General features: G+C 58.5%; 58 protein-coding genes and 3 pseudogenes (1 of these 61 cut by a window edge). 26 read left to right on the top strand and 35 right to left on the bottom strand.

What is annotated here, in order from left to right; translation table 11 throughout:
- Both AC07XM_RS21080 and AC07XM_RS21075 read right to left on the bottom strand, forming a co-directional pair.
- A protein-coding gene (locus tag AC07XM_RS21080) for a copper resistance system multicopper oxidase (RefSeq protein ID WP_102689661.1) crosses the window boundary here: on the bottom strand, nt 1-1,290 show its 5' portion. The gene continues 543 nt to the left of window position 1, outside the view; the window shows 1,290 of its 1,833 coding nt (coding positions 1-1,290); it begins with the start codon at nt 1,288-1,290; the stop codon falls past the left edge of the window.
- 193 nt (nt 1,291-1,483) lie between these two features.
- Nucleotides 1,484-1,690, bottom strand: a complete 207-nt coding sequence (locus AC07XM_RS21075; RefSeq protein WP_003139535.1) for a co-regulatory protein PtrA N-terminal domain-containing protein — start codon at nt 1,688-1,690, stop codon at nt 1,484-1,486.
- 290 nt (nt 1,691-1,980) lie between these two features.
- On the opposite strand from AC07XM_RS21075, the gene bufA2 reads away from it, so the two are divergent.
- Genes bufA2 through AC07XM_RS21055 form a run of 4 tightly spaced genes read left to right on the top strand, consistent with a single transcriptional unit; the run spans nt 1,981 to nt 4,276 of the window.
- Entirely contained in the window at nt 1,981-2,241 is a 261-nt protein-coding gene (gene bufA2 / locus AC07XM_RS21070) for a BufA2 family periplasmic bufferin-type metallophore (RefSeq protein ID WP_004577564.1), read from the top strand.
- Nucleotides 2,242-2,285: 44 nt separating this feature from the next.
- Nucleotides 2,286-3,122 carry an MNIO family bufferin maturase gene (gene bufB, locus AC07XM_RS21065; protein ID WP_024616824.1) on the top strand — a complete coding sequence of 279 codons (837 nt, stop codon included), beginning with the start codon at nt 2,286-2,288 and terminating at the stop codon, nt 3,120-3,122.
- On the top strand, nt 3,119-3,910 hold the full coding sequence (locus tag AC07XM_RS21060; protein ID WP_024616823.1) for an HvfC/BufC N-terminal domain-containing protein: 792 nt from the start codon (nt 3,119-3,121) through the stop codon (nt 3,908-3,910). Before bufB ends, AC07XM_RS21060 begins: the two co-directional genes overlap by 4 nt.
- A gap of 51 nt (nt 3,911-3,961) precedes the next feature.
- A complete protein-coding gene (locus AC07XM_RS21055) occupies nt 3,962-4,276 on the top strand; it encodes a hypothetical protein (RefSeq protein WP_024616822.1) in 315 nt (104 codons plus the stop codon).
- Between the two features lie 19 nt (nt 4,277-4,295).
- On the opposite strand, the gene AC07XM_RS21050 is transcribed toward AC07XM_RS21055, so the two are convergent.
- The 8 genes from AC07XM_RS21050 to AC07XM_RS21015 all read right to left on the bottom strand — a co-directional run bounded on the left by AC07XM_RS21050 (nt 4,296) and on the right by AC07XM_RS21015 (nt 12,375).
- Nucleotides 4,296-4,496 (bottom strand): heavy-metal-associated domain-containing protein, encoded by a 201-nt coding sequence (locus AC07XM_RS21050; RefSeq protein ID WP_003139539.1) that lies wholly within the window; start codon nt 4,494-4,496, stop codon nt 4,296-4,298.
- 98 nt (nt 4,497-4,594) lie between these two features.
- Nucleotides 4,595-6,022, bottom strand: coding sequence for a UvrD-helicase domain-containing protein (locus AC07XM_RS21045; RefSeq protein WP_024616821.1), 1,428 nt, complete (start codon nt 6,020-6,022; stop codon nt 4,595-4,597).
- Nucleotides 6,012-7,739 carry an ATP-dependent nuclease gene (locus AC07XM_RS21040; protein WP_024616820.1) on the bottom strand — a complete coding sequence of 576 codons (1,728 nt, stop codon included), beginning with the start codon at nt 7,737-7,739 and terminating at the stop codon, nt 6,012-6,014. The genes AC07XM_RS21045 and AC07XM_RS21040 overlap by 11 nt, the downstream gene beginning before the upstream one ends.
- Nucleotides 7,740-7,912: 173 nt before the next feature.
- Nucleotides 7,913-10,276: a heavy metal translocating P-type ATPase gene (locus tag AC07XM_RS21035; RefSeq protein WP_158248164.1), complete on the bottom strand. Its 2,364-nt coding sequence runs from the start codon at nt 10,274-10,276 to the stop codon at nt 7,913-7,915.
- 5 nt (nt 10,277-10,281) lie between these two features.
- Nucleotides 10,282-10,530, bottom strand: a complete 249-nt coding sequence (locus AC07XM_RS21030; protein ID WP_003246761.1) for a DUF2933 domain-containing protein — start codon at nt 10,528-10,530, stop codon at nt 10,282-10,284.
- A gap of 79 nt (nt 10,531-10,609) precedes the next feature.
- On the bottom strand, nt 10,610-11,143 hold the full coding sequence (locus tag AC07XM_RS21025) for a cupredoxin domain-containing protein (protein WP_003246762.1): 534 nt from the start codon (nt 11,141-11,143) through the stop codon (nt 10,610-10,612).
- A 147-nt stretch (nt 11,144-11,290) separates the two neighbouring features.
- Entirely contained in the window at nt 11,291-11,848 is a 558-nt protein-coding gene (locus tag AC07XM_RS21020; RefSeq protein WP_024616818.1) for a cupredoxin domain-containing protein, read from the bottom strand.
- A 167-nt stretch (nt 11,849-12,015) separates the two neighbouring features.
- A complete protein-coding gene (locus AC07XM_RS21015; RefSeq protein ID WP_024616817.1) occupies nt 12,016-12,375 on the bottom strand; it encodes a co-regulatory protein PtrA N-terminal domain-containing protein in 360 nt (119 codons plus the stop codon).
- Nucleotides 12,376-12,582: 207 nt separating this feature from the next.
- Between AC07XM_RS21015 and AC07XM_RS21010 the strand changes: the two genes are divergently transcribed.
- Entirely contained in the window at nt 12,583-13,260 is a 678-nt protein-coding gene (locus AC07XM_RS21010) for a heavy metal response regulator transcription factor (protein WP_004374688.1), read from the top strand.
- Nucleotides 13,261-13,262: 2 nt separating this feature from the next.
- Nucleotides 13,263-14,639 carry a heavy metal sensor histidine kinase gene (locus AC07XM_RS21005; protein WP_172455942.1) on the top strand — a complete coding sequence of 459 codons (1,377 nt, stop codon included), beginning with the start codon at nt 13,263-13,265 and terminating at the stop codon, nt 14,637-14,639.
- A gap of 36 nt (nt 14,640-14,675) precedes the next feature.
- Here the strand turns inward: AC07XM_RS21005 and AC07XM_RS21000 are convergent, their stop codons facing one another.
- Nucleotides 14,676-15,290, bottom strand: a complete 615-nt coding sequence (locus AC07XM_RS21000) for a DUF6088 family protein (protein WP_004374692.1) — start codon at nt 15,288-15,290, stop codon at nt 14,676-14,678.
- A 315-nt stretch (nt 15,291-15,605) separates the two neighbouring features.
- Here AC07XM_RS21000 and AC07XM_RS20995 point away from each other — a divergent pair, with 315 nt between their 5' ends.
- Nucleotides 15,606-15,893 (top strand): hypothetical protein, encoded by a 288-nt coding sequence (locus AC07XM_RS20995; protein ID WP_016487034.1) that lies wholly within the window; start codon nt 15,606-15,608, stop codon nt 15,891-15,893.
- A 28-nt stretch (nt 15,894-15,921) separates the two neighbouring features.
- On the opposite strand, the gene AC07XM_RS20990 is transcribed toward AC07XM_RS20995, so the two are convergent.
- The gene (locus AC07XM_RS20990) at nt 15,922-16,494 is read right to left on the bottom strand and encodes a site-specific integrase (RefSeq protein ID WP_196996301.1); all 573 of its coding nucleotides are present in this window, start codon (nt 16,492-16,494) and stop codon (nt 15,922-15,924) included.
- A gap of 49 nt (nt 16,495-16,543) precedes the next feature.
- Nucleotides 16,544-17,473 carry a recombinase family protein gene (locus tag AC07XM_RS20985; RefSeq protein ID WP_058147677.1) on the bottom strand — a complete coding sequence of 310 codons (930 nt, stop codon included), beginning with the start codon at nt 17,471-17,473 and terminating at the stop codon, nt 16,544-16,546.
- Nucleotides 17,474-17,674: 201 nt separating this feature from the next.
- Here AC07XM_RS20985 and AC07XM_RS20980 point away from each other — a divergent pair, with 201 nt between their 5' ends.
- From AC07XM_RS20980 to AC07XM_RS20970, 3 genes are read left to right on the top strand one after another with little or no spacing between them, the layout of a single operon-like run.
- Entirely contained in the window at nt 17,675-17,914 is a 240-nt protein-coding gene (locus tag AC07XM_RS20980; protein ID WP_034056877.1) for a ribbon-helix-helix domain-containing protein, read from the top strand.
- A complete protein-coding gene (locus AC07XM_RS20975) occupies nt 17,914-18,324 on the top strand; it encodes a putative toxin-antitoxin system toxin component, PIN family (RefSeq protein ID WP_102689664.1) in 411 nt (136 codons plus the stop codon). The genes AC07XM_RS20980 and AC07XM_RS20975 overlap by 1 nt, the downstream gene beginning before the upstream one ends.
- Nucleotides 18,325-18,327: 3 nt before the next feature.
- Nucleotides 18,328-21,321: a Tn3 family transposase gene (locus tag AC07XM_RS20970; protein ID WP_102689665.1), complete on the top strand. Its 2,994-nt coding sequence runs from the start codon at nt 18,328-18,330 to the stop codon at nt 21,319-21,321.
- A 21-nt stretch (nt 21,322-21,342) separates the two neighbouring features.
- Here AC07XM_RS20970 and AC07XM_RS20965 read toward each other — a convergent pair whose 3' ends face one another.
- From AC07XM_RS20965 to merT, 9 genes are all read right to left on the bottom strand, one after another.
- Nucleotides 21,343-21,552 (bottom strand): DUF3330 domain-containing protein, encoded by a 210-nt coding sequence (locus AC07XM_RS20965; RefSeq protein ID WP_102689666.1) that lies wholly within the window; start codon nt 21,550-21,552, stop codon nt 21,343-21,345.
- Complete coding sequence (locus AC07XM_RS20960) at nt 21,549-22,406, bottom strand: patatin-like phospholipase family protein (protein WP_102689667.1); 858 nt, start codon at nt 22,404-22,406, stop codon at nt 21,549-21,551. Before AC07XM_RS20960 ends, AC07XM_RS20965 begins: the two co-directional genes overlap by 4 nt.
- A complete protein-coding gene (gene merE, locus AC07XM_RS20955) occupies nt 22,403-22,624 on the bottom strand; it encodes a broad-spectrum mercury transporter MerE (protein ID WP_102689668.1) in 222 nt (73 codons plus the stop codon). The genes AC07XM_RS20960 and merE overlap by 4 nt, the downstream gene beginning before the upstream one ends.
- Complete coding sequence (gene merD, locus AC07XM_RS20950; RefSeq protein WP_102689669.1) at nt 22,617-22,976, bottom strand: mercuric resistance transcriptional repressor MerD; 360 nt, start codon at nt 22,974-22,976, stop codon at nt 22,617-22,619. The genes merE and merD overlap by 8 nt, the downstream gene beginning before the upstream one ends.
- Entirely contained in the window at nt 22,973-23,626 is a 654-nt protein-coding gene (locus AC07XM_RS20945) for an RNA polymerase sigma factor (RefSeq protein WP_158248165.1), read from the bottom strand. The genes merD and AC07XM_RS20945 overlap by 4 nt, the downstream gene beginning before the upstream one ends.
- Nucleotides 23,627-23,773: 147 nt before the next feature.
- Nucleotides 23,774-25,444, bottom strand: a complete 1,671-nt coding sequence (gene merA, locus AC07XM_RS20940; RefSeq protein WP_058147679.1) for a mercury(II) reductase — start codon at nt 25,442-25,444, stop codon at nt 23,774-23,776.
- Nucleotides 25,441-25,689, bottom strand: coding sequence for a mercury resistance system transport protein MerF (merF, locus tag AC07XM_RS20935; RefSeq protein WP_058147680.1), 249 nt, complete (start codon nt 25,687-25,689; stop codon nt 25,441-25,443). The genes merA and merF overlap by 4 nt, the downstream gene beginning before the upstream one ends.
- A 2-nt stretch (nt 25,690-25,691) precedes the next feature.
- On the bottom strand, nt 25,692-25,970 hold the full coding sequence (gene merP, locus AC07XM_RS20930) for a mercury resistance system periplasmic binding protein MerP (protein WP_058147681.1): 279 nt from the start codon (nt 25,968-25,970) through the stop codon (nt 25,692-25,694).
- A gap of 13 nt (nt 25,971-25,983) precedes the next feature.
- A complete protein-coding gene (gene merT, locus AC07XM_RS20925; RefSeq protein ID WP_058147682.1) occupies nt 25,984-26,334 on the bottom strand; it encodes a mercuric ion transporter MerT in 351 nt (116 codons plus the stop codon).
- A gap of 71 nt (nt 26,335-26,405) precedes the next feature.
- Here merT and merR point away from each other — a divergent pair, with 71 nt between their 5' ends.
- Nucleotides 26,406-26,840 (top strand): mercury resistance transcriptional regulator MerR, encoded by a 435-nt coding sequence (gene merR / locus AC07XM_RS20920; RefSeq protein WP_058147683.1) that lies wholly within the window; start codon nt 26,406-26,408, stop codon nt 26,838-26,840.
- Nucleotides 26,841-26,958: 118 nt separating this feature from the next.
- Here the strand turns inward: merR and AC07XM_RS20915 are convergent, their stop codons facing one another.
- From AC07XM_RS20915 to AC07XM_RS20900, 4 genes are all read right to left on the bottom strand, one after another.
- Nucleotides 26,959-27,177: a co-regulatory protein PtrA N-terminal domain-containing protein gene (locus AC07XM_RS20915; RefSeq protein WP_058147684.1), complete on the bottom strand. Its 219-nt coding sequence runs from the start codon at nt 27,175-27,177 to the stop codon at nt 26,959-26,961.
- A gap of 953 nt (nt 27,178-28,130) precedes the next feature.
- Entirely contained in the window at nt 28,131-29,138 is a 1,008-nt protein-coding gene (locus AC07XM_RS20910) for a TniQ family protein (RefSeq protein WP_132579080.1), read from the bottom strand.
- Nucleotides 29,138-30,001: a TniB family NTP-binding protein gene (locus tag AC07XM_RS20905; protein WP_102689672.1), complete on the bottom strand. Its 864-nt coding sequence runs from the start codon at nt 29,999-30,001 to the stop codon at nt 29,138-29,140. Before AC07XM_RS20905 ends, AC07XM_RS20910 begins: the two co-directional genes overlap by 1 nt.
- A gap of 1 nt (nt 30,002) precedes the next feature.
- The gene (locus tag AC07XM_RS20900) at nt 30,003-31,811 is read right to left on the bottom strand and encodes a TnsB C-terminal domain-containing protein (RefSeq protein WP_158248166.1); all 1,809 of its coding nucleotides are present in this window, start codon (nt 31,809-31,811) and stop codon (nt 30,003-30,005) included.
- Nucleotides 31,812-32,279: 468 nt separating this feature from the next.
- Between AC07XM_RS20900 and AC07XM_RS20895 the strand changes: the two genes are divergently transcribed.
- Complete coding sequence (locus tag AC07XM_RS20895; RefSeq protein WP_095115390.1) at nt 32,280-32,729, top strand: GNAT family N-acetyltransferase; 450 nt, start codon at nt 32,280-32,282, stop codon at nt 32,727-32,729.
- A 139-nt stretch (nt 32,730-32,868) separates the two neighbouring features.
- Here AC07XM_RS20895 and aceE read toward each other — a convergent pair whose 3' ends face one another.
- Nucleotides 32,869-35,538, bottom strand: a complete 2,670-nt coding sequence (aceE, locus tag AC07XM_RS20890; RefSeq protein WP_102689674.1) for a pyruvate dehydrogenase (acetyl-transferring), homodimeric type — start codon at nt 35,536-35,538, stop codon at nt 32,869-32,871.
- A 126-nt stretch (nt 35,539-35,664) separates the two neighbouring features.
- Here aceE and AC07XM_RS20885 point away from each other — a divergent pair, with 126 nt between their 5' ends.
- Nucleotides 35,665-36,117: a MarR family winged helix-turn-helix transcriptional regulator gene (locus AC07XM_RS20885; protein ID WP_016486883.1), complete on the top strand. Its 453-nt coding sequence runs from the start codon at nt 35,665-35,667 to the stop codon at nt 36,115-36,117.
- On the opposite strand, the gene AC07XM_RS20880 is transcribed toward AC07XM_RS20885, so the two are convergent.
- Nucleotides 36,114-37,184 (bottom strand): transketolase-like TK C-terminal-containing protein, encoded by a 1,071-nt coding sequence (locus AC07XM_RS20880; RefSeq protein WP_102689675.1) that lies wholly within the window; start codon nt 37,182-37,184, stop codon nt 36,114-36,116. The two genes, AC07XM_RS20885 and AC07XM_RS20880, sit on opposite strands and share 4 nt — an antisense overlap.
- Nucleotides 37,185-37,432: 248 nt before the next feature.
- On the bottom strand, nt 37,433-37,735 hold the full coding sequence (locus AC07XM_RS20875) for a ribbon-helix-helix domain-containing protein (protein WP_016486881.1): 303 nt from the start codon (nt 37,733-37,735) through the stop codon (nt 37,433-37,435).
- Between the two features lie 207 nt (nt 37,736-37,942).
- On the opposite strand from AC07XM_RS20875, the gene AC07XM_RS20870 reads away from it, so the two are divergent.
- The 5 genes from AC07XM_RS20870 (at nt 37,943) to AC07XM_RS20850 (ending at nt 41,698) form a co-directional block, all read left to right on the top strand.
- Nucleotides 37,943-38,335 carry a VOC family protein gene (locus AC07XM_RS20870; RefSeq protein ID WP_016486880.1) on the top strand — a complete coding sequence of 131 codons (393 nt, stop codon included), beginning with the start codon at nt 37,943-37,945 and terminating at the stop codon, nt 38,333-38,335.
- Between the two features lie 120 nt (nt 38,336-38,455).
- Complete coding sequence (locus AC07XM_RS20865) at nt 38,456-39,016, top strand: tat pathway signal sequence (protein WP_016486879.1); 561 nt, start codon at nt 38,456-38,458, stop codon at nt 39,014-39,016.
- Between the two features lie 10 nt (nt 39,017-39,026).
- A complete protein-coding gene (locus tag AC07XM_RS20860) occupies nt 39,027-40,595 on the top strand; it encodes a GMC family oxidoreductase (protein WP_102689676.1) in 1,569 nt (522 codons plus the stop codon).
- Nucleotides 40,592-41,386, top strand: a complete 795-nt coding sequence (gene gloB, locus AC07XM_RS20855) for a hydroxyacylglutathione hydrolase (protein WP_016486877.1) — start codon at nt 40,592-40,594, stop codon at nt 41,384-41,386. Before AC07XM_RS20860 ends, gloB begins: the two co-directional genes overlap by 4 nt.
- Before the next feature lie 21 nt (nt 41,387-41,407).
- Complete coding sequence (locus AC07XM_RS20850; RefSeq protein ID WP_080641040.1) at nt 41,408-41,698, top strand: c-type cytochrome; 291 nt, start codon at nt 41,408-41,410, stop codon at nt 41,696-41,698.
- 81 nt (nt 41,699-41,779) lie between these two features.
- On the opposite strand, the gene aroQ is transcribed toward AC07XM_RS20850, so the two are convergent.
- Both aroQ and AC07XM_RS20840 read right to left on the bottom strand, forming a co-directional pair.
- Nucleotides 41,780-42,256, bottom strand: a complete 477-nt coding sequence (aroQ, locus tag AC07XM_RS20845; RefSeq protein ID WP_016486876.1) for a type II 3-dehydroquinate dehydratase — start codon at nt 42,254-42,256, stop codon at nt 41,780-41,782.
- A 15-nt stretch (nt 42,257-42,271) separates the two neighbouring features.
- A complete protein-coding gene (locus AC07XM_RS20840) occupies nt 42,272-43,627 on the bottom strand; it encodes an MFS transporter (RefSeq protein WP_016486875.1) in 1,356 nt (451 codons plus the stop codon).
- Nucleotides 43,628-43,767: 140 nt separating this feature from the next.
- On the opposite strand from AC07XM_RS20840, the pseudogene AC07XM_RS20835 reads away from it, so the two are divergent.
- A pseudogene (locus tag AC07XM_RS20835) lies at nt 43,768-44,532 on the top strand (LysR family transcriptional regulator); the annotation flags it as partial.
- Nucleotides 44,533-44,580: 48 nt separating this feature from the next.
- Here AC07XM_RS20835 and AC07XM_RS20830 read toward each other — a convergent pair.
- The 4 genes and pseudogenes from AC07XM_RS20830 to AC07XM_RS20815 form a co-directional block, all read right to left on the bottom strand.
- Nucleotides 44,581-44,973, bottom strand: a pseudogene (locus AC07XM_RS20830) (FAD-dependent oxidoreductase); the annotation flags it as partial.
- Between the two features lie 90 nt (nt 44,974-45,063).
- Entirely contained in the window at nt 45,064-46,251 is a 1,188-nt protein-coding gene (locus AC07XM_RS20825) for an acyl-CoA dehydrogenase family protein (RefSeq protein ID WP_016486818.1), read from the bottom strand.
- 131 nt (nt 46,252-46,382) lie between these two features.
- A complete protein-coding gene (locus AC07XM_RS20820) occupies nt 46,383-47,978 on the bottom strand; it encodes an amidase (RefSeq protein WP_070086825.1) in 1,596 nt (531 codons plus the stop codon).
- A 60-nt stretch (nt 47,979-48,038) separates the two neighbouring features.
- The gene (locus tag AC07XM_RS20815) at nt 48,039-49,475 is read right to left on the bottom strand and encodes an aldehyde dehydrogenase family protein (protein ID WP_031312446.1); all 1,437 of its coding nucleotides are present in this window, start codon (nt 49,473-49,475) and stop codon (nt 48,039-48,041) included.
- Between the two features lie 217 nt (nt 49,476-49,692).
- Here AC07XM_RS20815 and AC07XM_RS20810 point away from each other — a divergent pair, with 217 nt between their 5' ends.
- From AC07XM_RS20810 to AC07XM_RS20780, 7 genes and pseudogenes are all read left to right on the top strand, one after another.
- A complete protein-coding gene (locus AC07XM_RS20810; RefSeq protein WP_016486815.1) occupies nt 49,693-50,673 on the top strand; it encodes a flavin reductase in 981 nt (326 codons plus the stop codon).
- Nucleotides 50,674-50,715: 42 nt separating this feature from the next.
- Nucleotides 50,716-51,489 carry a glucose 1-dehydrogenase gene (locus AC07XM_RS20805; RefSeq protein ID WP_016486814.1) on the top strand — a complete coding sequence of 258 codons (774 nt, stop codon included), beginning with the start codon at nt 50,716-50,718 and terminating at the stop codon, nt 51,487-51,489.
- Nucleotides 51,490-51,557: 68 nt separating this feature from the next.
- Nucleotides 51,558-52,349 carry a fumarylacetoacetate hydrolase family protein gene (locus AC07XM_RS20800; RefSeq protein ID WP_016486813.1) on the top strand — a complete coding sequence of 264 codons (792 nt, stop codon included), beginning with the start codon at nt 51,558-51,560 and terminating at the stop codon, nt 52,347-52,349.
- A gap of 38 nt (nt 52,350-52,387) precedes the next feature.
- A complete protein-coding gene (locus AC07XM_RS20795; RefSeq protein WP_016486812.1) occupies nt 52,388-53,317 on the top strand; it encodes an acetaldehyde dehydrogenase (acetylating) in 930 nt (309 codons plus the stop codon).
- A 10-nt stretch (nt 53,318-53,327) separates the two neighbouring features.
- A complete protein-coding gene (dmpG, locus tag AC07XM_RS20790) occupies nt 53,328-54,359 on the top strand; it encodes a 4-hydroxy-2-oxovalerate aldolase (RefSeq protein ID WP_016486811.1) in 1,032 nt (343 codons plus the stop codon).
- Between the two features lie 67 nt (nt 54,360-54,426).
- Nucleotides 54,427-55,752 (top strand): spinster family MFS transporter, encoded by a 1,326-nt coding sequence (locus tag AC07XM_RS20785; RefSeq protein ID WP_016486810.1) that lies wholly within the window; start codon nt 54,427-54,429, stop codon nt 55,750-55,752.
- A 130-nt stretch (nt 55,753-55,882) separates the two neighbouring features.
- A pseudogene (locus AC07XM_RS20780) lies at nt 55,883-56,044 on the top strand (electron transfer flavoprotein subunit beta/FixA family protein); the annotation flags it as partial.

Genomic DNA, 56,044 nt, shown 5'->3' with positions numbered 1-56,044 from the left:
CATGCCAGCCATGCCAGCCATGCCAGCCATGTTTGAATGATCCATTCCGGCCATCTGGCTGTGATCCATACCAGCCATGCCACCCTGCATGCTGCCATGATCCATTCCCGCCATATTGCCCTGATCCATCCCGGCCATGTTCCCGTGATCCATACCGCCCATGCTGCCGTGATCCATACCCATGTCGCCCATGGCAATCAGCGGACGCGGGTCGGGGCTGGGTACTGGTGCACTCAACCCCTCCTGTACAGCAAGGGTGCCGCGCGCATAGCCAGTGCGATCCATGGATTGTGCAAACACGGTATACGCCTGTTCGCTGTCTGGTTCGACGATCACGTCGTAGGTCTCGGCCACGGCGATACGGAACTCGTCGACGCTGACCGGTTTGACGTGCAGACCATCGGCCGCAACCACAGTCATCTTCAGGCCCGGGATGCGCACATCGAAATAGGTCATCGCCGAGGCGTTGATGAAGCGCAGGCGGATCTTTTCGCCTGGTTTGAATATGCCGGTCCAGTTGCCATCAGGTGCCTGGCCGTTCATCAGGTAGGTGTAGGTGTAGCCACTGACGTCGGCGAGATCAGTCGGGCTCATCTTCATTTCGGCCCACATCTTACGGTCGGCTACGGCGGCGGACCAACCCATCTCGCTTACGTCATCGATGAAGTCACCAACGGTGCGTTTGTGCTGGTTGTAGTAGTCCGACTGTTTCTTGAGCTTGGCCAGTACCCGCGTTGGATTTTCATCCGTCCAGTCGCTCAGCAACACGACGTAATCACGGTCGTAACTGAAGGGCTCGGGCTCCTTGGCATCGATGACCAGCGCACCGTATACGCCGACCTGCTCCTGGAGCCCAGAATGGCTGTGATACCAGTAGGTGCCGTTCTGGTTGACCTTGAACTTGTACTCATACATGCCATCAGGGGCGATGCCATGGAAGCTCAGGCCAGGAACGCCATCCATGTTCGCCGGCAGGATGATGCCGTGCCAATGGATGGAGGTGTCCTCCTTGAGGCGGTTGCGCACGCGCAATGTGACGGTATCGCCTTCGCGCCAACGAAGAATCGGCCCAGGGAGCGAGCCGTTGATGGTCATGGCCGTGCGCGCTGCGCCGGTGATGTTCACCGGGGTTTCACCGATGAATAGGTCGAATTCGTTACCAGTCAGTACGTTGGGCTGGCCGGGGCTGTTCACCGCCCAGACCGGCGTGCGCCACAGGCCAAGTCCGCCGATAATACCGGTGGCTGCCAGGCCTTTGACGAAGGTGCGCCTTGTGGTTTTGCTTTGCATGCCGTTTTGTCCAATCCGTCAAATGAGCCGGTGATGGTGTGCCCGGTCTCGGGTTCATGGCTGCTTCAATGTCGGGGATTTACCCCTCAACTTTCCACGTCGGTGCATTGCACAAGCCTTACCGACGATGAGCAGTATGAAACTGCCATATCCCAACCATCCGGGTGATTACATTTCTGTAAGGTAGATGACTTCAGCAGTTGGTGTGCTCTGCTTGCTCGGTTGGACTGCTGGCTACAGGAGCCTCAACTTTCTGCTGCTGGGCCACCCGGTAGGCCTCCAGAGACGTCTGGCGTGCCTGCTCCATGCGCGCGAAGGTTCGGTCAGCACCACCTTCAGCCATTGCCAAGCTGGAGATGCTCAGAGCAGTAACTACAAGCAGAGCTTTGATCGATTTCATTTTGGGTATTCCTCGTAAGTTAAGTGGTCCCTGCAACTGCAGAGGCCGAGCTTTAGGCTCGATGTCACGTTAACTAAGAGGGCCTGTCAGCAACCTGAGCCGAACATTACAGTTCTGTCAGGTTGCTATTTCTTTCTTGTAGCCCATCCAGAAGGCTCGGTACTGTCTTTCATGCCCTCATAAAGCCTTGCGAATTTCTTGAGAGGGCATGCTCGGCAGCGATGCCTAAGCTACTCAGGGTCATTCGCACCCGCGGATAAGACCACCAACAATTAAGAGAGATTGTCACTATGTCGAATAAATCCAACGTCGCTACCGGTGCCGCTCTGGCTCTCGTGGCCGCCAGCCTGTTTGCTACCCTGCCTGTCCAGGCCGCCCAGGACACCAAAGCAGCTGAAGTGAAGTGCTTCGGCGTCAACGGTTGCAAGGGCCAGAACGACTGCATGACCGCCAAAAATGCCTGCAAAGGCCAGGGAGAATGTAAAGGCCAGGGTTTCAAGCTGATGACTCAGGCCAAGTGCGATGAGGCCGGTGGTAAGACCAGCGAATAATGCCGTTGCGGGGAGTGCCTGCCACTCCCCTGCTGGAGTCTTGAATGAGTAAGCACAAAACACTGGGGTTCGGTCTTGGCCTTCGCAGTGAGTATTACCAGCAGATTCTTGAACAGCGACCTGCGGTCGACTGGTTTGAGATCATTTCCGAGAATTACCTGGTGGGCGGTGGCAAGGCCCTCTACTTTCTCGATGCGATTGGCGAGCAATACCCGTTGGTGATGCACGGAGTATCGCTGTCGATCGGCGGTTCACATAACCTGGACATGGGCTACCTACGACAGCTCAAGCAACTGGCGGACCGGATACAGCCCCAGTGGGTTTCCGACCACTTGTGCTGGAGTCGCGGCAACGCCCATCAACTCCACGACCTGCTGCCGCTGCCATTTACCCAAGAAAGCCTGCTGCATGTCGCCGCGCGGGTGCGTCTAGTGCAGGATGTTCTGGAACGTCCCATTGTGCTGGAGAACGTTTCCTCTTACGTGCAGTGGAAGACGTCCAGCATGAGCGAATCGCAGTTTCTCTCGGAACTGAGTTTCCTGACCGGTTGCGAATTGCTCCTTGACGTGAACAACGTCTACGTCAGCGCACGAAATCAGGATTTTGACCCATGGCAGTTCATCTTGGAATTGCCGCACGAGCGGATTCGTCAAATTCATCTGGCCGGGCATAGCGATTACGGGCAATACCTCATCGACACCCACGACCAGCCCATCGCTGACCCGGTTTGGGCGCTCTACAGCAAGACTTTGAGCTACTTGGGTCCAACGTCGACGTTGATCGAGCGGGATGATCATTTTCCACCGTTCGAGGATCTGTTATCCGAGTTGGAGCATGCCCGAGCTATCGCCAATGGCGTGATATCGAGGGCAACCCTTTGAGCCTGAGCGCCTTACAGACTGCATTTGAAACTTACCTGACAGATGGTGCCCTGCCCTCCAACGAGCTTTTGGAGCAAGTCCGGGGTTGCACTGCGCTGAGTGCCCTCGAAGGCCTGCGGATCTACCATAACGCCTATCGCTCGCGCCTGCTGGCGGTGCTGCGCGAGGATTTCCCGGCGCTGCAGCAATGGCTGGGAGAAGAGTCGTTCGAGCAACTCGCACTGGCCTATTTCACCGCCTGGCCACCACGGCATTTCAGCATTCGCTGGCTTGGTGAGAAGCTGCCCGAGTTTATTGGCAGCTACATTGCGGAACCTCAACTTTCACCGATTCGCGAACTCGCGGAGCTTGAGTGGGCTTTTACACTGGCTTTCGATGCGCAGGACGTCGAAGCGCTTTCACTGCAGGCCATCAGTGAGTTTTCGGCTGAAGACTGGGTTTCATTCAGGGTTTCCCTGACTCCATCTGCCAGATGGCTGCGATTGCAGTACAACACCCTGGCGCTGTGGAAGGCTGCCAAGTCTGGGGATCTGCTTCCCGTTGCCACCCAACCAGCCGGGAATCGAGACTGTCTGGTCTGGCGTCATAACCTCGTATGCCAGTACCGAAGCCTGGAGCCAGAAGAGGCGTCAGCATTGCGGTTTTTCGTCGAGGGTGGATCGTTCGCCGAACTCTGCGAGTCATTGAGCGCAACACATGGAGAGCAAGCCCCCCTGCAGGCCGCAACTTGGTTGAAATTGTGGGTCAACGAAGGTTTGCTAAAGCTCAGGGCAACTATTCACGAATGACCCGGAACCTATAGGCTAGCGACTTCTCTTTGGCCACTCCCGAGCGCGTCTATGACACACCGCATCATTCATTTCAAACAGCAAGCCTTGCTGGACCCAGAGACTTACCAGGCGATGCTGGCCGACGGCGTAGGTCATTGGGAGGCGCTTGTAGGAAAAGTCGTCGGAATAGAAGACGAGAAAAGCCACGAGTTCGCCGCATTGAAAAGCCTGTTCAAGCGAAAGCGCTACTCCTATGACACGCTGGAAATGCGCGAGCCAGGCAATCACTCAAACTGGCTTCGCGGCCGAGATGGGGAAGAAGGTATTACTAACGAGGTCACCAGTATCCACGGGCTGAAAGAGCTCTCAGAACTGGAGATTTAGTCGGTCGGCAGGCCAGCGCTCAAGCGCTGACCTGGGCCGCATAACCAAGCTCCTGGATCAGCTCGCGGATCGATTCGGCACTTTCTGTGCTCTCTACAGTGACCTTGCCGGCTGCCCGATCCACCTCTACGCGTGCGTCCTGATCCAGCGTCTGGATGGCCTTCGTGATTTTGCTGACGCAACTGCCACAACCCATACCCGAAACATTCAGGCTGAACATCTCTCTCACCTCATTTCGTCCGCGGCTCAAGTTACCGCACAGACAGTATCGACCTTGACACGATGGCAAGGTCAAGTGCGCAAACGCAACAATAAGGCTCAGCCGTTGTTCACAGGCATCAGGATGGGGTTCGATGAACACACCACTACGTGCCTTGCGCCCCTCGTCAGGGCGACATACAGATTCTGAGCGGTCATAAGTTCAGGATGCAGAACAACCGAGACATCCGCCTCGAGCCCCTTGAGAAGTAATGTGCTGCCTACCGAGCGTCTTGCGATGGGGCGGGCAAGGTGTCGATTGCGTTCTCGCGCTTGAATGGCTGCACTCAGAAAGTCGGCTGTACCTCCCGCCACAGCTTGCATAGCGGACCGGCAGCAGTGCAGAACTTCCGGTCGGTACACCCGTGCCCCCGGCTGTTCGGCGAGGGCGTTGAGCACAAGGAGTGCTCGCTGCGGTGTTGGCTCCCCGACGAATGCGACGGCCTCGGCCTCGGCCGGGGTCGGTGGCGTTCGGGCACGTCCTGTGCGCAGAGACTCCACACGCGTTCGCAGGTTTGCTGCACCTACCCCCGTCATCACGCTTGAAGCAAATTCCGCAAGTTGTGCCAGAGCATTGGCACCCTGCAGGTTAAAGTTCCTGGCGAAGTTGACGAGGTCCCTTAGGTCGACGGCTTCGACGGCCATGGCGCCGGGTGTCTGGCTCGTGAGCTGATGGCGACCTTGCACGTTGATGGAGTCCCCGATGATGAGGACGCTGCCCCGAGCGTTGGGTGACTCGGTTCTAGCGGCCACCAGCCGCTGCTGGACTTCGGTCCCGGCGTTGAGCTGCACCCAGCGCACTTCAGCCGGAGCCGTGCGCAGATCCACCGGCTGGCCAGCTTGAAGTTGTTGCCGTATGGCGAGCAGCCACTGCCCGAGGTTCTCAGCGCCGGCCAGTCGCCAGCGCCACGGCGTCCCCAGTTCTCCCGCTGCCGGGAATTGGGGTAGTACCTCGTTCGTCCAATGCACCAGTCGGTTGCCACGGAAGTCGAAGATGGCTTGCATTGGATCACCGAGCACGCAGGTCGGAAGCACCTGGGCTAAACCTGAAACGATAGCGTGCTGGACCACATTGCAGTCTTGGTACTCGTCGACAAGCAACCGCGCGTAGGTGGCACGGAGAGACTGAGCAAGGTGGCCAGCGTGCAGTAACTGCCTGGCAGCCTCTCGAATTGCAGGGTAGTCAGTGTTGGGCTGGTGGAGCTCCAAGATTTGCGGGTTATGGCCGCTTCGCGCCGGGAACTTGGCGATGAGGCGCATCGAGAATCCGTCGATGGTGGATACTCGATAGGCGGAGCTAGGGACGCCGGCGCGTCTCAGGCGTGCCCGTAAGGCCGCAACGCCTGCGTTCGTATGCGTTAGTACGAGGATGGGTTTGCTCTGTCTATGCGCGATGAGCGTCTCGGCAATCAATTGCGTTTTTCCACAACCTGCGGGGGCTGTTATGGAGCCACGCTCGATAGCAAAAAGATCAATCTCAAGGGGCACTTGTAAACGTCCAGAGCTGATTCGTGACTGCCATGAAGCCCGGGTCGGCGTTCTGTAGAGACGGGCCGACGATGTCCCTTGCAACCTCCTGATAGGTTGTCAACGACTTGAACCACCCGCTGTTGCGGATACGAGATGCAGCTCCCAACAGCTCTCGCGTCGCGGGCGAGTAGCCCTGAATAAGTCTTTCAGATTTGATGTCATGTAGTGTCACACGTCCTTGGGACTTCGACTGGATGTGTGCGTTCATCAGCTCTGCACCCACTATTGCTTCGGCTTTCGCCAGAAGTGCATCGAGTGCTTGGTCACTGAGATGGCGGAAGATCTCGTCCTCCAAAGTGAGGCTTGGTCGCCATGTAAGAATTTGTCCGCCTGCGGCCAAGAATGCTTCAGGGAGCCCCGCGGTCGAAGGCTTGTCGGCGTCTACAAAAACCATCACGCGATAGCCTAGGTTCTGAAGTGCTGTTCCACGGATAAGACTGTTATCGGGACTTCCTCCGCCGGCGTCCACATAAGCGCCGCCATGAGCCAGGAATGAGGTAGCGCCAAGACTGACCCACCATTGATCAAGGCCACGCGCGAAGCCAACCTCGCTGGCACCCTCGCAAACGATAATGGATTTGGCGAGGAATGCCTCTGGGTCCTTCCGAAGGGTACTTTGTACTTCGTTGGCCTCCCCTGCCGCCATAACGCTGTGGCGTTGAGGCCCAGACCGAACAACGAATAACTGGCTGCCGGACAATTCGCGCAGCGCGACCGGTGAGTGAGTCGTCATGAAGACCTGCAGCGGAGCGGCAGCGTCCTTTGCGCCCAGGGAGTCCAAGAATCGCATGAGCCGATGAGGTTCAAGCCCATATTCCACCTCATCGACAAGAGCAATTGGCGCGGCGCTAGCTGCAGCTCTTTGCAACCCTGCCACTAGCAATCGCGACGAGCCCGTGCCAAGGGAGCGAAGGGGAATGCCTGTGTCGCTGTGCAGCGCGATCGCACCCTCGCCAATCGACACAGAATGTGCGTCAAGGAGTGCTTGTGGCATCGCTCCAACCGAAACCCCAAGATGCTGAGCCGTGCGTTGCACCACCTCAAGCGTCTGAGTTAGATGTCCGGCGGCTTGATTGCCAAAGTTCGCTCTTGCTTGCCTCGCGGCGCGCGCAAGTTCGGCACCTAGCTCTGCACGCTCGTCAGTAAGTCGATTGAGCACTGAGCCACGACTCCACGACAAGTTCGAACTCGCAAAGCTGCCGATACGGGCGGGTGCTAGTGCCGCTCGTTCCTTCCAGGGAAGAGTGCGTTCGAGTTGCTGCTGCTCCGCACGCTCAGAAAAAAGTGTCCAGGTAGGTTCCAAATCGGCACCAACTTGCAGAAGCAAGGTGATAACGGTCTCCAGCCCCGCTCGCGGTTCGTCGTCGACTTCTCCCGTTCCTGGATTGAATCCACGCAAGAACTCGCCGTAAACATCGATATCCATCAGCGATACCGGCAAATCGCCAAGCGTCACACTGATGGTGATGGGTGTTTCGACGTTCAGAGCGAAGAAGTCCATGTCGCCGAACGTGCCGCCCCGGCGGGCACCGACGCAAAGGTCAATCGCATCTAGAATGCTGGACTTTCCACTATCGCCAGGACCTATGAGGCAGTTAATTCCTGGGGCCGGCACCCAGTCGAGCGCCTGGATAGATCGGAAGTTGCTGATAATCAGTCTGCGAATGCGGGCCACGGAGAGTCCTCATGGGTTAACGACGACCAGTCTCCTACCCGCAGCGGCAACAGTCCATAGAACGTCACCTCGTCACTATGTGTTGCGACAGATAGGTCGGACCGGAAACTACCGTACGGCATTTTCCGGTCAGATGCGCTTCTGAATAATCACCTGGTCGGTGGTATGGAAGCCTATCCCATGTCCGTTGATTTCAACCTCAGAGCATTGAAGACCACCGACGCCGAGCTGACACTCATCGCCAGCGCAGCAATCAAGGGCGACAGAAGATGCCCCGTCAGCGGGTACAGCAGCCCCGCTGCTAGCGGGATTCCCATCGCGTTGTAGATGAACGCAAAGGCGAGGTTCTGCCTCATGTTTTTCACGGTTGCCACTGACAGGGTGCGCGCTCGCAGGATGCCGATCAGATCTCCCTTGACCAGCGTCACTTGGGCGCTGTTCATCGCCACATCGGTACCGGTGCCCATGGCGATACCTACGTCAGACCTGGCCAGGGCGGGCGCATCGTTGATACCGTCACCCGCCATGGCGACACGACGGCCATAGCCCTGCAAATCGGCGACTAGTTTCTCCTTATCCTGCGGTTTGACCTCACCATGCACTTCCTCGATTCCGAGCTGCTGCGCCACGGCTCTTGCTGTGGTGAGGCCATCACCAGTGGCCATGATGACCTTTACGTCTTCGCTTTGAAGCTTGGAGACAGCCTGTTGAGAAGTAGGCTTGATCGGATCGGAAACGGCCAGTAGTCCCGCCAGGCGGCCATCAACGGCCAAATAGATGATGCTGATGCCTCCCAGACGCAGTTGCTCGGCGCGATTGCGCAGCGGGGTAATATCGACGCCCGCCTCGTCCATCAGTGCGGTGTTGCCGAGCTGCAGCTGATAGTCATCGACCTGGCCGCGCACACCAATACCCGAGCCAGATTCGAAAGTGTCCGGTTTGACCAGTGCAATGCCCTGACCGCGCGCATGATCGACTATGGCATGAGCCAGCGGGTGCTCACTACCCTGGTCGAGACTAGCAGCCAGGCGCAGCACTTCATTGGAGTCGTAACCGCCTGTCCCTTCCGCACTATGGAATACGGGACGCCCCTCAGTCAGGGTTCCAGTCTTGTCGACGATGAGCGTGTCGATCTTGCATAGATTTTCGATGGCGCTGGCATCGCGGAACAACACACCGCTGCTAGCGGCCTTGCCAGTCGCAACCATGACGGACATCGGGGTTGCCAGACCCAGAGCGCAGGGACACGCAATGATTAGCACCGCCACCGCATTGATCAGGCCAAATACCCAGCCTGATTCCGGCCCTAATAGCCCCCAGCCGAAGAAGGTCAGAATCGCGATCAGGATCACCCCGACCACGAAATACCCTGCCACCGCATCAGCCATACGCTGCATGGGGGCCTTGGAACGTTGGGCTCTGGCCACCATCTGAACGATCTGCGACAGCATGGTCTCGGCACCGACCTTCTGCGCCTCCATCACCAGGCTTCCATGGGTGTTCATGGTGGCACCGATAAGGGCATCCCCTACCCGCTTGGTCACGGGTAACGGTTCTCCGGTAAGCATCGACTCGTCGACGGCGCTCTCCCCCTCTAGAACCGTACCGTCCACCGGGACTTTCTCTCCCGGCCGGACACGTAGGTGGTCGCCCTGATGGACATGTGTCAGCGGAATATCTTCTTCCTGGCCATCGTGCTTGATGCGACGCGCAGTCTTTGGTGCCAGCCTCAGCAGTGACTTGATGGCTGCCGAAGTCTGCGAGCGGGCCTTGAGTTCGAGCATTTGGCCCAACAGCGTGAGTGAGATAATCACTGCGGCTGCTTCAAAATAGACGCCGATACGTCCGTCCTGGGCAAAGGCCGCCGGAAACCACTGCGGAACCAAGGTAGCGGCCACGCTGTAGAGGTAGGCAGCGGCCGTTCCCAAACCGATCAGGGTCCACATGTTGGGGCTGCGGTGGCGGATGGAGTCAATGCCGCGGGTGAAGAATACCCAGCCACCCCATAGCGTCACGGGCGTCGCCAGAGCCAGCTCGACCCAGTTCTGGGTCGTGCCATGAAACAGTTGCAAGGAATGGCCGGCCATCGCCAATACGGTCACGATGACGGTCAACGGTAGGGTCCACCAGAACCGCAGCGAGAAGTCCTTCAGCTCTGGATTTTCCTCCTCTTCCAGCTCCGGGATGACAGGTTCCAGCGTCATCCCGCAGATCGGGCAGTTTCCGGGAGCCGGTTGACGGATTTCTGGATGCATCGGGCAGGTGTATTCAGCACCTACAGGTGTCGATGTGGGTGCTGGAGTCGCGTGCTGGTGATGCTCCCCATGAGACTGATGGCTCATGTACTGATGAGGATCTGCTTGGAATTTCTCTAGGCACTTCGCACTGCAGAAATGATAGGCCTTCCCTTCAAAGCTCTCGCGATAAGGGCCATCAGGTTTGACCTCCATGCCACACACCGGGTCGCGCTGGCTCTCGGAGTGGGCGTGCGAGTTATGTGAATGATCCTGGTCATGATGGCAGGAGGTCTTTTGCATGCGATCTATGTCCTTTCTTCGTCCTTGGAAACAGCGGTGCTGCTGGAGTGGGAGTGCCCGCCGTGATTGTGGCCAAACAGATGCATCAGCGGGCATAGCAGCAGGATGAGGTACGGCAGGGCCTGCGAAAGATGACCGTAATGCTCACGCGCTACATAGAAGATGCCGATTACGGCCAGCATGATCAGCGCAATGCCAATCTTGCTCTTCCAAAAAGGCGGCTCAGTGGTACTGGTGTGATGGGTATGGTCCACGACAATAGCCTCGTTTCAATGGCGGCCGGATCAGTATAGGTGTCTCAGACTGGACGGAGTTGGCGAGTATCAATAAACGTCAGCGTACGGTCACCTTACCGACCATTCCCGACTGATAATGTCCTGGAATATTGCAGGCGAACTCCAGTTCGGTGGCGGCGGAGAAGGTCCAGATCAACTCTTCGCGTGCTCCAGGTTCGACAAGAACACTGTTGGGGTCATCGTGTTCCATACCGACCATCTTCATGCCGCCCATGGCATGGCCCATATTGCTCATGTCATGTGCACCTGTAGGGGACAGCGTGCCGTTCTGAAACATCGCGGCCATCTCTTTCTGGTGCGCGGCATGAGATGCCGCTTTGCCAAGATTGAATTCGTGTAGCAGTGCACCGTCATTTTTCAGGACGAAGCGAACTGTCTCGCCTGCTTTGATCTCCATTGCTTTGGGTTCGAAGAAGATGTCCCCCATCCGGACTTCGATGGTGCGATCTACTGCCTGACCGTCTCCCGGTTGCCCAATACTGTCTTTCTTGTGGCCCGGGCTGGCCAGCGCATTGGCAGCACTGAGCAGCAAGCCAAGGGTGGTGATTATGAAAGCGGGTCTGAGTTTCATGGTGTGCCTCTGAGGTGTTGAGGAGGGATGAGTCCCGATGCTAATGAGGTGCAGCTGGCGGTACGCTGACGTGAAAACTACATCTGAGTAAGGTTCGTCAGATCGGTGCTACCCAGCCCGCTGCCAACGGGTAGCACCGATGCCGGACTAACGCAGAGCAAACTCACCGACCATCCCCGCCTGGTAATGCCCAGGCAATGTACAGGCGAAGCTCAAACTGCCCGCCTTAGGGAAGGTCCACACGAACTCTTTGGTTGTGCCGGGCTCGACGAGAACCGCGTTCGGGTCGTCATGCTTGGCTTTGATGACTTCCGGATAGCCTGGAGGGTTGGAGTCTCCCGTGCCATAACGCTCATGCCAGACAATGCGCTCGGCCATGCCGGTCGGGGTCAGTGTGCCGTCCTTGAACAAGGACGCCATCTTGCGCTGGTGCTCCAGCTGGGACGCTGCCTGCCCGATGTTGAACTCGTGCATCAACGCGCCCTCGTTCTTCAGAACGAAGCGCACGGTTTCACCTGGCTTCACATCGATCGTTTTCTGGCTGTAGTTGATGTCGTCCATCTTTACCAAGATGGTACGAGTCGCTGGCGTCGCCTGGGCCTGCTGCCCAATGCCATTGCTACTGTCGCTGGTCTCGGCAAATGCCGGAAAAGTGGTGCTGATGAACAGTGTGCTGATCAGCAGCTTAAGAGGGATGCGTTTCATGGTGAGACCTCGCTAGGTAGGCTGGAAATCTCATGCTATTCCCCGCTTCCTGCCAGGCCGCTGACCCCAAAACTACAATTGCGTCAGCTGGAAAAAAGCACGGCGCCATTGAGGCGCCGCTAGGCCAAAGGAGCAATCACGGAAGGCCTGGAAGATGGGGGAAACTCTTACTTATGGCACTCTTTGTCGGCCATCATCAGCTTGTGCTCGCGAATCATTTGACCCAGCACGTCGTCTACTAACTTGTCGTGTTTTTCCATCCAGGCCAAATGATCTTCGGCAGACATGCCTGGAGCAGGATGTTCATTGTGCAGCTGACTCATGAGGTCTTCGAGCATGTTCATGTGCTCCTTCATATGCACATGCCGCTCGCCGACTGGGGCCTTCTCTGCCTGGATCAGCACGGCTTCCGCTTTGTCGCGCATCTGCTGCATGCGCTCAAAGGTACGATCACCCCCCCCTTCGGCCCAGACCATAGAAGAAAGCAGCAGCGAACCAACCAGAAGTAAAGGTTTCAGCGATTTCATGGGGCAGTCTCCATCAGTGCTAACTATGGCCGGCACCTCTGCTTTTGGTCTGTCGAGGGCCGAGAGCACAACCTAGTGCTCATGCTTGCACCCTAGACAAGCCACCCTGTCAGTGAGCTGAAGTCAGAATTACATTTTCGTAAGCTTCTGGTTGGGGCCGCGGTTTGCCTGCAAACTCAGGCCACCCGACTTTTGGAGTCTGCACACATGAAACTACTGGTAGCTGAAGACGAACCCAAAACCGGTACGTACCTCCAGCAAGGTCTCACCGAGGCTGGGTTCAATGTCGACCGGGTTATGACCGGTACAGATGCCCTTCAGCATGCACTTAGCGAAGCCTATGACCTGCTAATTCTGGATGTAATGATGCCTGGGCTGGACGGTTGGGAAGTGCTGCGCATGTTGCGCGCAGCAGGAAAAGACGTCCCCGTACTGTTCTTGACGGCACGCGATGGTGTGGAAGACCGCGTTAAAGGGTTGGAGCTGGGTGCGGACGACTACCTGATCAAGCCATTTGCTTTCTCAGAGCTTCTGGCCAGGGTCAGAACGCTGTTGCGCAGAGGTAATGGTTCGCCGACGCAGACCACCATGAAAATTGCCGATCTGGAAGTCGATCTGATGAAGCGGCGTGCGATCCGTGGCGGGAAAAGAATTGACCTGACCGCGAAGGAGTTTTCACTGCTGGAACTGCTACTGCGCCGGCGCGGCGAGGTGCTCCCGAAGTCGCTGATTGCCTCTCAGGTTTGGGACATGAATTTCGACAGCGACACCAATGTCATTGAGGTTGCGGTACGCCGGCTACGCGCAAAAATCGATGACGATTTCGATCTCAAGCTGATTCATACCGCCCGCGGCATGGGATACATGATGGATGCGCCGGAGTGAATATGAAGCACCTTTCGCTGACAGCACGCATGAGCCTGATGTTCATGTCCGCGGTAATTGCAGTCCTGACGGTAGCAGGGCTGAGTTTCAATATGCTCAGCCAGCACCACTTCAAGATGCTGGATCGGCAGGCCCTGGTGGAGAAACTCGAATCCGCCAAACATATCCTCAACAATGCTCGCGGTGAAGCGAGCCTTTCGGAAGAATTACCGCAGTTGCGAGCCTTGCTGGGAGCCCATCAGGATCTGGCGGCCACTATCCTGGCCAGTGACGGTTCTGTACTGTTCTCCGACCCCAGAGCAGTCGAAGTACCAGAGCGTTTCAGACGTGAAAATGAGCAGAGCATGTGGGAGTGGCAGAACGGCCAACACATGTACCGCGGCATGACGGCGCAAATCTCGGTAGCCGATCAGGCTGAGCCGCTCACAGCTTTGCTGATTCTTGACGTCACCAATCACACACACTTTTTCGACACGCTGCAACGATGGTTCTGGATTGGATTGGTCATCAGTTCCCTGTTCAGTGCCGCGCTCGGCTGGGTGGTTGCTCGCAGCGGCCTTAGGCCTCTGCGGCAAGTCACTCATGTGGCCTCCGGGATGTCCGCTCGCTCGTTACAGGAACGAATCCCTCTCGAACCAGTGCCGCGGGAACTTCAGCAACTGGTTCTATCCTTCAATGCGATGTTGGCTCGGCTAGAGGATGCCTTCGTTAGGCTCTCCAATTTTTCGGCCGACATTGCCCACGAGCTACGCACGCCCGTTAGCAACCTGATGACCCACACCGAGGTCGTGCTGAGCAAGAAACGCGATATCAATGCCTATGAAGAGAATCTCTACTCCAACCTGGAGGACTTGAAGCGCATGTCTCGGATGATTGATGACATGCTTTTCTTGGCCAAGGCTGATAATGGCCTGATCATCCCCGAGCAGGCCAGGATCGAACTGGCTGACGTAGTCTTCAAGCTGTTTGACTACTACCACCTTCTGGCCGAAGAACATGGCATTGAACTATCGCTCACAGGCACAGGCCAAGTGCTGGGAGATCGGCTGATGCTTGATCGTGCACTTTCCAACTTGCTGTCCAATGCACTGCGCTACACGCCGGTGGGACATACAATTTCGGTTTTGATCCGCGAGACAGCGGACTCCACAACCTTCAGCATCGAGAACCCAGGGGACACAATTAGCTCAGAGCATTTAGAGAAGCTCTTCGACCGCTTTTACCGGGTCGACCCCGCTCGGCGGGAGGGAAGCCCGAGCAACGCCGGGCTCGGACTTGCCATCACCCGATCCATCATTGAGGCTCACAAAGGCCGCATCTGGTGCACCTCAGCCGCCGGCCTCACGGGCTTTCACATCGAATTGCCCCATTCCAGATGATGCCGATCTGGCGGTAAGTAGGCTACAGCTAAACCGCTAGCCCAACTTGACAGGGTGGGTGCAACTCGACTGAGCGCAGATTGCATTCGCCATCCAGATAGGTAACGAGCGGTGAGCTGACACCAGATCACCCCATTCGCTCTCGGGTAGTAGTTTATGAAGTTTGAAAACGGCATACCCCACGCTTGCCTCGCCAATCCAATCCAATGCTCGAATGGCTTCCCCCGCTCCAGTAGCGCCTAGAGCCATCAACCATCGAGGCGCATACCGAATCGACACGGTGGTCTTGCCTACCTGAAGCTCCCTAGAGCGTCCGTCGGTTAGAAAGACATAGCGAACTGGAACCTGTGTGCTCAGCCCTAATTTATTCGCGGCACGAGCCCCGTGGTCGACCAGCACTTCACCCAGCGCATTAGCCAGCGAGTGGACAACCTTCTCCGGTGCCGGCGGGCGCACGCCGAACCGAGTTTCGACTGCGGCAACATAAATGCCCCGAGCAACGCGAAACAGCTTTCCACCTTCGACCAGGCGAGAGAGTCCTCGCTGCACAGCATGGCGAGAACCATGATGCAGGAATCTGCTAGGTGTCAGAACCTCACCTTCTGGAAGCTGTTGAATGATGTCCAGGATTTTCTCGGGAAGAGCCTTCATTGTCCTGTCAAACCTCGTGAGTGGCCCTGCCAAGAACCACCAGGGGTGGCGACCATCTCATGCGGGACACATCATCGAACAATAGACCTGGTGCTTGGCTCCGTCCTGTGAGTACAGGCAATCTCTGTGCGAGTAGGTCTGGCCTGATGCCGTTTGGAAGTCGTAGCCCAAGACTCGTTCGTCCCGGTCATAGACCCTTATCAGCTCGGTCAGCTTCTCCATCGTCCAGTCATTGGATCCATTCAGCCTCGCAGGCAGTACAACCTGGACTGCCTCGACCAGCGTTCCCTCAGCGCGTCTTTGTAGCATGAACACTTGACCATTTCACTCAACGCGGGCGAATGGGAAGAGAAAAAACTAACGCCTTACCAGGTGGTCGTCCTTTGGAGCGAGTGGTCAGCAGCTGCCCGCGGGCGACTGAAAAATGAGCTGGAAATAGCCCGGCAAGAGAACATAAAAGCCAAAAAAGACAAGCAGGCATCCCGCAGTTACCTCTTCTTTGTGGGTGCCCAGGATGCCAAGAACCCTGCAATTTTCCATGTGCTGGATCATCGACTCATTTGCACCGCACATGACGAGCTGGTGTTCCCAGTGCGCAGCTAGGTGCAGATCGGGGCCGCGGAAGGCGGTCTTATGGCAGTCCCTCGGGCCAGTTTGAGATGTGTTGTAGCGCACTCAGTTGCCCAGGGAACACTCCTGTGCTCTCGACATAGCGCAATGCGGATTGCCCATCGCTCCAGCCTACGTACTGCATCAGCGCTTTGATATCCCAGCCGCTGCGGGTGGCCCAGGTGGCAAACCCGCGGCGCAGCGAGTGGCTACTGTACAGCTCCGAAGGCAGCCCTGCTGCCTGCAGTACGGCGCGCATGAGTGGGACAACGCTATTTGGGTGCAAGCCCTGCTCACCTAAGTGCCCCCAGCGATCAATTCCACGGAATACCGGCCCGCGTGCGATACCCGCAAGACTGATCCAGTCGACGTAGGCTTGTACTGGGCACAGCCTGGCCAGCGCCGGCGCGTTGAAGGTCTGGCCTTGGTTGTCCCGATCACCTTTGCTCCAGGGCAGGAACAGTTGCATGCCCTCCCCGGTCCGCACCTGGATGTGCTCGACCTGTAGGCGACATAGCTCATCACTGCGAAAGGCCCGCCAGAAGCCGATCAGTATCAGAGCGCGATCGCGGCAACAGCGCAGTAGCCGTGGCAAGTCGTCTTCGGGGTTTGGGGAGCAATGGAACCAAAAACCAACGTAAGCCCTACCAGCGCCGTTGCGTGCCTTCTTCCCAGGCGTCCATCTCGACAAAACAATTGCGCATGTCGGCTTCCTGGCTGATCTCGGTCAGCAGATCGTGCATGGTCTTGTCCAACTCGTTGTCACTCCGATAGGGAATGGTCAGCTCGTAGTGGCCAGTCTCCAGCCGCTTCATGCCGTAGGGCTCCAGGCAGTAGCGCTCGATGTTCTCCGTGGCCCGCTTCCGGCCGCGCACGAACTTGCTGTTATTCACCACCGCCAGGCGCAGGGTGACGGTGGCCACCCGCTCGGCGGCGGGCGGCTCTGCCGGCGACGGGGCCGCGAGCTGCTGATCGCGTGACCGGGCGCTCTTCTGGTATGTGCCGATCTCGACGCCCCGATGGCGCAGATAGCTGTACAGCGTGCTCTTGGAGATATGCAGCTTCTCGCCGATGGCGCTGACGCTCAGCCTACCCTCGCGGTACAGGGTTTCGGCCGCCATGGCGGTGGCCTCGGCCTTGGCTGGCAGACCCTTAGGACGTCCACCGATCCGGCCACGCGCCCGTGCGGCCGAGAGCCCCGCCTGGGTGCGTTCACGGATCAGCTCGCGTTCGAACTCCGCGAGCGAGGCGAACAGGTTGAATACCAGTCGGCCTTGGGCGTGAGTAGTGTCGATGGGGTCGTTCAGGCTCTGCAAGCCGACCTTGCGCTCAGCCAGCGCGCCGACCAGCTCGACCAGGTGCTTGAGGGAGCGCCCGAGGCGATCCAGCTTCCAGATCACCACGGCATCACCCGCTCGCACGTTGGCCAACAGTTTGTCCAGTTCCGGCCGGGCGCTTTTCGCGCCGCTGGCGATGTCTTGGTAGATGCGTTCGCACCCGGCCTGTTTCAGGGCATCGACCTGGAGGTCGGCTTTCTGATCCCGAGTGCTCACCCGTGCATAACCGATCTTCATCAAAAGTCCCGTTTACTCGGCTACGTTAGTAATAGTTGAACTTTGATTAAGCGTACCAGTTATTTGAACCGTAGCGCGGAAATGTTAACGACCCGATCAATGCCTTGTTAAAGTTTTGCAAAACGAAGGTTTTTTCGAACCATTGCATCGCCCTTTGTGATTGGCGTATAAACACATAAACACCTATTAGCGGAGAACGCCGTGAATACCATTCGCTGGAACGTCGCCGTCTCGGCCGACACCGACCAGTCGCTTCGGATGTTTCTGGCCAGCCAGGGCGGCGGCCGAAAAGGCGACCTGTCGCGCTTCATTGAAGAGGCGGTACGGGCACACATCCTCGAACTGACGGCCGAACAGGCCAAGGCCGCTAACGCTCAGTTGAGCGAGGCAGAATTGACCGACGCGGTTGACGAAGCGCTCGCCTGGGCTCGTAAGCGCTGATGCGGGTCGTGTTGGATACCAACATCCTGTTCAGCGCACTGATCTCGCCGCATGGTGCGCCTGATGCGATCTACCGCGCCTGGCGCGCCGCGCGCTTCGAGGTGGTGACCTCGCGGATGCAGCTTGATGAAATTCGCCGAGCAAGCCGCTACCCCAAGCTCCAAGCCATCCTGCAACCCGCCAAAGTGGGAGCCATGATCAATAACCTGCAACGGGCGGTGGTCCTGGAGCGCCTGACCATCGAGATTGAAGCCGATGATCCGGATGACTCGTTTCTGCTGGCTATGGCCCTGGCGGGCGATGCGGACTACCTGGTAACCGGTGATCGCCGTGCAGGCCTGTTGCAACGCGGGCACATCGAACGCACGCGGATTGTCACCCCCGCCGTGTTCTGCGCCGAGGTGCTGTGATCGATGCCGGTCGGTTTTCTGACCCAGGAGCAACGCGACGGTTTTGGTCGCTATGTCGATGCACCCAGTCGTGAAGAGCTGGAGCGCTACTTCCACCTGAGCGATGAAGACCGTGAAGCCATCCAGGCGCTGCGGGGTAACCATAACCGTCTGGGATATGCCGTTCTGCTGACCACCGTCCGTTTCGTTGGCGTTCTGCCGGACAAGCCCTCTGGCGTACCGATGGAAGTCCTGCAGGTGCTTTGCCGGCAACTGGCAATCGCCGATTCTGACTGCCTTCAGCGCTACAGCGACCATCGCCGCTGGATACATGCGGCCGATATCCAAGAACGTTATGGCTATCGCCATTTTACTGACCCTGGCGTCGGCTTCCGTTTGAGCCGCTGGTTGTATGCGCTCTGCTGGACAGGCACCGACCGGCCGGGCGTGCTGTTTGAGCGAGCCACCTCGTGGCTGTTCACACAGAAGGTCCTCCTGCCTGGTGTTTCTCAACTGGAGCGCTTTATCGCCCAGTTGCGCAGTAGGGTCGAAGAACGCCTCTGGCTCACGCTAGGCCGCAGCGTGAGCGAGGCACAGCGGCAACAGCTGCACGACTTGTTGCTGGTAGCCGAAGGCAATCGCTATTCCCGCCTGGATCAGCTGCGCTCCGGCCCGGTGATGGTCAGTGGCCCCGCACTGATTCGGGCGCTGCGCCGGCTTGATGACGTGCGCGGCATCGGCATCACCTTGCCAGCGGCGGCGCACATTCCGCCCAGCCGCATCGCGGCCCTGGCGCGCTTCGCCAACACCGCCAAGGTCACCGCGATCAACCGGCTGCCGGCGTCGCGGCGGATGGCGACGCTGGTGGCCTTCGCGCTCTGTCTGGAGGCGACGGCACACGACGACGCCCTGGAGGTTCTGGAGGCCTTGCTGCGCGACCTGTTCAGCAACGCGGAGAAGGCCGACAAGAAAGCCCGCATGCGCAGCCTGAAAGACCTGGATCGGTCGGCCGCGACGCTCGCCGCCGCCTGCAAGGTCGTGCTGGACATCTCGATCAGCGATGACAACGTGCGCGCCCGGCTGTTCAACGACCTGCCGAGGACCACCCTGGAGAAGGCCCTGGAAGAGGTCAACGCGCTGATCCGTCCGGTCGATGACGTCTATTTCCTGGCATTGGAAGCACGCTACCGCAGTGTGCGCCGCTTCCTGCCTGACCTGCTCAAGCACATCCGCTTCGGCTTCAGCCCGGCCGGCAAGAGCGTGGCCGCCAGCCTGGATTGGTTGCAACTGAACCTGTCGCGCCGGAAACCGGAGGATGACGCGCCGCAGGAGATCGTGGCCAAGGCTTGGCTGAAGCACATCACCCGCGAAGATGGCTCCCTCGACATGGGGGCCTATGTGTTCTGCACGCTCGATGCGCTGCGTACGGCGTTACGCCGCCGCGATGTCTTCGTCTCGCCCAGTTGGCGCTATGCAGACCCGCGCCTTGGCCTGCTCGACGGTGCCGAATGGCTGGCGGCGCGACCGATCATCTGCCGCTCTCTGGGCCTGACCATTGACGCCGGCACCACCTTGGATGCCCTGAGCGCCGAGCTAGATGCTACCTGGCAGGCAGTGGCCGCACGCCTGCCCGACAACCCGGCGATTCAACTGAGCGAGAGCGCCGAGGGCAAAACCGAGCTGTCGCTCGGTGCGCTGGACAAACTGGAGGAGCCCAGCTCGTTGCTGCAACTGCGTGCGGCCGTGGCCGACTTGATGCCGCGTGTCGATCTGCCGGAAATACTCTTGGAGATCGCCGCTCGTACCGGCTTCGCCGAGGCCTTCACCCATGTCTCCGAGCGCAACGCACGGGCCGACAACCTGGTCACCAGTCTGTGCGCGGTGCTGTTGGGCGGGGCCTGCAACACCGGCCTGGAGCCGCTGATCCGCACCGACAATCCAGCCCTGCGCCGCGACCGGCTGTCCTGGGTCAGCCAGAACTACATCCGCGACGACACGTTATCAGCGGCCAACGCCATTCTGGTGGGGGCGCAAAGCCAGCTGGAGCTGGCGCAGGTTTGGGGTGGCGGTGAGGTCGCTTCCGCCGATGGCATGCGCTTCGTCGTACCGGTGCGCACCGTCCACGCCGGCCCCAACCCGAAGTATTTCGGTACCGGCCGGGGCGTGACCTGGTACAACCTGATTTCCGACCAGTTCTCCGGCCTCAACGCCATCACCGTGCCCGGCACCTTGCGCGACAGCCTGGTGCTGCTGGCAGTGGTATTGGAACAACAGACCGAGTTGCAGCCGACGCAGATCATGACCGATACCGGGGCATACAGTGACGTGGTGTTCGGGCTGTTCCGCCTGCTTGGCTACCACTTCAGTCCGCGGCTGGCCGATGTCGGCGGTACCCGCTTCTGGCGCACGCGCCCAGACGCGGACTACGGCAAGCTCAACGGGCTCGCCCGCCAGTCGGTCAAACTCGACCTGATCGCCGAGCACTGGGACGACCTGCTGCGCCTGGCCGGCTCGCTCAAGCTCGGCCGGGTACCGGCCACGGGCATCATGCGTACCCTGCAAACGGGGGATCGTCCCACCCGGCTGGCCCAGGCGCTGGCCGAATTCGGGCGGATCGAGAAGACCCTGCACACCCTGACCTACATCGACGACGAGTCCAAGTGCCGCGCCACCCTGACCCAGTTAAACAGAGGCGAAGGCCGGCACAGCCTGGCCCGCGCCGTGTTCCACGGCAAACGCGGCGAGCTTCGCCAGCGCTACCGCGAAGGCCAGGAAGACCAGCTCGGTGCTCTGGGCCTGGTGGTGAACATCATCGTGCTGTGGAACACCCTCTACATGACGGCGGCCGTGGAACGGCTCAAGCAGCATGGCTACCCGGTGCAGGAAGAGGATGTGGCCCGGCTCTCACCGCTGATCTACGAGCACATCAACATGCTCGGGCGGTATTCGTTCGCGGTGCCGGATGAGGTCGCCCGTGGCGAGCTGCGCCCGTTGCGCAATCCAGAGGATGACCTTTAGGCGGATAGCGAGGGCACTTCTTTAATCGGACGAACCAGAGCTGTTGTCGGCAGGCTCGGTGTCGAATGCGGCCCTGGTCTCAGCACGAGCCTGGAAACGTTCATAGCACTCCAGCCCGCAGAAATGCAGGACGTACTCGCTACCTTCCACAGTCAGGGCGGCGTCGAGTGGGATCTCCTGGCAGCATTCGCAGCAAGAGGTGCAACTGGTGGACGGGTCGTTAACGCTCATGACGGTACTCCTTCAGGACGTGGCGATGCAGGGGGCATGCGGTTCGAGCGCAGGGCGCGGAATGTGGCAAGTGTTTCCCTGTATCCCACGTCGATCAGCGCGTCGGTTTGATCGAAGTCGAGCAAGCCGACCGATTGTGAAAAATGCGGGCGTACAAGCTGTACACGGATGCCCCGCGACCTGTGCTGTTGCAAGCCGCACAGATACTTGGTGTCCAGGGCGATCATGAAGCTGCGCAGCAGTATCGTCAGCGGTGAAGCCAGCGGGGTCGAATCCCGTGGGCAACAGGTGCATGAGATCATCAGCAGCTCTCGCATGCCGCAATCCGATGCCTTATCGAACGGCACGTTATCGGCTACACCGCCATCCACATGCTGATTCCCCGCGATCCAGACCGGCGGAAAAACACCGGGCAGACTCATGCTGGCAATCACCGGTTCGATCAGGTCACCGTGCCGCTCGTGATAGCAAGGCTGACCGGTCTGCAGATTGGTGGTCGTGATGACCAGCGGATGCTTGAGTTCCTCGAAGCACCGGATGGGCAGCACCTCATGGAGAAGGCGCCGTAGCGGAGCGAATGTATAGAAACCGCCTGTTTCGCCCCGCAATCCCCGCCAGTTCCAAGCGACGACATCAGGTCTTCGCAGGCCCCGCCATAGCTGCGCCAGCTCAGCCGGCGGCATGCCGGCGGCGATCAGGGTGCCGTTCAAGGCCCCCACCGAACTTCCTACCACCAGATCGAAAGACAATCCCAGTTCGGTGATCGCTTGATAGAAGCCAACCTGCATCGCGCCTCGTGCGCCGCCCCCGCACAAGACCAGTGCGGTGCGTGCCGAAGGAGCCTCGACGTTCATGAGCCGGCTGGATGTGCAGCGCGCCAGGCCAACGCGACAGAAACGCTGAACACGGCGACCAGCGCCACTGCGACGACGCCCACATTGGCGCCGGCGGTCGTGCCAGCCAACACAATGACCAGCACCGGCAGATGACAAGGGCAGGTGAGCGCGGCCAGCACGCCCCAGGCATAAGCCCGCCAGCGGTGCGCTGGGGGCGAACTGGCTGGGCTACGCATGGCGGCTCTCCGCTTCAGCGTGGGGAAGCCCGGCCGCCAGCTGCCGATCCAGCACCACCAGGGTTTCGCGTCGCGCCGCGATCAACGAACGCAGATGCGCCCGACACTCATCGATGTCGCCGCCCCCACCGTCTAGCGCCTGACACCAGCGCGCCAACTCTCTCAGATCGATGCCCGCCTCAAAGGCGGTACGCACGAAACGCAGCCGCGCCAGCGACTGCGCATCGAAAATGCCGTAACCGCTGTCGGTGCGCCGCACGGGGTTCAGCAGCCCGCGCAGCAGGTAATCACGCACCACGTGCACGCTGACGCCGGCCTGTTCGGCTAACTTGGAAATCGTGTAACTGCTCATGCTCGTGCTCCTTCAGGCGGCCGCCCCCTCGATGGATCGAGGAGTGGCTGCCTGGATAAACAGCGGCACTCTCCTTGTTCCTGATAGGCGTTCAGCACACGCCTCAACGCGGAGCGGGCCCGGTGCAGCAGCACGCGCACGTTGCCGTTGGAGGTCGCCATGCCCTCGGCGATATGGTCGAGTTCCAGGCCCTCCATCTCGCGCAGCCGATAGGCCCGCCGTTGCGCGCCCGGCAGCGCGGCGATGGCGCGCCCCAGACACTGGGCCGACTCGGCGCAGGTCAACAGCGCTTCCGGCCCCTCCTGATGCCAGGGGCCCGAAGTTGTCGGCCAGGGATCGGCCGCGTCGAAGCGCAGGCTCTTGCCGTCGTCTGCGTCCGGGAACACCGCCGCCCAGGGCACGTAGCGCCGCTCCCGACGCAGCCGAGCCAGTGCCTGGTTACGCACGATCGCCCAGAGCCAGGTCTTGAGGTTGGCCCTTCCTTCGAACCTGGGCAGCGCCCGATAGGCCGCGAGCCAGGCCTCTTGCACGGCGTCGTCGGCCCAGGCTTCGCCGACGATACAGACGGCCAGCGCCCGCAGCGCACGATGATGCTCACGCACCAGGACCGTGAATGCCTCCCGGTCGCCGCTGCGCAAGCGCTCCAACAACAGAGGCGCCGCGCTGGCCCCTTCGGTCTGCGTCCCGTCACTGCATGCGGTGGTGATGCGAGTGTCAACTCTCCACCTCCTCGGCTGTTGTGATCTCACTGATGCAATAGCCTTGGCTCTCGTCTCCTGGCACGGTGCGGTTTTCCCTTAACCCGCGCAGCAGGACAGTTGCTTCACATCCTTGGTGAAGGTTTGCGCCGCCAACTTCAATCCCTCCACCATGGTCAGGTAGGGGAACAACTGGTCGGCCAGTTCCTGCACCGTCATCCTCGCCCGGATGGCGATGGCTGCGGTCTGGATGATCTCGCCCGCTTCCGGGGTCACCGCCTGCACGCCCAGCAGTCGGCCGGAGCCCGCTTCGGCGACCAGCTTGATGAAGCCGCGGGTGTCGAAGTTGGCCAGCGCGCGTGGCACGTTATCCAGGGTCAAGGTACGGCTGTCGGTTTCTAGGCCGGCGTGATGCGCTTCCGCCTCGCTGTAGCCGACGGTGGCCACCTGCGGGTCGGTGAACACCACGGCCGGCAAGGCGTCGAGATTGAGCGTTGCCTCGCCGCCGGTCATGTTGATCGCCGCGCGGGTGCCGGCGGCCGCGGCGACATAGACGAATTGCGGCTGGTCGGTGCAATCGCCGGCCGCATAGATATCGGGGGCGCTGCTGCGCATGCCGGAGTCGATCCGGATGCCGCCGCGTTCGTCCAGCTGCACGCCGGCTGCTTCTAGGTTCATGCCCTGGGTGTTGGGCGTGCGGCCGGTGGCGACGAGCAGTTGGTCGGCGCGCACTTCGCCGTGGTTGGTGGTCAGCACGAACTCGCCGTTGGCGTAGGACACCTGGCTGGCTTGCGTCTGCTCCAGCACTTCGATGCCCTCCATCCGGAAGGCCGCCGTCAGCGCTTCGCCGATGGCCGGGTCTTCACGGAAGAACAGCGTGTGGCGCGCCAGAATCGTCACCTTGCTACCCAAGCGGGCGAAGGCCTGCGCCAGTTCCAGCGCTACCACCGAGGATCCGATCACCGTCAAGCGTTTGGGAATGCTGTCGCTCACCAGCGCCTCGGTAGAGGTCCAGTAGGGCGTGCCCTGGAGGCCGGGAATCGGCGGAATGGCCGGACTCGCGCCGGTGGCAACCAGGCAGCGGTCGAAGGCAAGGATGCGCTCGCCGCCGCCTGCCAGTTCCACGCTGAGCGTGCGGCCATCGCTGAAACGGGCGCTGCCGCGCAGCACGCTGATGGCCGGCGTGCCCTCCAGGATGTTTTCGTACTTGGCATGACGCAGTTCGTCCACGCGACCTTGTTGTTGCGCGAGCAGCCGTTCGCGCAGGACGGCCGGCGTGGTGGCCGACAGCCCGGCGTCGAACGGACTCTCGCGCCTCAGATGGGCTACATGCGCGGCGCGAATCATGATCTTGGAGGGCACGCACCCCACGTTGACGCAGGTGCCGCCGATGATGCCACGCTCGATCAGGGTGACGCGGGCACCGCCTTCCACTGCCTTGAGGGCGGCCGCCATGGCGGCGCCGCCGCTGCCGATGACGGCAATGTGCAGCGATTGCTCATCGCCGGTCTGCGTAGTTTCCCGACCCGACCAGCCCGACGCCTGGTCGAATGGACCGGCAGAGCCGTCGGCGCCCCGCGCGCGATAGCCGAGTGCGGTGACCACCGCGATAAGCGGCTCCAAGCTCACATGGCCGTCGGTTGCGATCGCTGCCAATCCCTGCGGATAGGAAACGCTCGCCGAACGCACGCCCGCCACCTGCTCCAATGCCTGTTTGACGTGCTCCGTGCACGATCCGCAGGTCATGCCCTCCACCTGGAGTTCGATCATGGTTTTTCTCCCGTATTTGAATCGGTTGTGCAGCAGGCCTCGGCTTTACGCTTCTTGTGCAGGGCATACAGGGTCAGCGCAATGAAGGCGCCGAGCGCCGGAAACAGTACGTAGTCCAGGTAGCCTACCCAGGCGGATAGGCCGATTACTCCAAACAGAACCACCAGCACCGGCGTGAAACAACACAATGCCGCCACTACCGAGCCGCTCACGCCAATCTTCAATAGCGTTTTGGGGTTGCTCATGGTCACTCCTTGAGCGAAGCCGGGTAGCCCGCGTTTTCGCTGGCTTGGGTGAGAGCTTCGACACTGGTCTTGGCATCGTCGAAGGTGACGATGGCTTCGCGGTTCTCGAAACTCACCTCGGCCTTGGTCACGCCGTCGACCTTGGTCAGCGCCTTCTTCACCGTGAACGGGCAGGCGGCGCAGGTCATGCCGGGCACCGCCAGGGTGACGGTCTGGATAGCCGCCCAGACAGGGGTAGAGACGAGAGTGGCGAGGGCGAAGGATGCGAGCAGTTTTTTCATGGCGAACTCCTGATCAGTAGAACAACGGAAGGATGTAGGGGAAGCCGAGTGCGACCAGCACCAAGGCCGCCACCAGCCAGAACAGCAGCTTGTAGGTGGTACGTACCTGCGGAATCGCGCAGACCTCGCCTGGTCTGCAGGCAGTTGCCGGGCGGAAAATACGTCGCCAGGCGAAGAACAACGCCACCAGTGCGGCGCCAATGAAGAGCGGCCGGTAAGGTTCCAGTACGGTCAGGTTGCCGATCCACGCCCCGCTGAATCCCAGGGCGATTAGAACCAGTGGTCCAAGGCAGCAGGTCGAGGCGAGAATCGCCGCCAGCCCCCCGGCAACAAGAGGGGCGCGCCCGTTTGATGGTTCAGACATGCAGTTCTCCTTTTGCGCATTTGATCGATGGTTTAAGGTTAATCCCGTAGTCAAGTACGGGATCAAGCGCTATGGAGAACACTGTGGAAAGTCTGACCATTGGCGCCTTTGCCAAGGCCGCCGGAGTCACCGTGGAAACCATCCGGTTCTATCAACGCAAGGGGCTGTTGCCAGAACCGGACAAGCCCTACGGCAGTATTCGCCGTTACGGCGAGGCGGATGTGGCGCGGGTGAAATTCGTGAAATCCGCGCAACGGTTGGGCTTTAGCCTCGATGAAGTGGCTGGACTGTTGAGGCTGGATGACGGTACTCACTGTGACGAAGCGCGCGTGCTCGCCGAGCAGAAGCTTGAGGATGTGCGCGGAAAACTCGCGGATTTACAGCGCATCGAGTCAGTCTTGGCGCGACTGGTCCATGACTGTTGTACGAGCCAAGGGACTGTTACCTGCCCGCTGATCGTTTCGCTGCATGAGGACAAAAGAGCGGCGCTCACAGAGCGCCGCTGACTGGCCAAAGGAGCACTTGCAAAGGCCACAAGTTGATACTGCTAGTGGCACTCGTGTGCCCCTACGGCAGACTCACCTGGCATCCGGCCGCGCCGCTCGCGCATCAGCAGCTCGTGTTCTACCGTGCCGGCGGACAGGCGGGCTGTTCTTCGACCCGGCCAGCCGCTGTGGCGCCCATCTGCTCAATCTTCTTGAGGGTATCCGCCATCAAGGCCGCTTCAGCCTTGTCACGCATAGCCGTGGCTCGATCAAGCGCTCGATCACTCCCGCCCTCGGCCCATACGGTGGATGACAGCAGAGTCGCCCCCATTATCAGCAGCAGTCTTAGGTATTTCATAACGGCATCTCCTCTCGGTTTTGACCCACGATGCCACTCTATTCCCGTAGTTAAGTACGGATTCAAGGAGGGGATGGCGCTGCGAAATCCCTACGTTATCGTGCGGAGGAGCTGACAGAGCTTAAGTGCACTTTCTGTTCCGTTGCTCCCCAAACGGCAGATTCAGGGCTTACGTTGGTTTTTGGTTCCATTGCTCCCCAAACCCCGGCTCAGAGCCTTGATACCGACACCCCAGTACCTTTGCCAACTCCAGATCGGCCTACTTAATTCGCAGCAGGCCGAACTGATCCTCAGCGGTATCTGGCTGAAGCCATTACGCTAAGCGCGCCTTCGCTTGAGCAGGATTTCCAATCTGTTCGTTTAAGTGCGGCAAGTTACAGAGCGAATGCCCTAATTTTTGCCTTATCTCGGCACGCCCTCTTGTCGAAATAAACTCATTAATAACAATGAGTTACAGGACAAATGAGTGAATTTCCCCCTTGCCTCGGCATAACCTCAATCAGGCGTTCAGAGCCGTTTCTATAATTGACTATAAAAGCCTATAAAGCCCACCCTGAGCAGCTCAGCGACGCTAGAAAAATATTTAAATACAATCAGTTGCAGCGCGTATGTCCTAATTTTCCTTTATCTCGGCATGACCCCAGTACATGGTGCTGGTTGAGGAAATCTTGGAACACTCCTCACGTCGTTCTAGAGATTCAACCCGGAGAATGAACCTAAGCAGAGCCTTATGAGCACAGCCCCAAAGCATAAAGTTTGAAGCCTCTTTCACCAATGATGAACGCATCGCCCTGCGCGCCAAAAATTTATTTATTATAAACAACTCATGAGAAAGCGTCATAAGTGAACAAATATCTTCACTGGGCCACATTTGCCGAGCCAAGTGAAAAGCGTCAGCGCACGACACACATACTTTGCGGCACGGCTATAGCTGAGCATCAACATGAAAAGCTCTACTGTATTCTAAGCTTAAAAAAATAAGTGCGAAGCGCACGATTAAGAACATCGCACGGGAGCTCCCCGCGCCCAAACAGAAGCGACTCAAGCAACTTGAAGTCCAATTTACTTGTACACCCAAATCGCATAGAGCTCACTAAATCCAAATTATAGCTCCTCCAAGCCTCAAACCTCTCATCCTTGGCTGCGACAAATGCTAGATCTCGGTCACCTACAATTCCCATTAAGTATCCAGCAAGCAAAAGACTCGCAAACCTCGCCTTCATACTCGCAAATTCTGCACCGTACTTGATGCCTGCAAGATAATTAGGCATCGCAAGGCGGATCAAAGGCCCAGGCTCGCCAAATAATTCATACGCCATGCCCTGATTGCCGTTATACACAGGCGCAAGCAGCATGACACTATATAAGTTGTCGAATAAATCAAGGGTGACTTTTCCTTGCTTCAACTTCCATCTTGCCACTCTGTTCACAACACTGACGCGGAAGCGCTGAAAGTTTTGGCACTGCCAGGCTGGATCAATCAATCTGTCCTGCAGACATTGAATAAAGGCGTCCCATCCACGACTCAGTTGAGGTTGGACCTGTAGCCTGTGCAGATCCGCTCCGTGGGTCGAACAAACGATCGAATCTCTATAGCACCAATGCTTACGCCAGCCTGGGGCTTGGCCCCTAGCAATGTCTGCACGCAAGCACTGGGCACAGAACCACCAGCGTCGAGCCCAATCCACAACACGCCCGCGGGTGTTGAAAAATAATGCAGCGGCATAATTAACATCAATTGCTAAATTTTCCATAGCCACTTTCAAAAAATCTGTATTTGGATCAAAGTCCCAGTCACTGCACTCGACCAGCGGGCCGCCCCAGGAAACTGGTGGCGGAATCATAAATGACTGACCAGCCAAATACTGATTATTGTATCGTGACCTAAGCGTAGATCTATACAGCCAAGAAGATATCGTTTCGTCATGCAGTATATGGGGCATACCTGCAATAGTACTCATCAATAACCCCAAGGGCTGGCAGATGCTTTTGCAAGATGATCTAGGCTAATCGCTTCGGTTCCATCTCTAAGCGCGTAGCATCCTGCAGACCTGATCAAGTTCATCACGTTATCCATTCGCCCTGAAGTGGCAGCCAAAATGGCAAAAACTTTGTCTTGGTCGTACAGTCGTGATGGCCTTTTAAGAGGAAGCAATTCCTCGACTCCCAGCAAAAACGTTCTGAAGCTTTCATCTTCTTTCCAGTCCTCTAATTTGATTACCGAGAAACGACGCTGCGTTTCGGTTATGGCGGATATAAAGCTGTTTGCTTTAGGCGTACCAAACGCGAATAGACTAATTCCATATGACTCCCCAAGAAAAGCCTTCAGCATTGAGCTATTGATTCTCTGCTCCACCTTGCCGCATAATAGCATGTCGTGAATCTCATCAATCACTAAGCCCCATATATTCCTAAGCTTTAAGATCTCTGACAGCTCTCTAGTAACTAAGTCGGCTACAGAAGACTTGCGGTGGATTGGCGGACAGGGAAGCTCCAATTTATGGTAAATCTCAGTCCTGAACTCTTTTCTTTTCATTAAGTCTGGATCAGAAGCCATGCTTATCGTTAGAAGTCCTTCGCTCCGAGTTACTCGATTTGGAATCTCTTTGACTATTGCACTCTTTCCAGCTCCCCCTAGGCCCGTCACCAAAAGCGCGGGCGCTGTTATTCGCTTAGGAACATTCGCCATATTGTTCATAACCTTGAATACGGTTTCACTTGGTGCTATATCTACCCAAATATCACCGAGCATCAATTTAATTCTTTTTTCAATATCCTGGTCGAGCAACGCCTGTCGGTCAGGACGCAAATGATCATAACCCATCTTACACACCCCCCTTGAAAGGCTTTGGTGGCAAAGAATAATCGGGAGCCACTTTCTTTTCTTTTTTGACAACCTCCGCAGACGAGAACTCTTTCTGATACTCAACTTTCGCAGCCAATTGTTTTTTGGCAGCGCGCGTCTTCTTTATGCTTGCACTTTCTATCCTGCCTGCTTCACTGTGTGCTTCTGCTGCTTGAGCATCACCAAAAGATCCTGGTTCCAGTGACTGACTAGAGAGAACTTTCGCTCTATGCTCTTCCAGAGTAATATCAGGCAACGTCATGTCGGCAAAAGGAATCGGAATGAATTGCCCATCTAACTGGACCCAGATTTGCTTAAGTGAAAATGGGTCGTATTTTATCAGAACCTTTTTCTCTTCAATAAAGGGGTCGAGCACAGGATCCCAATAAAAACGAGTCTTAAATTCAATGCCACCCGGCCGGATGTTTCTATATTCTTGAGGCATGAAGTTCAAACGAAACTGGTGCGCGTCTGTTATTTGCGGAGGAAAAGGCACTACACCATGCGGACCATAGTAATCCTGCCATGCTTGCAAAGGAGTCTTTTTAATTTCGCTGTGCACGGTCGAATGATATTCCATTACCTCTAACGCAAACCACCTAGCAAACTCCGTGAACGTTTGGGTGGGCTTCCTATCTCTAGCCAGCCTTTTCCTAACAACTGTATTTGACATTGTGCTGCCGCTCAACAAATGAACCTTATTCATCATCGTACCTATCAGCCTTTCGACATGACCACCAAAGTGCTTCTTCCCCAGCGGACGGTGATCGTAGCCGATATGCGCACGATCTAAAGAAGAGAGATACTTATGACTCCTGTACTCTTTCGCATTATCCATATAGACCATGAACGGGGGGCCATACATCGGATACTTGAAGCCTGATAAATTCAATCTACGTAAAAAGTCTTCCTTCGGCATCACTGCATGAGTCAAGGCACAAGCAACCGACAAAGTGCTAGGTGGATGAAGGCTGAGATAGTATCCTAGTATCACCCTCGTATAGACATCAATAAACAGGGTCAGCCAAGGGCGACCAATAGTGTCACTACGGTCGTCCGTGAGAACCTCGTAATCAACGAGCGTGTGGTCAGTCTGCACCCACTCTAAGGGTTTGGTAGCCTTGTACTTTCCTGGTCGAGAGTCATGCATCTGTGCAGCCACCTCCCGCCCATATTTCAAACGGGTGACTTCTTCGCGAGTAAAACTATTTTTCATACGATTTCGAATCGTTTTGCGTGCAGGGCATTTTAGGTTAAGTGACATGCAAGCTTTTTGCACAGCACGCCACACCTCTGCAAATGTAACTCCTGCACGTTTACGAAATGTCTCGAGCACTGCCTCTATTTCTTTTTCGAGAGCAGGATCTAAATGTCGTGAGTTCCTCTGATTACCTCTCCGCCGAACCAACTGAGTGCAATACCCCATACTTTCATCATGCTTGGCACGCAACTTATAAACATGCGACCGAGTAACACCTATCTCCTCTGCTGCTTGGGCCACAGAAATTTCCTTACGGTGCAATCTCGACAATACCTCGTGGCGCCTCAATGCCAGCTGAATTTCCTGGTCATTTGATTCAGATTCCAATCTAGTCAAGTAAAGAAGTTCGGAGTCGCCAGTAGATCTCTTGGGCACCGTGATGAACTCTATCTCATTCAGTCCAACAGTGATCTTTTGTCGAGTAGAAAGCAGAAGTACCTCAACTGAATCTGCATCAACCGGCCCCACAATTAATGCAGCTTTTCCGCGAGCTACAACATGCATCCCTTCTTCAATCTCGATCTGCATGACCTCAGATTTTCCGTGCGAAAAAATCTCCATATAGCAAAGAAAAAAGGACCGCAAAACTACCCTTGGCAAACCAGCCAAAAATTGAAGAAAAAATCTCTCATAAGCTCATGATTTACTTGAGAAATATGATTGCATCCTAATTTTTATTATTTTCTAAAGCCGTGTAACGGATACACGAAAAACGACAAAAATCGTGTTCGTCAGATGCTTTTTATAACTCTACGACATATAACGCCACAACACGCAGCTTCTGCACCTCAAAAAGGATAAATCCCTAAGATTTTGCTAATTTTTTATCCTCTATGGATTTCACTTCAGCTAAAGCCTTGATTTTCTTGAATATATTTTTTTATCATTTATGGATAACAGTCACAGACGGTGCAGCAAGCCTTTATCAGTAAGCGTCCGGGAAAGGCACATTGCGATGCGCTAAGCTGTAATCCATTTCAGGATTGAGGCCTCAGCATGGAATGCCACGTTCGTCCCGCTACGAGCAGAGATGCCGCAGCAATAAGCCGCGTAGTTATAGCCGCCCTGCGTGAGTCAAATTCAAAGGACTATCCACCTGACGTGATCGCTCAGGTTGAGCAGAGCTTTTCTCCTGAAGCCATCACCACGCAGCTTACGAAGCGTAGGGTCTTCGTTGCCTTATTGGGCGAAAACATTATTGGCACTGCTGGTCTCGACGGTGATGTCGTCAGAAGTGTTTTTGTTGACCCAGCTCACCAGAAAGGCGGTATCGGGCGGCACTTGATGGATGTAATTCATACAACCGCTGCCAGCGCCGGAATTGAAGCTGTACGTGTGCCATCGTCGATTACAGCTGAAAAGTTTTATACCGCGTTGGGTTATCAGAAAATCCGCGACGCGGTTCATGTGGCGGAGCGCACCATCATAATGGAGAAGCGGCTGTAGGATTAGCCCAGGCTATTTAACCGTTTCGGTTTTGCCTAGGAAATACGGGGCTTTGGGGCTTTCCACTCAATTCGCTATCACATCTTCGTTAAAAAACTAGACAAGGAGCTGATGCCAATCACCTCCTTGTCCGCTCGGGTCAGACGCTGATTGGATCTACCTTCTCACCATCAATCTGCATCTCAGCTAGCGCTTTAGCCACGACATCACGACCAAGCACACCGTCGTCGGCCAGGGCCTTCAATGCAGCCAACACGACGAACTGCCGATCAACTTCAAAATGTCGACGCAGCGCCTCGCGGGTATCTGATTGTCCGAAGCCATCGGTGCCCAGTGCGACGAAGCGGCGATTTCCGACCCAGGGGCGGATTTGGTCGGCGTGGATTTTCATATAGTCGGTGGAGACCACTACCGGCCCAGCGTGACCGTCCAGCAATTGGGTCAGGTAAGGAACTTTCGGATCTTCCATGGGGTGCAGAAGATTCCAACGCTCAACCTGCTGTGCCTCACGACGCACTTCGGTCAGGCTGGTGGCACTCCAGACTTCGCTGCTCACGCCATAATCACGCTCCAGGATCTGCGCAGCGGCGATGACCTCCGGCAAGAGAGCACCGCTGCCCATGAGCTGGACATGCAGATCCTTCTTGACCTCTCGCTCAAGTGGCAGTCGATACAGCCCTTTGAGAATCCCCTCCTCCACACCTTCCGGCATGTCGGGATGAGGGTAGTTCTCGTTGAGTACGGTGATGTAGTAATAGATGTCTTCCTGCTCGACATACATGCGGCGCATGCCGTCATGCACGATCACAGCCAGCTCGTAGGCGTATGTCGGGTCGTAGGAAATACAGCACGGCACAGTAGCCGACATCACATGGCTGTGGCCATCGTCGTGTTGAAGGCCCTCGCCCATCAGCGTGGTGCGCCCTGAAGTTGCACCAAGCAAGAAACCTCGTGCACGGGCATCGCCGGCCGCCCACAGCAAGTCGCCCACGCGCTGGAAGCCGAACATCGAGTAGAAGATATAGAACGGTAGGGTCATCACACCGTGGTTGGCGTACGAGGTACTAGCCGCTATCCAGGATGAAGTGGCACCGGATTCGTTCAAGCCCTCCTGCATGATCTGCCCGTCCGCACTCTCCTTGTAGTAGGACAACGTGCCGGCATCCTGAGGTATGTAAAGCTGACCGACATGAGAGTGGATACCAATCTGCCGGAACAGACTCTCCATACCGAAGGTGCGTGATTCGTCGGGCACGATGGGGACGACTAGCTTGCCGATGTTCGGATCTTTCAGCAGCGTGCTGAGGATCCGCACGAACGCCATGGTCGTTGAAATGGAACGGTCGCCGGTGCCTTTGAGCTGTCCTTCTAATGCGGACAGCGGCGGAATCTGCAACGACTCAACCTGTGCATAACGAGCCGGAACATAACCACCCAAACTTTCGCGGCGCCCTTTCAGATACCGCGCTTCCGCACTTGCTTCGTCGGGCCGCAAGTAGGGCAACTCGCCGAGCTGATCGTCACTCAACGCCAGGCCGAAGCGATCACTGAAGGCTTTGACTGCCTCTGCGCCCATCTTCTTGAGTTGGTGATTGATGTTCTGTCCTTCACCCGCTTCACCCATCCCGAAGCCTTTGACCGTTTTGGCCAAGATGACAGTGGGACGACCCTTTTGGCGGGTTGCTGCAGCGTAAGCGTTATAGACCTTGACTGGATCGTGGCCACCGCGTGCAAGCTTCCAGATCTGCTCATCGCTGATGTCGCTGACCAGGTCCAGCAGCTCCGGGTACTTGCCGAAAAAGTGCTCACGCACATAGGCACCGTTCTGGGACTTGTAGGTCTGATACTCACCGTCGACGCACTCCATCATGCGCTGACGAAGCAGCCCGGTCTTGTCCTTGGCCAGCAAGGCGTCCCAGCCACTTCCCCAGATCACCTTGATGACGTTCCATCCAGCGGCGCGATAAAGGCTCTCAAACTCCTGGATCACCTTTCCGTTACCGCGAACAGGCCCATCCAGACGCTGCAGGTTGCAGTTGACCACGAAGATAATGTTGTCGAGCTTCTCCCGCCCGGCCAGGGAGATCGCCGCCAGCGATTCGGGTTGATCCATCTCGCCATCGCCCAGGAACGCCCAGACTTTACGGCCCTGATGTTCCTTCAGTCCACGGTTTTCAAGGTATCGCATAAAGCGCGCCTGATAGGCGGCCGTAATGGGCCCCAAGCCCATAGAGACCGTGGGGAACTGCCAGAACTCTGGCATCAGGCGCGGATGAGGGTAAGAAGAGACGCCGTCACGATGAGTTTCACGACGGAAGTTGTCCAGCTGTTCTTCGGTCAGCCGGCCCTCGGTGTAAGCACGGCCATAAATGCCGGGCGCCGAATGCCCCTGGATGTACACCATATCGCCCGCGAAGCGCTCGGTACGCCCTCGGAAGAAATGGTCAAAGCCAACGTCGTAGAGTACCGCCGCCGAGGCATAGGTCGCGATGTGCCCACCCACGCCTGAATGCTTGCCTGCGCGGAGCACCATGGTGAGTGCGTTCCAGCGGATATAGGCATTGAGGCGCTTCTCAATGTCGAGATCTCCCGGGTAGGGCAACTCGCGCTCCGGTGCAATGCTATTCACGTAAGGCGTGGTCACTCGACCATGGAAATCTCCGTGTACAGAAACGTCAAAGTCGAGAAGCTGGTCGATCAGGAAGTGCGCCCGGGGCCGCCCCTCCACTTCTACGACCGAAGCAATCGAGTCAATCCATTCGCGGGTCTCTTGTGGATCTTCATCGCGAAGCGGGTAGCTGTGCGCCATCGATAACTCTCCTTGTGTGGCTCGGCTGGTCGTTGTTCAACCAGCACCTTGTTGCATTTGCAATTGAATCTATCGTCAATCGAGCTATGATTGCAACTGCAATAACAACCTCGTTCTGGAGACGTCATGACCACCCCCACGCCAGACCTCTGGTACAACTTCATTCGTGCGCATCGCTGCCTCATCCGGGAAATCGAACGTCGCCTGGCTGAAGAGAACCTGCCGCCCTATGCCTGGTACGACGCGCTGTGGGGAATCGAAAGTGGGGAGGATGGTGCCCGTCGCATGCATGAACTGGCCGACGTGATGGCCATCGAGCGTTACAACCTTACCCGCCTGGTTGATCGCCTGGAAAAGGATGGACTGGTAGTGCGGAAAAAAGCGGCAGATGACGGCCGAGGTGCGATCGCTCGCATCACCGACAGCGGTCGCGATCTTCGCAAGCGGATGTGGACGGTTTACAAACAGTCCGTCGAGGAGCTTTTTCTGGCGGAGTTCAGTGATGAGCAACAGAGGTCGTTTGCGCTAGCCCTGGAAAGTGCGAGCCGTAACGCCCGCACTAACAGGCGTGCTAATTAGTCCAGTCGGTAACGCCTGACTGCCCCGCTTACCCAAGAACTGTCGGCTACGCCCCGGCGAACCAAGGCGCGCAGTGCGGTCAACACTACCCAATGACGATTGAGGCGTTGGCTAGGCTCCAGACTATCCGCACCCAAAGCCGTGAACGGCGCAGTGACATGTGCAGCAAGTTGCGCAGCCACGAATTCATCGTACCCCGTCACCGCGATGACAGGCGTGTCTGCCGTGCCAAGACAGAGTTGAAGATGGCAGTTGGGCAGGTTCTCTTCTCTACGCAACCGTTGAAGACGAGCTCGCCTTTCTGCGTCCCGGGCAAGTTTGGTATAGCTCGGGCAACTCCATACCTCGGCTTTGATCCCCCACTCCGCTCGCAGCAGCTCGGCGGCTGCACATACCTCGCTAAGCATCGACCCAGCACCTAGCAGCCGAACAGATACTTCTCCGTCGACACCCTCAGACAAACGATACATTCCCAGGTAAGCCTGCGAGCGATCACATACCCGCCCTTCCCCTGGTTCGTCATGCAAAGTCATGTAGCAAAAACCAGGAGCTCCCTCCACGTACAACGCTTGCAACGCCCCAATACAAATAGCTTTGACTTCATCTCCACACGCGGGGTCGAAAGGTATGCATCGGCGATTGGATGCCAACCACAAGGGTAACCAGGGATGCGCTCCTTTCGCCCAACGGGACTGCGAAGACTCGATGTCGTTGAGGATGATGCCTCGCTCAGCAACCTGGGCGGTTAGCATCGACATTTGGGCGGATGTCGGTGACTGAGTCATGTAAAACAGCGGGCGCTCGGCGGCACGTGACTGCTCGCTAAACCAAAGGGGCCAGGCGCTGATCGCCGTGGTGCTCAACTGCTCGCTTATCCGATCATTGATCAAACCAAACTGCCCGCGGGTGCTGGAGCCGGTCTCAAGTCGCTTGAGAATATCGACAGCAGTTCCCAGGGGTGAGCCCGGCGCCCCTTCCCTTTCTTTGTAGCCTCGTTCGATGTGGCGAATGCAGGCCTGTGCGGCCGATATGGTGTCAGGGGTACGCTGTAAGCGAAGGTTGTCCATCCATGAAACTCCTCATGCGGTGTGCAATAGGGATAATCCAAGCTAGTTGCAAATGCAACCAGAAAGGATGGATCCTATGAGCTAGGCCTGAATTGAGGAACCAAGAATGAGGGCGAAGAAAACGGCGCCCGAAGACGCCGTTGCGGATAGGTAGATCAGCCTACCGATTTCAATATCAGTTTATGTGCTGTGGCCATTCGGTTACCGGCGATGGAAACATGGCAGCACAGCTCCACAGGGCAACAGGCTTACCCCGCTGCGATTGAAAGTGGCACCACCCTATTGGTCACCTGCCTTTGGCTGAGGTAGCGGGTGCAGCTTACCCTCAGGAACGAGGCAAAATTCACCACTTCTCCGCGGTAGTCCATGACCTCCTCGTACAGCTTGGCGATGAGCTGATTGGTGCTGACACTGTCCGCTGCAGCAATCTCGGTCAGGATGTCCCAGAACTGGTTTTCCAGACGCAGGGTGGTGACCACGCCCCGGATGCGCAAGGAGCGCGAACGCGATTCATAAAGGATCGGGTCTGCCTTCACATACAGCTCACACATGGTGCCTCCGCTGGCTTTACCTGGCTAAGTCACGTCGAGGGCATACGCCCACGCCTGAAGGTACCGCCCCAAAGCAGCATATGGGTAATACACCCCTATTACACATGTCCATTGTGCTTTTGGGGCGCACGTAATAGCCACTTATTACCCATCAATTTTTCATACTGCCATCCTGAGTGCATAACAACACCACAGGAAAGCCTGATCATGCCGAAATTCCTTCACACCATGATCCGTGTAGGTGACCTGGATGCCTCCATGCGTTTCTACGGACAAGCATTCGACCTGCAGGAATCCCACCGCCTTGAGTTCGACGACTTCTCGCTCGTCTACCTACGCGACCGGCAAAGCGGCGCCGAAATCGAACTGACCTGGAACAAGGGCCAAGACGGCTACACCCACGGCAGTGGGTATGGCCATGTCGCCTTCGCAGTAGAAGATCTCGATCACCATCACGCTCGCTTGAGCGAAATGGGGCTCTCTCCTGCCGCCATCAAGGAGTTCAAGCGTGGTGAAGCGCTGCTCGCTCGCTTCTTCTTCATCCAGGACCCGGATGGCTACAAGATCGAGGTGTTGCAGCGCGCCGGCCACTATCAGTAACGCAGCCACACGCATCAGACGCCTGGGCGTCGTCTATCAATATTGCGCGGCAAACGCCAATCCCCAACAAAGCAGCACCCGTGATGTCAGGCTCCTAATAAAAACAACAAGGAGAACAGCATGCAGGATATACAAGCCAGCCGCCGTAGCTTTCTGAAAGGCAGCGGCGGAATTCTCTTGGGCACGTTGCTTTTCACCTCCGGCCCCATCGCCCTGCTCGCCCCCAGTACAACCTGGGCGCTTGAGATGAAAATGCTGAACAACGATCAAGCCGCACGACTGATGGTTATAGTGCGCCGGATCTACCCTCACGATCAGATGGAAGACGCTGTGTACGCCTTTGCGATCAAAGCCTTGGACGACCGCGCCGTGACAGACCCATCCATTCTTCCCCTGCTTGAACAAGGTCTGAACGAGCTGGACAAGTCAGCTGATGGCGCCTGGCTGAATCTGGATGAGCCGCGCCAATTGGCCGTGCTCGAGTCCATCCAGACCACCCCGTTTTTCACTTTGGTCAGGTCAGTCTCGGTCAATGCCCTGTACAGCAACGAACTCGCCTACCAGCACTTCGGCTACGAAGGTGCCTCTTTCCCCAAAGGCGGTTACCTGATGCGCGGCTTCAACGACTTGAAGTGGCTACCTGCCGCCCCTACCGAAGCCAGCCCATCCGCCTTTTCCTGAGGATGCGTACATGACCACATTCAATTTCGACGATGACTCGGTAGTGGTGATCATCGGCTCTGGTGCGGGTGGTGGAACACTGGCCAATGAACTGTGCCAGAAGGGTATTCCAGTCGTCCTGCTGGAGGCTGGCCAGCGCCAGTCCTCTGCCACTTTCATCAATGACGAATGGCCCTCGTTCGAGCAATTGTCCTGGGGCGATACCCGTACTACCTCGGGCTCTTGGCAGATCGCCAAGGACTTCCCGAACCTCCCCGCCTGGATCTGCAAAACGGTGGGTGGAACTACCACTCACTGGGCAGGTGCCAGCCTTCGATTCCAGGAGCATGAATTCCGAACGCGGCAGACCTATGGCGACATCAAGGATGCGAACCTGCTCGACTGGCCATTGACGCTCGCTGAACTGGAGCCCTTCTATGCAAGGGCCGAAGACAAGATGGGCGTGACGCGCACCAACGACATTCCTGGGCTACCGGGGAACAACAATTTTCAGGTGATGTACAACGGTGCTCGCAAGCTTGGCTACAAAAAGTGCAGTACCGGCCACATGGCGATCAACAGCCGTGCCCGCGCAGGACGCGCTCAGTGCATGCAACTTGGCTTTTGCTTCCAGGGCTGCAAGATGGGGGCAAAGTGGTCAACGCTGTACACCGAGATCCCGGCAGCGGAGGCCACAGGCAAGCTCGAGCTCCGTACGCAGGCGCACGCAGTAAAGATCGAGCACGATGCAAAAGGGCGAGCCACCGGTGTGGTCTACGCAGATGCGCAAGGGCGTCTGCAACGCCAAAAAGCGCGACTTGTTGCGGTCGCAGGCAATGCCATTGAAACCCCTCGCCTACTGCTTAATTCGACCAGCACATTGTTCCCTCATGGTATTGGCAACGGCTCCGGGATGGTCGGTAAACACTACATGCGCCATACCACCGGATCTGTGTTCGCAGAGTTCAAGGACCCTGTGCATTTCTATCGCGGCACCATCATGGCCGGCCTGATCGGTGACGAGGTGCACTTCAATCCCGACAGGGGCTTTGTCGGAGGCTACGAAATGGAAACCATCTCGCTTGGCCCTTCCTTCATGGCTGCGTTCTTCAACCCCGGCGCCTGGGGACGCGACTTCACCCGCGTCATGGACAACTACACGCATCTGGCTGGCATGTGGCTGGTCGGTGAGGACATGCCCCGGGAATCCAATCGCATTACCCTGAGCGATAACGTCAAAGACCGCTTTGGCATTCCTGTGGCCAACGTGCACTACGACGACCACCCCAACGATATTGCAATGCGCGAGCACGCCTATCAGCAAGGTAGCGCGGTCTATGAGGCCGTCGGTGCACTGAAGACCCACCGCGTACCACCCTACCCCTCGACTCATAACATGGGCACTTGTCGTATGAGCCACAAGGAAGCCGATGGTGTTTGCAACAAATACGGGCAAAGCCATGAAGTTCCAAATCTGTTCATTTCAGATGGCAGTCAGTTCACCACCAGCGCAGCCGAGAACCCTACCCTGACGATCGTTAGCCTGGCGATTCGTCAGGCGGAGTACATTGCCGATGCTCTGAGGACGCATGCGGCATGACTACCATCGCCGACAACCGCCTGGAGATTTGCGCAATCACGGCGTTTACCGACAACTACATCTGGCTTCTGCTCGATCACTCAAACCAGGCCTGTGCGGTTGTAGATCCAGGTGATGCCGGGCCAGTTCAAGCCTGGTTGGCTGAGCATCCCGGCTGGGCGCTCACCGACGTGCTGATCACTCACCATCATAGCGACCATGTGGGCGGTGTCGAGAAACTGAAGTCTGCGTTCGATCTCCGCGTGCATGGCCCTGCAAACGAGCCGATCCCTGCCAGGGATCGGCCACTGAAGGACGGTGATTCAATCCAGGTACTGGGGCGAACCATTCGCGTGATCGGGGTGCCTGGCCATACTTGCGGGCACCTGGCCTATCACCTGGTTGATGAGGATGTGCTGTTTAGCGGGGACACGCTGTTCAGCGCCGGCTGTGGGCGCCTCTTCGAGGGTACGCCGCTGCAGATGCTGACGTCGCTCGAACGCCTTGCCGTGCTCCCAGAGCAGACGCGGGTGTACTGCGCACATGAGTACACCCTCTCCAACCTGCCCTTTGCTTTGGCTGTCGACCCAGGCAATCAGCAAATCGCCGAGCGCTTGGCTGAGGTCAGCGAAATCCGCAATCGCGGGCAGTGCACTTTGCCTACCTACATTAGCGTTGAACGCGCAATTAACCCGTTCCTCCGTGTGCGGGAAGCGAAGATCGTTGAGGTTGTCCAACGCCAAGCGGGCCTGGCCATCACAACCGCCGAAGAATGCTTTGCTGCCATGCGCAAGTGGAAAGACAATTTTTGAACAACAAGAAGAAGATCATCCATGAGAAAAACACTGCTGATTGCCGCTACAGCCTTCATGATTGCTTCTGCCCAGGCAGGCCAAGAGCCTGAGGCCGTATTCGCGAAAACCTGCGCCATGTGCCACAACGGTCAACTCCCCAACGCGCCTAAGAAAGGTGATGTCGCTGCATGGCAACCACGCCTGGCTCAAGGGCAAGACGTACTGCTCAAAAACGTAGTGAATGGATTGAGTGTCATGCCACCACGTGGACTCTGCAGTGACTGTAGCGACGAAGACCTCGCGGCTACGATAGGCTGGATGTCCCGCTGATGACCGAAAGGAGCTCTGATTTAACAACGGTTATTTCAAGAGCTCCTATGGATGTCTTGCGCTTCAGTCACACGCTTGATTTCAGCGCGAGGCAGAGGCAGCAAGGCTTGTTGGCCATCGTTCGGATAGCCGTGTACACACTGCTCTAAGCGCCAGCAGATATCCCTCCACCCCCAATCCTGCAATCACGCCATTAGCCACGGTGGACATGATCGAGTGTCGATGGAGCTCATCGCGGGCATGAATGTTCGAAATGTGGACTTCCACCAGTGGCGCCTTGATCAATTTCAGCGCATCGAGCACCGGGATTGAATTAAACGAAAGGCCAGCCGGATTGATGATCACTGCGGCGTTCTTGTCGAATGCCTCCTGGATCCAGTCAACCATCACCGCTTCGCTGTTCGTTTGACGAAACTCGCAAACCAGATCCAGCTCGTTTGCAAGCTGCTCACAGCTTTGCTGAACCTGCTGCAGGGTCGTTGTGCCGTAAATTTCCGGCTCGCGGCGACCCAACATGTTCAGGTTGGGGCCATTCAGGACAAAAACTGCGCGACTCATGGTATGGCTCCGCTTTCACTTGAGGTATTGAGGGGAGTTGCTGAAGGTTACGTTCTCTGCTGGTTCGGACTTGCTGAGATCGATTCCGCGGGTTTCTGGCCCTATCAGGATCATCGCAAGCGACACCAGGTTGATCGCAGCGCATATCGCGACGAGCAACCATGGCGAATTGCCGGTCTGACTCATCAGCCACACGGCGAGGATAGGCATCGGGCCGCCAATCAGCAGGTTGGCGCCGGTATAAGCCAGGGCCGAGCCGGTGTAGCGCACGTTGGTGGGGAATGCTTCGGCGAATGCAACGGGTTGGATCCCGCTCTGGAACTGGGTGAATCCAAGGAACAGTCCCATGGCGGCCATGATCATGGCGGGTTGCTGCGTGTTCAGCATTGGGAAGTACACCAGCAGAATCCCGAGGGTCATGCATGAGCCGAAGGCGAGCGCTTTCTTGCGTCCCCACCGGTCACTGAGGTACCCGCCAGCCAGCGCGCCAAAAATCGCGCAGACGTTAGCCACCATCAGGGACATGAACCCCATGGACTGCGGCATACCGAGTTGCTTGACCAGGTAGCTGAGTGTGAAAATCACGATCAGGTAAAACAGAGCAGCGGGTGAGCAGAAAAAGAACATCAGCCGCAAGATGGTACGAGAATGGATCCTCAGCACATCTTTCAAAGGGCTTCCAACGTGGGGTGTTTCGTCCTGCTTCAAAGCGACAAAGGCTGGTGTCTCGCTGACCTTGAGCCGAATGAAGATCGCCACCACCACGAGCACGAAGCTCAAGAGGAAGGGAATCCGCCAACCGAAAGACTCAAATTGTTCTGCGCTCAGGAATCCCGCCAGCCCTAACAACGCGCCGTTTGCCAAGATTTGGCTCATTGGTGAACAAAGGCCCAGAAACCCAGAATAACGTCCACGTCGGTCTGGCCGTGCATGCTCCAACGCCATCAGCTGGGCGCCCGTGGACTCCCCACCCAAAGCAAAACCCTGAAGGATTCGCAAAATCACCAACATGATGGGCGCCCAGATGCCCACCTGTGCGTAGGTCGGCAGCAGCCCCATCAACACCGAAGCCAAGCCCATCAGCGTCACTGTCGCGAGCATGAGGTTGCGGCGCCCGAGTTTGTCACCGAGGTAACCACATGTGATCGCCCCTAATGGCCGCGCTGCCAGACCTACGCCGAAGGTCGCCAAGGAAGCGAGCAGCCCTGAAGTCGGCTCCATTGCGGGAAAGAACAGTTTCGGTAGCACGGTCGCGGAAACAGCACCGTACAGGGTGAAATCGAACCACTCCAACGCTGTACCAATGGTGGCGGCTGTCACCGCCTTTTTTGACATCTGACTGTCTGCAACAGAGGGCTCTGTAGTTTTCATGAGGGTCTCAGTCGTTATTGTTATGGGATACGCCCGATCTGGGTGTGGGCTGGTACTGAGTCGACTTTAGAAGCTTTTGCCTGCAAAATAATTATCGAATTCTGGAGATTTCCATAAGGTAAGCTTATAGAGGGGCTTTGATGGAGCTACGTCATCTACGTGCGTTTGTCTGCGCCGCAACGTTCCAGCATTTCAGCAAGGCCGCGGAGCAGCTTGAGATCGCCCAGCCGGCCCTGAGTCAGCTGATCAAAACCCTGGAGAGCGAATTGGGGGTAGCGCTGTTTCGACGTGCCAACCGCGGGGTGGAACTGACTGCTGCCGGCGCAGCGTTCCTACCCCACGCCAAGGATGCGCTCTATTCCAGTGACCTGGCGGTAGCCGCTGCTCGGCGGGCTAGGCGGGGGGAAATTGGAGAGATCACGATCGGTTACCACTCGGCGTTGCTCGAAGCTAACCTCCCTCAACTGATGCGGCATTACTTCGGCGCCTATCCCGAGGTTAAGGTAACGTTGCTGGATGCGCGGATTCAGGCCCAATTCGATTTATTGCTTGAAGGGAAAATCGATATCGGCTTTGCCCGTATCTTCAAAGACCATTTGCCCGACCGACTACGCACCCACTGTTTCAGCCTCTCCAGGTTAGTCCTTCTAACCCCGGACAACCATGCGCTGGCGCGGGATTTCAACGGCGATCTGGCATCCCTTCGGCAAGAGAAGTTCATCTTTCTGGAAGACCCGGCGGGGATCGGCCTCACCTCGCACATCTTGCAATTATGCCGGCAGTACCAGCTGCATCCCGCCAACATCATGTACGTACCGTCGCTGATGAGTATTCCCGGCCTGATAGCCGCCGGCATCGGGATTAGCATCCTCCCGGAAACCCTTACGCAGCTGAGCATGCCGGGCATCCGTACGCTTCAGCTGAAACAGCCAGACATGCAGAGCGAATTGTCGCGAGCCTGGCAGTTGCGGATAGTAGTCCGGGTACTTCGCCGCCACGGCGTAACGCACATGGCTGTTGTCCACCAGGGCCCGGATCATCTGCGGCGCGTGCTTGACGTAGGCACGCAAGCGCTTGTCATCGCCATGCTCACCGGTGGCAGCTTTGAGGTACTGCAGGGCCAGCTCCACACTGTCGCCACCGCCTTTGGCGGCAAAGTAGTGGTTATTGGGAATCCAGATGCCGCCGCCGGAGATCGCCGACGTACCGCCGAACTTGTCGCTTTTCTCGACAACCAGTACCGATAGACCCTGCTCGGCAGCAAACAGCGCCGAGGTCATCGCACCGGCACCGGAGCCGACGACGATCACGTCGTAGTGTGAAACAGGCTGAGCTTTAGCTGTCATTGTTGTTGTGCCTTGGCTGTGATCGGAAATTTCCCGGCGTGCCGGCCAGGGGTGCGCATACCCGGGCCTGCAGCTAGGCCCGGGCACGGCTCATACGTAAGGATCAGGGTTGGGCAGGCCCAGTTGCACGGCGCCAAGGCTGCGGCTGAAGGCCATGTAGTTGTTGGCGATATGCCCACGTGCCTGGTGCAGGTCGCGGAACAGGCGCGCCACGGGGTTGGTGTTATAAAGCCCGGAAGCGGCCATGCAGCGCAGCAGTTCGTTGACCTTCTCGGCGCAGATATTGGTGACATAGGAGGATTGGTAGCGGTACAGCAGACGGGTTTCCACATCCGGGTACTCACCCGCTTCGGCCAGCGCCATCAGGTGCGCGTAGTTCCGCTCCAGTACCAGCCGCAGGCTGTCGACGATGATCGTCGCCTCGGCAACGGTGGTTTGCGCCACCGGGTCATCGGCGGTTTTCATGCCGTGCTTGCCGATGTGCGCAGCGGCATTGGCACGAAATTCGTTGATCGCCCCCTGCAAGGCACCGATGGCCGATGAGGACACAGCGCGCGTGAACACCTGGGCGAAAGGAATGGCATAAATCGGATTGGTGTTCACCAGGCGTCCTGGCGTCGCGTCCAGCGTGCAGTTATTGGTGCGTTGCACGCGGTGTGCCGGCACGAAGGCATCTTCGACCACAATGTCGTGGCTGCCGGTGCCGCGCAGGCCCAGCACGTCCCAGTTGTGCTCGATACGGTAGTCGCTGCGCGGGATCAGGAAGGTGCCGTGCTCCGCTGCACGGTCGCCATCGGCGGGCAGCACCCCGCCAAGGAAGCACCATTGGCAGTGTTCGCTGCCGCTGGAAAAGCCCCAGCGACCACTGATGCGATAACCGCCTTCGACCACGGTTACCTTGGCCACGGGCATGTAGGTGGACGAGATCAGGGTGGTATGGTCCTGGCCCCATACATCGCGCTGGGCCTCGATCGGGTAGCGCGCCAGCTGCCAGGGGTGTACGCCCATCACGCCATAAATCCACGCTGTGGACATGCAGCCCTCGGCGAGGATCATCTGGATTTCGAAAAACGTCCGCGGATCGACCTCGTAGCCGCCAAACGCACGTGGTTGCAAGGCCCGCAACAAGCCGGCCTGTTGCAATTCGAAGATGGTTTCGTCCGGTACCCGGAACTCGCGGTCAGCGCGCGCGGTGCGGCTTTTGAGGGCGGGCACCAGGCGCCGGGCGTGTTCAAGCAGTTCGATTTCTTCCGGCGTTCTTACTCGCATGCTGTCCATCCGTTCGTTCTCCCAATCTCGTTGCGCGGTTGCGCGAGTCTTGGTTGATGATCGAATGCAGCAGGCGAATATTCATCGTCAAAGCGGACTAGGGAAACACGGTACGGCGCCGTCCCTGGCGCCTTTCAGGCTCAGATCGCGGCGCGCCTGGCGGCCCACGGGCGGTCCTGCTCCAGCTGCGAGGCCAGGCGCAGCAGCACGTCTTCCCCGCCCAGGCGAGCGGTGAACATCATGCCCACTGGCAGGCCGCTGTCACTCATGCCCAACGGCAAGGAAATAGCCGGCTGGCCGCTGACGTTGGCCAGCACGGTAAACGCGGCACTGCCCATGGCCTTGCGGGCGTAACTTTCGTAAGGCTGGTTGAGCGAGAGCTCGCCCAGGGCCGGCGTCAGGCTGGCGGTGACCGGCGAAAGGATCACATCAAAGCGCTCGAACTGCTGTTCCATGGCCATGCTGATGTCTTCGAACGCATGCCGGGCACGCACTACCCCCTCACCCGTGGCTTTCGCTGCACGCTCCAGCACACCAAAGGTGATGCTTTCCAGATCCTGCGGCCCCAACGCGCGGCCCAGGGCTTTCTCCCGGTCATTGACCGTGACCAGCAAGGAGTTGCCGATGGCAACGCCGTGGGCGCCGAACAGCTGCTGGGCCTGAATCGGCAAGCGCAGTTCTTCCACTTCGTGGCCAAGGCCCAGCAGTTGCTTGATGGTGTCCTCCAGAACCTTGGCAATCGCCGGGTCCAGCGGTGCCCCGGTCAGCGATTCCCGCACCAGTGCAACCCGTAAACGGCCCGGGTCACGGCCCAGCTCCTCGACGTAGGGACGTACCAGCGGTGAGCTCCAGTACGGGCTCCCTGGTTCGTGACCCTGACCGGCATCAAGAAACAACGCGGTATCGCGCACGCTGTGCGAGACCATGTTGGCGACACTGGCGCCAAACGAGCCTTCCAGGCGGGCCGGCCCGCTCGGCGTGCGGTAGCGTGTCGGCTTGAGGCCGACCAGCCCGCAGTAGGACGCCGGGATCCGGATCGAGCCGCCACCGTCGGTGGCATGGGCGACCGGGACGATACCGGCGGCAACCGCCGCGGCGGAACCACCGGACGAACCACCCGAGCTCAACGCCAGATTCCAGGGGTTGCGGGTCTGCCCCCATGCCAACGACTCGGTGGTGGTGGTCAGGCCGAACTCCGGGCTGGTGGCTTTACCAAAAGGCACTGCCCCGGCGGCTTCATAACGGCGGATCAAGGTGCTGGTAACGCTCGAAGGGGGCGCGTCCTTGAACAGCCGGCTGCCGTTGCTGGTGGTCGTGCCCTGCAAGTAGGTGTTGAGGTCCTTGAGCAGGATCGGCACGCCCGCCAGCGAGCCCTGGGTCAGGGTGCCGGCCTTCTGCCTGGCCGCCAGCAACGCGCGGGCATAATCGTCATGGCGCATGTTGACTGCGTTGATCTTCGGGTTGACCAGGTCACAACGGGCGAATGCTGCGCCGAGCAAGTCTTCGGCACTGAAGTGGCCGGCCTGCAAGCCCTTGGCCATGGCCCAGGCATCCAGGCCCAGGTAATCGCTGGCCGACAAGCCGCCTGCGGCCCGGGCATCGGCAAAGCGCCCCAGTAGCCCGACGCCCAGCGCCACCGCGCCGGCCTTGAGCACCTGCCGGCGCGGCCATCCGTCAGCGGCGTCGGCACCCGCTGGGGCAAGCGTGTCGGCCAGTGGCAATGCGTTTTTTTCCATGTGCAGAATTCCGTTTTTTATTGTGTCTGTTCGATTCGCTCAGCGCGCCGGTTTCCCCGATCAGTCCGGGGTGATCTGCGCTTTCATCGCGGCCAGGAAGTGTTCGCTGTAAGGCGGTAGCAGGCCCCATTCACCGCGCGGATCATGCTCGGGCGCCTTGAGTACTGTGCGCAGGTGGCTGAACTCGATAAAGCCTTCGCGACCGTGGTAGTGGCCCATGCCTGACCCGCCAACCCCACCGAACGGGGCATCATGCAAGGCGGCATGCATCATCACATCGTTGAGGGTGACACCGCCGGACAATGTGTGCTCCAGCACCTGGCGCTGCTCCTTGGCGTCGCTGCCAAAGTAGTAAAGGGCCAAAGGCCGCGGGCGGGCGTTGATCTGAGCGATGACCTGATCAACCTCATCAAAAGGCAGAACCACCATTGCCGGGCCGAAGATTTCTTCATGCAGAATCAGGCTGCCTTGCGGCGGGTCGATCACCAGTTGCAGCGGTCGGCGGCGGTTTTGCTCATCAGCCGCTTGCGCGTAGGGCAGGCTCACTACCCGGGCACCGGCTTGAAGCGCCTGCTGAACCAGGTTTTCAACACGGGACAGGTGTTGGGCATTGACCACCGCGACCACGTCCGGGTTGTCGCTCACCTCAGGGATGAACTGGCGGTAAGCGCTGGCAAAGGCCTCAAGAAAGGTTTCCAGCTGCTCGCGTGGCACGTAGACCAGGTCCGGGTTGATGCAGACCTGGCCACTGTTGGTGGTCTTGGAAAGCGCAATACGAAACGCTGCGGTGCCCAGGTCGGCGCTGCGGGCGACGATGACCGGCGACTTTCCGCCCAGTTCCAGCGTCAACGGCACCAGGTGTTCGGCCGCGTTACGCATCACGGACCTGGCCACCGCGGTACTGCCGGTAAACACCAGGTGGTCGAACGGCTGTGCGGTGAAGGCCTGGGCCAGGTCCGCGCCACCGGTGACCACAGCCACTTCGAGCGGATCGAACGCCTCGGCAAACAGCTTCGCCACCAGCGCAGCAGTGCGTGGCACCACCTCCGAAGGCTTGAGGATCGCCCGGTTACCCGCCGCCAACGCCGAACCCAGGGGGCTGAGCAAGGTATACAGGGGGGCGTTCCAGGTGCCCAGAATGCCCACCGTACCCTTGGGCTGATACATCACCCAGGCCTCGGCGCCCAGCTGATCGTAAGGGCTGAAGACGGGCCGCGGCTCATCCTGCATCCATCCTTCGAGGTGGTCGCGCGCGTGCTTGAGGGACCCGAGCGAACCCAGCACATCATTCATCAACGAAAAACCCTGGGGCCGGCCGCCAAAGTCCGCATCCATCGCCTCGGCCAGCGCTTCGTGGTGCGCCACCAGCATGTCGATCACCCGCTGGATCCGCGCGCGGCGGGCCACGGCAGTGACAGCCCCTTGAGCGTTGAACGCAGCCTTTTGTTCACGCAGCAAGGCCGACAGCATGTCGACGGAAGAATTTGCACAACTCATTGGTGCCTCCTCAACTGAACAAGGGCCAGCATGTCGCCTCTGTGCCCACCATGGCCGTCGTTGCACGACGCCCTGCCCCGCAAACTAGCCCCAGACCCCGGAGACCGCCTCGTCCAAGTGGACGATCGAGCCAAAAACGTTAGTCCGTTGAGACGATGCAAAGCCCCGTGACGCTGGGAATACTGCCAGCACGCACACTCATTCCATGAGGCCCATCATGGCAACGCCCGCCTGTTTCGACCCTCAAGCGTTTCGCGCCGCGCTCGGCACCTTTACCACGGGAGTGACCATCATCACTACCAAGGCCGAAGACGGCTCGCCCGTTGGCATCACGGCCAACAGCTTCAACTCGGTCTCGCTCAACCCACCTCTGGTGCTCTGGAGTCTGTCCAAGAATGCCCGCAGTCTGCCGGTGTTCAGCGGTGGTCGCCACTGGAACGTGCACGTTTTGTCGACGGAGCAGGAAACGCTGTCCGGCCGCTTTGCCCGCCAGGGTGAAGACAAGTTCTCCGAAATCCAGCTCGACACAGGTATCAGCGAGGCACCGCTGCTGCAAGACTGTACGGCGCGCTTCCAATGCCGCACAGCCTTCCAGTATGAAGGCGGCGACCATGTCATCTTCGTCGGCGAAGTGCTCGCTTTCGACCATAGCGACCGCGCGCCCCTGGCCTTCCAGAGTGGCCAGTACGCTCTGGCGATGCGCAAGCCGCGCAACGAACTGCGCCTGGCAACTACCCCGCCACCGCCCGAGTGCAGTTACACCGAAGACTTGCTCGGCTACCTGCTCGGGCGCTCGCACTACCAGATGCTGTTTGCACTGCGCCGCCTGCTGAAGAACCAGCAGCTCGATGAACACGCGTTCTTCATTCTCTCCACCCTGTGCATTCGGGACAACCTGACCCTGGACGAGATCAACGCCTTCGTCGGCTACACCGGCCATGTGGTCAGCGCCACCAGCATGCGCTTCCTGGAACGCCAGAACCTGGTCGCCCGTGAGCTTGATAATGAGCAGGTCCGCTATGTGCTCACAGCCGACGGGCGGGAGGCTTCGCTGCAGGAGGTGGCCCTGGCCAAAGCCGTCGAGGAGGATATCGCTGCCCGTCTTGGCGCCGGTGATAGCCAGGCACTCAAGGTGTTGCTCAAGCGCCTGATCGCCACCTCCGACCCGGGCTTGCCGGACCTGTGGGCGCCGCGCTAAGCACTGTGTCTTCCCTGAACCATTAGAACAATAAGGACAGCCATGAGCATTCTGCAACGCTTCAACCTCACTGGCAGTGTCGCCATTGTCACCGGCAGCGGCCGCGGCATCGGTCGCGCCATTGCCTTGGCCTACGCCGATGCTGGCGCTGATGTAGTCTGCAGCGCCCGTTCGCTGGCAGATGTCGAGGCCGTCGCCGAAGAGGTACGCAGCCGAGGGCGGCGCGCCCTGGCCCTGAGCTGCGATGTCACCGACAGCGAACAGCGCTGCGCCTTGGTCGCCAACGCCGCCGAACAGCTGGGGCGCATCACCCATCTGGTCAACAATGCCGGGGGCGGCGGCCCCAATGACCCGCTGAAGATGAGCCCGCAAGACTTCGAGCAGGTGTTGAGCTTCAACGTCAGCGCCGCCTATGCCCTTTCACAGCTCTGCGTACCCCTGATGCGCGACGCCGGGGGCGGCAACATCATCAACATTACCTCGGTCGCCGCCCGTTATGCCCAGCGCCATTTCAGTGCCTATGGCACCGCCAAGGCTGCCCTGACTCACCTGACGCGCCTGCTGGCACAAGAGTTTGCGCCGCAGATCCGGGTCAATGCGGTGGCGCCAGGGCCAATCCTGACCGACGCCCTGGCCGGGGTCATGCCCGATGCCATGCGCAAAACGATGGAAAGCAACACCCCGCTCAAATGCCTGGGGCAACCAGAGGACATCGCCGCCGCGGCCCTTTACCTGGCAAGCCCCGCCTCGGCCTGGGTCACCGGCAAGATCATCGATGTCGATGGCGGCGCCGATTCCAGTGTCTGGCCGGGTTGAGGCCTTTTTGCCGGGCGTGCCTGCAGCTGGCCCGGCCTGTTATCCACTTGCCACAGAGCGACCTCCCTATGGATGCGCAACTGATTGAAACACTGGGCGACGAGCTGTTCCATGCCCTGAACGCACGCCAGAGCCTGCCCCCGCTGACCCAACGTTACCCGGCCATCAGCCTTGACGACGCCTACCAGATCTCCCGGCGATTTCTGGCGCGTCGCGAAGCGGTGGGCGAGCAAGTGATCGGCAAGAAAATCGGGGTGACCAGCCGCGCCGTGCAAGAAATGCTCGATGTGCATCAGCCCGATTTTGGTTTTCTAACCGACCGTATGCAGGTTGCCGATGGCAGCGACATCAGCTTTGCTGCCCACCATCTTGTGCAGCCACGGGCCGAAGGCGAGATTGCCTTTGTACTGGGCGAAGACCTGCAAGGTACCGATATCACCGCCAACGATGTGCTGGCGGCCAGCGAGTGGGTTATGCCGTGCTTCGAAATTGTCGACTCGCGTATCGAGAACTGGCAGATCCGCATTCAGGACACCGTTGCCGACAACGCTTCATGCGGTGTTTTCGCCCTGGGCCAGCAGCGCGTCGATCCGCGTGAACTGGACCTGGCCGAGGTCCAGTTGCACCTGTTCAAAAACGGCCTGCCGGTGGGCAGCGGCCTGGGCTCGGCGGTGCAAGGCCACCCCTGCGCCGCCGTGGCCTGGCTGGCCAACACCCTGGGCCGACTGGGCATCCCGTTTCGCAAGGGCGAAATCATTCTGTCCGGTGCCCTTGCGCCACTGGTACCGGTCGCACCGGGTGACTTCGTCAGCCTGTCGCTGAGCGGCATGGGCGAGATGCACCTGAACTTCGTGCCCTGAGCCTGCGGCCGTTCCTTCTTCTGATCGAGAACAATGCCATGAGTAAAAAGATAAAATGCGCCCTCATCGGGCCCGGCAACATCGGTACCGACCTGCTGTACAAGCTCAAGCGCAGTGAAGTACTGGAGCCCGTCTGGATGGTGGGTATCGACGCCACCTCCGAAGGCCTGGCCCGCGCCGCCGCGCTGGGCCTGAAGACCACCAGCGAGGGCGTCGACGGCCTGCTACCGCATGTAATGGAAGACGGCATCCAGATCGCCTTCGATGCTACCTCCGCGTATGTGCATGCCGAGAACAGCCGCAAGCTCAATGCCTTGGGTGTGCTGATGATCGACCTGACGCCAGCAGCCATCGGCCCCTACTGCGTGCCACCGGTCAATCTCAAGCACAACCTAGGCCTGGGCGCGATGAACGTCAACATGGTGACCTGTGGCGGCCAGGCGACCATCCCGCTGGTGGCCGCGGTGTCCAGCGTGCAGCCGGTGGCCTATGCCGAGATCATTGCCACGGCGGCCTCGAAATCGGTCGGCCCAGGCACACGCAAGAACATCGATGAATTCACCCGTACCACCGCTGCGGCCGTGGAACAGGTTGGCGGCGCAAAAAAGGGCAAGGCAATCATTATCGTCAACCCCGCCGAGCCGCCGCTGATCATGCGTGACACCGTGCACTGCCTGACCGAAACCGAGCCTGACCAGGCAGCCATCACCGCCGCGATTGCCGACATGATCAAGCAAGTCCAGCGCTATGTGCCCGGCTACAAGCTGGTCAACGGCCCGGTGTTCGACGGTAACCGGGTGTCGATTTTCATGGAAGTCGAAGGCCTGGGCGACTATCTGCCCAAATATGCCGGCAACCTCGACATCATGACCGCCGCCGCCGCGCGCACCGCCGAGATGTTTGCCGAAGCGATGCTCAAAGGCGAGCTGACCCTGCGTGCCAGCAGCCCACAACCTGCCATCGCCTAAGGAGCGCACCATGGACCTTCACGGCAAATCCATCACCGTCCACGACATGTGCCTGCGTGACGGCATGCACCCCAAACGCCACCAGATCACCCTGCAGCAAATGAAAGACATTGCCTGTGGCCTCGACGCCGCCGGTGTGCCGTTGATCGAGGTGACCCATGGCGATGGCCTGGGTGGCAGTTCGTTGAACTATGGTTTTCCGGCGCACAGCGACGAGGCGTATTTGTCGGCGGTCATCCCGCTGATGAAAAACGCCAAGGTCTCCGCACTGCTGCTACCGGGCATCGGCACGGTCGATCACCTGCAGATGGCCTACGAACTGGGCGTCAGCACGATTCGCGTCGCCACTCACTGCACGGAAGCAGACGTGTCCGAACAGCACCTTGGCGCGGCCCGCAAGCTGGGCATGGACAGCGTCGGGTTCCTGATGATGGCCCATATGAACAGCCCGCAAGGCCTGGCCACCCAGGGCAAGCTGATGGAGAGTTACGGGGCCAATTGCATCTACATCACCGACTCGGCCGGCTACCTGCTGCCCCACGACGTCAGCGCGCGGGTCGCGGCGCTGCGTGCAGCGCTCAAGCCCGAGACTGAAATCGGCTTCCATGGCCATCACAACCTGTCGATGGGCGTATCCAACTCGATCGCGGCCATTGCCGCTGGCGCCACCCGTATCGATGCCGCGTGCGCAGGCTTGGGCGCGGGTGCTGGCAATACCCCCATGGAAGTGCTGGTGGCCGTCTGCGACCGCATGGGCATTGAAACTGGCGTGAGTGTGTTTGGTATCCAGGACGTTGCCGAGGACCTGGTGGTGCCGATCATGGACTTCCCGATCCGCAGCGATCGCGATGCCCTGACCATGGGCTATGCGGGTGTCTACGGCTCGTTCCTGCTGTTTGCCAAGCGCGCTGAAAAAAAGTACGGCGTCCCGGCGCGGGAAATTCTTGTCGAAATGGGCCGGCGCGGCATGGTCGGCGGCCAGGAAGACATGATCGAAGACACCGCGATGACCCTGGCCAAGCAACGCCAAGCCAGCGCCTGACCGCTTCACGGGGCCCAGGCACAGCTTGGGCCATTGCCCATCTCTGCGGTTTGACCGGGAGTCATCCATGAGCAGTACGCACCCTCAACCCATCGGCTGGCGCAGCCATGGTCTGCTGTTTGTGCTCGCGATGATGTACGCCGACAACTTTGTCGGGCGGCAGATCATTGCCGTGATGATCGAACCGCTCAAACAAGAGTTCGGTGCCAGCGACACCGCCATGGGCCTGGTTTCGGGCCTGGCCTTCGCTGCCGTCTATGTGCTGCTGGGCCTGCCAGCCGGGCGCCTGGCCGATCGCCTGTCACGCACACGCCTGCTGGCCATTACCTGCTCGTTGTGGGCGCTGGCAACGGTGGCCTGCGGCCTGTCCACCAGCTTTGCGATGCTGGTGATCGCACGCATGGCGGTAGCAGTCTTCGAGTCACCAAGCACCTCGACCTCGATGTCGATCATTGCCGATATCTACCCACCGCACCGGCGTTCTTTTGCCATCAGTTGCTACACCGCCGCGCCGACGTTTTCGACCATCGTTGCCCTTAGTGCCGGCGCCTGGGTGGTCGACCAATATGGCTGGCGCAGCGCTTTTTTTGCTGTCGCCCTGCCTTCCCTGCTGATCAGCGCGGTGTTTGCCTTTTTGATGCGCGACCCGGTACGGGGTCGCTTCGACCTCCCCCATAGCCACGCCAGCCAGGGCGCACCGCCCATACAAAGCCTGCTGGGCAGTGCGCGGGCACTCATGGCACAGCCTGCCTACCGTTGCCTGGTGCTGGCTTGCGGCATTACCACCTTCAGCGCCTATGCCTTTGCCATGTGGAATGCCAGCTTCCTGGTGCGATCGCATGACCTGCCCTTGCACTACGCGGGCCTTCTGGCCGGCTTGGTAGGCGGCACCTTTGCCGGGCTAGGGGCGTTGTTCAGTGGATGGCTGACCGACCGCCTGGTGATCAGGAGCCAGCATTGGCAAATCGGCATTCCGCTCATCGGCCATGTGCTCGGCAATTGCGCATTGATCATCTACCTGCTTTGGCCACGTGACATCCTGCTGCATGCGGGTGCAGTTCCGGTACCCAGCGCGATGCTCTGGTGTGCGCTGGGCAGCTTTTTCTCGGTATGGTGGGTCGGCCCCTGCTTCTCGTTGTTGACCCAGTTGGTGCCCGCCCACCGCAGGGCGACTGCCGTCGCCCTGCAGACCATTATCTCGACCTTGTGCGGAGTCGGTATCGGCCCGTTGGCAACCGGGCTACTGAGCGATGTACTGATGCCAGTGCTGGTGGACGAGTCGCTGCGCTACGCCCTGCTGCTGGTCAGCCTTACCATCGTCATACCGATCGTGCTGCTCTGGCGGACCTATCAACACCTGGCCGCCCCTTCGCGCCTTTCTGCGTATGCCTGAAACCTGAGCACTGGCGCACAATCGCCGATCAACTAGTTGAAACGGACGATCCACCCGCACATTCCCTACGTTACCGTCATTGTCAGACACCCGCTGCCCCGCGTTCGCAATATCAATGACTGGAGAGCTTATGAGGATACTGGTAAGCGTCAAACGAGTGGTCGACTACAACGTCAAGGTTCGCGTCAAGGCGGACAACTCCGGCGTCGACCTTACTAACGTCAAGATGTCCATGAACCCCTTCTGCGAAATCGCCGTGGAAGAGGCCGTACGCCTGAAGGAAAAAGGCGTT

This window comes from Pseudomonas sp. GW460-LB5 (assembly GCF_059423245.1).
This window is presented reverse-complemented; position numbering and strand designations above follow the sequence as displayed.

Coding starts and splice junctions, on each gene's coding strand:
- AC07XM_RS21075 (WP_003139535.1), bottom strand. CDS start 1,690: ATGAAATCGATCAAAGCTCTGCTTGTAGTTACTGCTCTGAGCATCTCC.
- bufA2 (WP_004577564.1), top strand. CDS start 1,981: ATGTCGAATAAATCCAACGTCGCTACCGGTGCCGCTCTGGCTCTCGTG.
- bufB (WP_024616824.1), top strand. CDS start 2,286: ATGAGTAAGCACAAAACACTGGGGTTCGGTCTTGGCCTTCGCAGTGAG.
- AC07XM_RS21055 (WP_024616822.1), top strand. CDS start 3,962: ATGACACACCGCATCATTCATTTCAAACAGCAAGCCTTGCTGGACCCA.
- AC07XM_RS21050 (WP_003139539.1), bottom strand. CDS start 4,496: ATGTTCAGCCTGAATGTTTCGGGTATGGGTTGTGGCAGTTGCGTCAGC.
- AC07XM_RS21035 (WP_158248164.1), bottom strand. CDS start 10,276: ATGCAAAAGACCTCCTGCCATCATGACCAGGATCATTCACATAACTCG.
- AC07XM_RS21025 (WP_003246762.1), bottom strand. CDS start 11,143: ATGAAACTCAGACCCGCTTTCATAATCACCACCCTTGGCTTGCTGCTC.
- AC07XM_RS21020 (WP_024616818.1), bottom strand. CDS start 11,848: ATGAAACGCATCCCTCTTAAGCTGCTGATCAGCACACTGTTCATCAGC.
- AC07XM_RS21015 (WP_024616817.1), bottom strand. CDS start 12,375: ATGAAATCGCTGAAACCTTTACTTCTGGTTGGTTCGCTGCTGCTTTCT.
- AC07XM_RS21010 (WP_004374688.1), top strand. CDS start 12,583: ATGAAACTACTGGTAGCTGAAGACGAACCCAAAACCGGTACGTACCTC.
- AC07XM_RS21005 (WP_172455942.1), top strand. CDS start 13,263: ATGAAGCACCTTTCGCTGACAGCACGCATGAGCCTGATGTTCATGTCC.
- AC07XM_RS21000 (WP_004374692.1), bottom strand. CDS start 15,290: ATGAAGGCTCTTCCCGAGAAAATCCTGGACATCATTCAACAGCTTCCA.
- AC07XM_RS20985 (WP_058147677.1), bottom strand. CDS start 17,473: ATGAAGATCGGTTATGCACGGGTGAGCACTCGGGATCAGAAAGCCGAC.
- AC07XM_RS20975 (WP_102689664.1), top strand. CDS start 17,914: ATGCGGGTCGTGTTGGATACCAACATCCTGTTCAGCGCACTGATCTCG.
- AC07XM_RS20970 (WP_102689665.1), top strand. CDS start 18,328: ATGCCGGTCGGTTTTCTGACCCAGGAGCAACGCGACGGTTTTGGTCGC.
- AC07XM_RS20965 (WP_102689666.1), bottom strand. CDS start 21,552: ATGAGCGTTAACGACCCGTCCACCAGTTGCACCTCTTGCTGCGAATGC.
- AC07XM_RS20960 (WP_102689667.1), bottom strand. CDS start 22,406: ATGAACGTCGAGGCTCCTTCGGCACGCACCGCACTGGTCTTGTGCGGG.
- merE (WP_102689668.1), bottom strand. CDS start 22,624: ATGCGTAGCCCAGCCAGTTCGCCCCCAGCGCACCGCTGGCGGGCTTAT.
- merD (WP_102689669.1), bottom strand. CDS start 22,976: ATGAGCAGTTACACGATTTCCAAGTTAGCCGAACAGGCCGGCGTCAGC.
- merA (WP_058147679.1), bottom strand. CDS start 25,444: ATGATCGAACTCCAGGTGGAGGGCATGACCTGCGGATCGTGCACGGAG.
- merF (WP_058147680.1), bottom strand. CDS start 25,689: ATGAGCAACCCCAAAACGCTATTGAAGATTGGCGTGAGCGGCTCGGTA.
- merP (WP_058147681.1), bottom strand. CDS start 25,970: ATGAAAAAACTGCTCGCATCCTTCGCCCTCGCCACTCTCGTCTCTACC.
- merT (WP_058147682.1), bottom strand. CDS start 26,334: ATGTCTGAACCATCAAACGGGCGCGCCCCTCTTGTTGCCGGGGGGCTG.
- merR (WP_058147683.1), top strand. CDS start 26,406: ATGGAGAACACTGTGGAAAGTCTGACCATTGGCGCCTTTGCCAAGGCC.
- AC07XM_RS20915 (WP_058147684.1), bottom strand. CDS start 27,177: ATGAAATACCTAAGACTGCTGCTGATAATGGGGGCGACTCTGCTGTCA.
- AC07XM_RS20910 (WP_132579080.1), bottom strand. CDS start 29,138: ATGAGTACTATTGCAGGTATGCCCCATATACTGCATGACGAAACGATA.
- AC07XM_RS20905 (WP_102689672.1), bottom strand. CDS start 30,001: ATGGGTTATGATCATTTGCGTCCTGACCGACAGGCGTTGCTCGACCAG.
- AC07XM_RS20900 (WP_158248166.1), bottom strand. CDS start 31,811: ATGCAGATCGAGATTGAAGAAGGGATGCATGTTGTAGCTCGCGGAAAA.
- AC07XM_RS20895 (WP_095115390.1), top strand. CDS start 32,280: ATGGAATGCCACGTTCGTCCCGCTACGAGCAGAGATGCCGCAGCAATA.
- aceE (WP_102689674.1), bottom strand. CDS start 35,538: ATGGCGCACAGCTACCCGCTTCGCGATGAAGATCCACAAGAGACCCGC.
- AC07XM_RS20885 (WP_016486883.1), top strand. CDS start 35,665: ATGACCACCCCCACGCCAGACCTCTGGTACAACTTCATTCGTGCGCAT.
- AC07XM_RS20880 (WP_102689675.1), bottom strand. CDS start 37,184: ATGGACAACCTTCGCTTACAGCGTACCCCTGACACCATATCGGCCGCA.
- AC07XM_RS20875 (WP_016486881.1), bottom strand. CDS start 37,735: ATGTGTGAGCTGTATGTGAAGGCAGACCCGATCCTTTATGAATCGCGT.
- AC07XM_RS20870 (WP_016486880.1), top strand. CDS start 37,943: ATGCCGAAATTCCTTCACACCATGATCCGTGTAGGTGACCTGGATGCC.
- AC07XM_RS20865 (WP_016486879.1), top strand. CDS start 38,456: ATGCAGGATATACAAGCCAGCCGCCGTAGCTTTCTGAAAGGCAGCGGC.
- AC07XM_RS20860 (WP_102689676.1), top strand. CDS start 39,027: ATGACCACATTCAATTTCGACGATGACTCGGTAGTGGTGATCATCGGC.
- gloB (WP_016486877.1), top strand. CDS start 40,592: ATGACTACCATCGCCGACAACCGCCTGGAGATTTGCGCAATCACGGCG.
- AC07XM_RS20850 (WP_080641040.1), top strand. CDS start 41,408: ATGAGAAAAACACTGCTGATTGCCGCTACAGCCTTCATGATTGCTTCT.
- aroQ (WP_016486876.1), bottom strand. CDS start 42,256: ATGAGTCGCGCAGTTTTTGTCCTGAATGGCCCCAACCTGAACATGTTG.
- AC07XM_RS20840 (WP_016486875.1), bottom strand. CDS start 43,627: ATGAAAACTACAGAGCCCTCTGTTGCAGACAGTCAGATGTCAAAAAAG.
- AC07XM_RS20825 (WP_016486818.1), bottom strand. CDS start 46,251: ATGGACAGCATGCGAGTAAGAACGCCGGAAGAAATCGAACTGCTTGAA.
- AC07XM_RS20820 (WP_070086825.1), bottom strand. CDS start 47,978: ATGGAAAAAAACGCATTGCCACTGGCCGACACGCTTGCCCCAGCGGGT.
- AC07XM_RS20815 (WP_031312446.1), bottom strand. CDS start 49,475: ATGAGTTGTGCAAATTCTTCCGTCGACATGCTGTCGGCCTTGCTGCGT.
- AC07XM_RS20810 (WP_016486815.1), top strand. CDS start 49,693: ATGGCAACGCCCGCCTGTTTCGACCCTCAAGCGTTTCGCGCCGCGCTC.
- AC07XM_RS20805 (WP_016486814.1), top strand. CDS start 50,716: ATGAGCATTCTGCAACGCTTCAACCTCACTGGCAGTGTCGCCATTGTC.
- AC07XM_RS20800 (WP_016486813.1), top strand. CDS start 51,558: ATGGATGCGCAACTGATTGAAACACTGGGCGACGAGCTGTTCCATGCC.
- AC07XM_RS20795 (WP_016486812.1), top strand. CDS start 52,388: ATGAGTAAAAAGATAAAATGCGCCCTCATCGGGCCCGGCAACATCGGT.
- dmpG (WP_016486811.1), top strand. CDS start 53,328: ATGGACCTTCACGGCAAATCCATCACCGTCCACGACATGTGCCTGCGT.
- AC07XM_RS20785 (WP_016486810.1), top strand. CDS start 54,427: ATGAGCAGTACGCACCCTCAACCCATCGGCTGGCGCAGCCATGGTCTG.